This window comes from Nocardia sp. NPDC049149 (assembly GCF_043197455.1).
Classification (GTDB): Bacteria; Actinomycetota; Actinomycetes; order Mycobacteriales; family Mycobacteriaceae; genus Nocardia.
In genome coordinates, this window is the sequence record NZ_JBICTD010000003.1 from 55,394 (window position 1) to 113,064 (window position 57,671).

At 64.5% G+C, this 57,671-nt stretch carries 45 protein-coding genes and 1 tRNA gene (2 of these 46 running past the window's edge); 16 read left to right on the forward strand and 30 right to left on the reverse strand.

The window, feature by feature from the left end:
• Positions 1-109, reverse strand: partial view of an MBL fold metallo-hydrolase gene (locus ACGFNJ_RS11180; protein ID WP_393446052.1) — the 5' end (the start) only. 662 nt of this gene lie to the left of the window's left edge; only the first 109 of its 771 coding nucleotides appear in the window; its start codon is at positions 107-109; the stop codon falls past the left edge of the window.
• 72 nt (positions 110-181) lie between these two features.
• Between ACGFNJ_RS11180 and ACGFNJ_RS11185 the strand changes: the two genes are divergently transcribed.
• The 3 genes from ACGFNJ_RS11185 to ACGFNJ_RS11195 all read left to right on the forward strand — a co-directional run bounded on the left by ACGFNJ_RS11185 (position 182) and on the right by ACGFNJ_RS11195 (position 2,198).
• Positions 182-1,177: a GlxA family transcriptional regulator gene (locus ACGFNJ_RS11185; RefSeq protein WP_393446054.1), complete on the forward strand. Its 996-nt coding sequence runs from the start codon at positions 182-184 to the stop codon at positions 1,175-1,177.
• 145 nt (positions 1,178-1,322) lie between these two features.
• Positions 1,323-1,838, forward strand: coding sequence for a gamma carbonic anhydrase family protein (locus ACGFNJ_RS11190; protein WP_393446056.1), 516 nt, complete (start codon positions 1,323-1,325; stop codon positions 1,836-1,838).
• A gap of 222 nt (positions 1,839-2,060) precedes the next feature.
• Positions 2,061-2,198: a hypothetical protein gene (locus ACGFNJ_RS11195; RefSeq protein ID WP_393446058.1), complete on the forward strand. Its 138-nt coding sequence runs from the start codon at positions 2,061-2,063 to the stop codon at positions 2,196-2,198.
• 24 nt (positions 2,199-2,222) lie between these two features.
• Here the strand turns inward: ACGFNJ_RS11195 and ACGFNJ_RS11200 are convergent, their stop codons facing one another.
• Positions 2,223-3,218 carry a GAF domain-containing protein gene (locus ACGFNJ_RS11200; protein WP_393446060.1) on the reverse strand — a complete coding sequence of 332 codons (996 nt, stop codon included), beginning with the start codon at positions 3,216-3,218 and terminating at the stop codon, positions 2,223-2,225.
• Between the two features lie 111 nt (positions 3,219-3,329).
• Positions 3,330-3,506, reverse strand: coding sequence for a hypothetical protein (locus ACGFNJ_RS11205; protein ID WP_393446061.1), 177 nt, complete (start codon positions 3,504-3,506; stop codon positions 3,330-3,332).
• Positions 3,507-3,590: 84 nt separating this feature from the next.
• On the opposite strand from ACGFNJ_RS11205, the gene ACGFNJ_RS11210 reads away from it, so the two are divergent.
• Positions 3,591-4,214: a TetR/AcrR family transcriptional regulator gene (locus tag ACGFNJ_RS11210; protein ID WP_393446063.1), complete on the forward strand. Its 624-nt coding sequence runs from the start codon at positions 3,591-3,593 to the stop codon at positions 4,212-4,214.
• On the opposite strand, the gene ACGFNJ_RS11215 is transcribed toward ACGFNJ_RS11210, so the two are convergent.
• Positions 4,211-6,088, reverse strand: a complete 1,878-nt coding sequence (locus ACGFNJ_RS11215) for an Eco57I restriction-modification methylase domain-containing protein (RefSeq protein WP_393446065.1) — start codon at positions 6,086-6,088, stop codon at positions 4,211-4,213. The two genes, ACGFNJ_RS11210 and ACGFNJ_RS11215, sit on opposite strands and share 4 nt — an antisense overlap.
• 139 nt (positions 6,089-6,227) lie before the next feature.
• Between ACGFNJ_RS11215 and ACGFNJ_RS11220 the strand changes: the two genes are divergently transcribed.
• The gene (locus tag ACGFNJ_RS11220; protein WP_393446067.1) at positions 6,228-6,923 is read left to right on the forward strand and encodes a nitroreductase; all 696 of its coding nucleotides are present in this window, start codon (positions 6,228-6,230) and stop codon (positions 6,921-6,923) included.
• On the opposite strand, the gene ACGFNJ_RS11225 is transcribed toward ACGFNJ_RS11220, so the two are convergent.
• From ACGFNJ_RS11225 to aceE, 8 genes are all read right to left on the reverse strand, one after another.
• Positions 6,896-7,387 (reverse strand): winged helix-turn-helix transcriptional regulator, encoded by a 492-nt coding sequence (locus ACGFNJ_RS11225; RefSeq protein WP_393446069.1) that lies wholly within the window; start codon positions 7,385-7,387, stop codon positions 6,896-6,898. The genes ACGFNJ_RS11220 and ACGFNJ_RS11225 overlap by 28 nt on opposite strands.
• A gap of 26 nt (positions 7,388-7,413) precedes the next feature.
• Positions 7,414-8,787 (reverse strand): C4-dicarboxylate transporter DctA, encoded by a 1,374-nt coding sequence (dctA, locus tag ACGFNJ_RS11230; protein WP_393446071.1) that lies wholly within the window; start codon positions 8,785-8,787, stop codon positions 7,414-7,416.
• A 154-nt stretch (positions 8,788-8,941) separates the two neighbouring features.
• Positions 8,942-10,375, reverse strand: a complete 1,434-nt coding sequence (locus ACGFNJ_RS11235) for an acyl-CoA carboxylase subunit beta (RefSeq protein WP_393446073.1) — start codon at positions 10,373-10,375, stop codon at positions 8,942-8,944.
• 117 nt (positions 10,376-10,492) lie between these two features.
• On the reverse strand, positions 10,493-11,743 hold the full coding sequence (locus tag ACGFNJ_RS11240; RefSeq protein ID WP_393446075.1) for a KasA/KasB family beta-ketoacyl-ACP synthase: 1,251 nt from the start codon (positions 11,741-11,743) through the stop codon (positions 10,493-10,495).
• 10 nt (positions 11,744-11,753) lie between these two features.
• Positions 11,754-12,053, reverse strand: coding sequence for a meromycolate extension acyl carrier protein AcpM (gene acpM / locus ACGFNJ_RS11245; RefSeq protein ID WP_069166942.1), 300 nt, complete (start codon positions 12,051-12,053; stop codon positions 11,754-11,756).
• Between the two features lie 123 nt (positions 12,054-12,176).
• Complete coding sequence (locus ACGFNJ_RS11250; protein WP_393446077.1) at positions 12,177-13,091, reverse strand: ACP S-malonyltransferase; 915 nt, start codon at positions 13,089-13,091, stop codon at positions 12,177-12,179.
• 128 nt (positions 13,092-13,219) lie between these two features.
• Positions 13,220-14,554, reverse strand: coding sequence for a CdaR family transcriptional regulator (locus tag ACGFNJ_RS11255; RefSeq protein WP_069166940.1), 1,335 nt, complete (start codon positions 14,552-14,554; stop codon positions 13,220-13,222).
• Positions 14,555-14,565: 11 nt separating this feature from the next.
• A complete protein-coding gene (gene aceE / locus ACGFNJ_RS11260) occupies positions 14,566-17,505 on the reverse strand; it encodes a pyruvate dehydrogenase (acetyl-transferring), homodimeric type (RefSeq protein WP_393446080.1) in 2,940 nt (979 codons plus the stop codon).
• 311 nt (positions 17,506-17,816) lie between these two features.
• Here aceE and ACGFNJ_RS11265 point away from each other — a divergent pair, with 311 nt between their 5' ends.
• The 4 genes from ACGFNJ_RS11265 (at position 17,817) to ACGFNJ_RS11280 (ending at position 19,551) form a co-directional block, all read left to right on the forward strand.
• Entirely contained in the window at positions 17,817-18,374 is a 558-nt protein-coding gene (locus ACGFNJ_RS11265; protein ID WP_393446082.1) for a hypothetical protein, read from the forward strand.
• Positions 18,375-18,500: 126 nt separating this feature from the next.
• Positions 18,501-18,923, forward strand: coding sequence for a DUF3052 domain-containing protein (locus ACGFNJ_RS11270; protein ID WP_069166959.1), 423 nt, complete (start codon positions 18,501-18,503; stop codon positions 18,921-18,923).
• Positions 18,924-18,996: 73 nt separating this feature from the next.
• Complete coding sequence (locus ACGFNJ_RS11275; protein WP_069166958.1) at positions 18,997-19,461, forward strand: peroxiredoxin; 465 nt, start codon at positions 18,997-18,999, stop codon at positions 19,459-19,461.
• Positions 19,462-19,479: 18 nt separating this feature from the next.
• Positions 19,480-19,551: transfer RNA gene (locus ACGFNJ_RS11280), tRNA-Val, on the forward strand.
• Between the two features lie 47 nt (positions 19,552-19,598).
• Here ACGFNJ_RS11280 and ACGFNJ_RS11285 read toward each other — a convergent pair.
• Complete coding sequence (locus ACGFNJ_RS11285) at positions 19,599-19,958, reverse strand: nucleotide pyrophosphohydrolase (protein WP_393446085.1); 360 nt, start codon at positions 19,956-19,958, stop codon at positions 19,599-19,601.
• 230 nt (positions 19,959-20,188) lie between these two features.
• Between ACGFNJ_RS11285 and ACGFNJ_RS11290 the strand changes: the two genes are divergently transcribed.
• Entirely contained in the window at positions 20,189-22,078 is a 1,890-nt protein-coding gene (locus tag ACGFNJ_RS11290) for a DNA/RNA helicase domain-containing protein (RefSeq protein WP_393446087.1), read from the forward strand.
• Positions 22,079-22,699: 621 nt separating this feature from the next.
• Here ACGFNJ_RS11290 and ACGFNJ_RS11295 read toward each other — a convergent pair.
• The 7 genes from ACGFNJ_RS11295 to ACGFNJ_RS11325 form a co-directional block, all read right to left on the reverse strand.
• The gene (locus tag ACGFNJ_RS11295; protein WP_393446089.1) at positions 22,700-24,769 is read right to left on the reverse strand and encodes a DEAD/DEAH box helicase; all 2,070 of its coding nucleotides are present in this window, start codon (positions 24,767-24,769) and stop codon (positions 22,700-22,702) included.
• Positions 24,770-24,840: 71 nt separating this feature from the next.
• The gene (brxD, locus tag ACGFNJ_RS11300; protein ID WP_393446091.1) at positions 24,841-26,178 is read right to left on the reverse strand and encodes a BREX system ATP-binding protein BrxD; all 1,338 of its coding nucleotides are present in this window, start codon (positions 26,176-26,178) and stop codon (positions 24,841-24,843) included.
• Between the two features lie 68 nt (positions 26,179-26,246).
• On the reverse strand, positions 26,247-29,132 hold the full coding sequence (gene pglZ, locus ACGFNJ_RS11305; RefSeq protein WP_393446093.1) for a BREX-2 system phosphatase PglZ: 2,886 nt from the start codon (positions 29,130-29,132) through the stop codon (positions 26,247-26,249).
• Positions 29,129-33,013, reverse strand: coding sequence for a phage resistance protein (locus ACGFNJ_RS11310; protein WP_393446095.1), 3,885 nt, complete (start codon positions 33,011-33,013; stop codon positions 29,129-29,131). The genes pglZ and ACGFNJ_RS11310 overlap by 4 nt, the downstream gene beginning before the upstream one ends.
• Positions 33,014-33,015: 2 nt before the next feature.
• Positions 33,016-36,678, reverse strand: coding sequence for a BREX-2 system adenine-specific DNA-methyltransferase PglX (pglX, locus tag ACGFNJ_RS11315; RefSeq protein ID WP_393446097.1), 3,663 nt, complete (start codon positions 36,676-36,678; stop codon positions 33,016-33,018).
• On the reverse strand, positions 36,675-41,270 hold the full coding sequence (gene pglW, locus ACGFNJ_RS11320; protein WP_393446099.1) for a BREX system serine/threonine kinase PglW: 4,596 nt from the start codon (positions 41,268-41,270) through the stop codon (positions 36,675-36,677). Before pglW ends, pglX begins: the two co-directional genes overlap by 4 nt.
• Before the next feature lie 103 nt (positions 41,271-41,373).
• Complete coding sequence (locus ACGFNJ_RS11325; protein ID WP_393446101.1) at positions 41,374-41,775, reverse strand: hypothetical protein; 402 nt, start codon at positions 41,773-41,775, stop codon at positions 41,374-41,376.
• Between the two features lie 1,082 nt (positions 41,776-42,857).
• Between ACGFNJ_RS11325 and ACGFNJ_RS11330 the strand changes: the two genes are divergently transcribed.
• Complete coding sequence (locus ACGFNJ_RS11330; RefSeq protein ID WP_393446103.1) at positions 42,858-43,196, forward strand: hypothetical protein; 339 nt, start codon at positions 42,858-42,860, stop codon at positions 43,194-43,196.
• 652 nt (positions 43,197-43,848) lie between these two features.
• Here the strand turns inward: ACGFNJ_RS11330 and ACGFNJ_RS11335 are convergent.
• The 3 genes from ACGFNJ_RS11335 to ACGFNJ_RS11345 all read right to left on the reverse strand — a co-directional run bounded on the left by ACGFNJ_RS11335 (position 43,849) and on the right by ACGFNJ_RS11345 (position 46,071).
• Entirely contained in the window at positions 43,849-44,211 is a 363-nt protein-coding gene (locus tag ACGFNJ_RS11335) for a cupin domain-containing protein (protein ID WP_393446105.1), read from the reverse strand.
• Between the two features lie 400 nt (positions 44,212-44,611).
• On the reverse strand, positions 44,612-45,457 hold the full coding sequence (locus ACGFNJ_RS11340; protein WP_393446107.1) for an MBL fold metallo-hydrolase: 846 nt from the start codon (positions 45,455-45,457) through the stop codon (positions 44,612-44,614).
• Positions 45,458-45,525: 68 nt separating this feature from the next.
• Positions 45,526-46,071 carry a hypothetical protein gene (locus ACGFNJ_RS11345; RefSeq protein ID WP_393446109.1) on the reverse strand — a complete coding sequence of 182 codons (546 nt, stop codon included), beginning with the start codon at positions 46,069-46,071 and terminating at the stop codon, positions 45,526-45,528.
• 54 nt (positions 46,072-46,125) lie between these two features.
• On the opposite strand from ACGFNJ_RS11345, the gene ACGFNJ_RS11350 reads away from it, so the two are divergent.
• Positions 46,126-46,602, forward strand: coding sequence for a MarR family winged helix-turn-helix transcriptional regulator (locus ACGFNJ_RS11350; protein WP_393446111.1), 477 nt, complete (start codon positions 46,126-46,128; stop codon positions 46,600-46,602).
• Between the two features lie 75 nt (positions 46,603-46,677).
• On the opposite strand, the gene ACGFNJ_RS11355 is transcribed toward ACGFNJ_RS11350, so the two are convergent.
• Both ACGFNJ_RS11355 and ACGFNJ_RS11360 read right to left on the reverse strand, forming a co-directional pair.
• On the reverse strand, positions 46,678-47,295 hold the full coding sequence (locus ACGFNJ_RS11355; protein WP_393447796.1) for a short chain dehydrogenase: 618 nt from the start codon (positions 47,293-47,295) through the stop codon (positions 46,678-46,680).
• Positions 47,296-47,304: 9 nt separating this feature from the next.
• Positions 47,305-48,414 carry an NADH:flavin oxidoreductase gene (locus tag ACGFNJ_RS11360; RefSeq protein WP_393446113.1) on the reverse strand — a complete coding sequence of 370 codons (1,110 nt, stop codon included), beginning with the start codon at positions 48,412-48,414 and terminating at the stop codon, positions 47,305-47,307.
• A 221-nt stretch (positions 48,415-48,635) separates the two neighbouring features.
• On the opposite strand from ACGFNJ_RS11360, the gene ACGFNJ_RS11365 reads away from it, so the two are divergent.
• Positions 48,636-49,082: a MarR family winged helix-turn-helix transcriptional regulator gene (locus tag ACGFNJ_RS11365; protein ID WP_393446115.1), complete on the forward strand. Its 447-nt coding sequence runs from the start codon at positions 48,636-48,638 to the stop codon at positions 49,080-49,082.
• 12 nt (positions 49,083-49,094) lie between these two features.
• Here ACGFNJ_RS11365 and ACGFNJ_RS11370 read toward each other — a convergent pair whose 3' ends face one another.
• Positions 49,095-49,541, reverse strand: a complete 447-nt coding sequence (locus ACGFNJ_RS11370) for a MarR family winged helix-turn-helix transcriptional regulator (RefSeq protein ID WP_393446117.1) — start codon at positions 49,539-49,541, stop codon at positions 49,095-49,097.
• 87 nt (positions 49,542-49,628) lie between these two features.
• On the opposite strand from ACGFNJ_RS11370, the gene ACGFNJ_RS11375 reads away from it, so the two are divergent.
• On the forward strand, positions 49,629-50,024 hold the full coding sequence (locus tag ACGFNJ_RS11375) for a nuclear transport factor 2 family protein (RefSeq protein WP_393446119.1): 396 nt from the start codon (positions 49,629-49,631) through the stop codon (positions 50,022-50,024).
• Between the two features lie 124 nt (positions 50,025-50,148).
• On the opposite strand, the gene ACGFNJ_RS11380 is transcribed toward ACGFNJ_RS11375, so the two are convergent.
• Positions 50,149-51,693 (reverse strand): alpha/beta hydrolase, encoded by a 1,545-nt coding sequence (locus tag ACGFNJ_RS11380; RefSeq protein ID WP_393446122.1) that lies wholly within the window; start codon positions 51,691-51,693, stop codon positions 50,149-50,151.
• Between the two features lie 286 nt (positions 51,694-51,979).
• Here ACGFNJ_RS11380 and ACGFNJ_RS11385 point away from each other — a divergent pair, with 286 nt between their 5' ends.
• Positions 51,980-52,165 carry a hypothetical protein gene (locus ACGFNJ_RS11385; protein WP_393446124.1) on the forward strand — a complete coding sequence of 62 codons (186 nt, stop codon included), beginning with the start codon at positions 51,980-51,982 and terminating at the stop codon, positions 52,163-52,165.
• Positions 52,166-52,194: 29 nt separating this feature from the next.
• Here the strand turns inward: ACGFNJ_RS11385 and ACGFNJ_RS11390 are convergent, their stop codons facing one another.
• Entirely contained in the window at positions 52,195-52,665 is a 471-nt protein-coding gene (locus ACGFNJ_RS11390) for a GNAT family N-acetyltransferase (RefSeq protein ID WP_393446126.1), read from the reverse strand.
• Positions 52,666-52,714: 49 nt separating this feature from the next.
• Positions 52,715-54,004, reverse strand: a complete 1,290-nt coding sequence (locus ACGFNJ_RS11395; RefSeq protein ID WP_393446128.1) for a diguanylate cyclase — start codon at positions 54,002-54,004, stop codon at positions 52,715-52,717.
• A 223-nt stretch (positions 54,005-54,227) separates the two neighbouring features.
• Between ACGFNJ_RS11395 and ACGFNJ_RS11400 the strand changes: the two genes are divergently transcribed.
• Positions 54,228-56,540, forward strand: coding sequence for a serine/threonine-protein kinase (locus ACGFNJ_RS11400; protein WP_393446130.1), 2,313 nt, complete (start codon positions 54,228-54,230; stop codon positions 56,538-56,540).
• On the opposite strand, the gene ACGFNJ_RS11405 is transcribed toward ACGFNJ_RS11400, so the two are convergent.
• Positions 56,467-57,671: the 3' portion of a serine hydrolase domain-containing protein gene (locus ACGFNJ_RS11405; RefSeq protein ID WP_393446132.1), read on the reverse strand. Its footprint extends 178 nt past the window's final position; the window shows 1,205 of its 1,383 coding nt (coding positions 179-1,383); the start codon falls outside the window, past its right edge — the gene reads right to left on this strand; the stop codon is at positions 56,467-56,469. The genes ACGFNJ_RS11400 and ACGFNJ_RS11405 overlap by 74 nt on opposite strands.

Here is a 57,671-nt window from a genome sequence, read left to right on the forward strand (position 1 = left end):
CGAAGGTCGGGTCGGTCAGGAAGGTGCGGCCCGCGTACCGGAAGCGGAGCGTCGGTCCGCCGACGTGCAGGGCGTGTAGCTGGTTTGTGCGTTCGATCGTCTCGGTCATGCCAATGATCTTGTCGCACCGAGACGCCACCTCGATAGTGGCCCGTGAGCCGCCTATCGCTAAGATCGGGCCATGCCTCGCCCCTCCGTGACCAGCAAGCGCCCCACGCGTACGGTGGCCGTGCTCGCCTTCGAGGGCAACAGCCCCTTCCACCTGTCCGTGCCGAGCCTTGTCTTCGGCCGGATCGGCATCGGCGGCGAAGCGCCCTACCAGGTGGACGTGTGCGCCGAGCACCCGGGAAGCCTGCGCACCCCAGCCGGTTTCGACATCGAGGTGCACCACGGACTCGACCGGCTGATCCGCGCGGACACGGTGGTGATCCCGAGCTGGGAGTTCGGCATGACGATGTCGGCGGAGCTGCGCGCCGCCCTGCACGAGGCGCATGCAGCAGGCGCCAGGATCGTCGGCCTGTGCCTCGGCTCGTGGGCGGTCGCCGCCAGCGGACTGGCCGACGGCAGAGAGATCACCACCCACTGGGCATCCGCCGAGGAGTTGGCCCGTGCCTATCCCGCCGTTCGCGTCCGCGCCGATACCCTGTGGACCGATCTCGGCGACGTCGTCACCTCCGCGGGCGTCGCCGCCGCCCTCGACTGCTGCCTGCACCTGGTGCGTGGCGATCTCGGCAGCCGCGCCGCCACTGAACTGGCCAGAGAATTGGTGACCGCGCCGCATCGCAGCGGTTCGCAGGCCCAGTACATCCCGATCGCGGTTCCCGAACCCGCCGACGACGATCCGATCGAACGCGCAATGGTCTGGGCGCGAACACATCTCGGCGAACCGATCGACCTCGACGGCTGGGCGCGCGTCGCACTGATGTCGCGGCGCACCTTCACCCGCCACTTCCGCGAACGCACCGGAAGCAGTCCCCAACAATGGTTGCTGCACCAGCGTGCGGACCGCGCCAGACTGCTGCTGGAAACCACCGACGACACGATGGAACGCATCGCCGCCGAAACCGGCTTCGGCACCGCGGTCAGCCTGCGCCACCATTTCCATCGGATCCTCGGCGCCAGCCCCGCCGCCCACCGGGCAATTTTTAAAGGTGACCTCTGGGAACCAGCAGGGTAGGACAGCCGACGCCCACCGCAGCCTGTTCGCGCCGCACGGCGCCGCCACCGTTGGCCTGAACCGGGTTGCCCGGCCAGGCAGTCCGCGCGAGTCCAAGAACAGACCGGAAGCCCCGCATTCGATCGACACCCGCTACGTTGCCACCATGAGGATTCAGATCGGCGAGTTCGTGCCGGAGATCGATGACGCTGCCTGGGTTGCGCCCAACGCAACCGTGATCGGGCAGGTGCACCTCGCGGCCGAGGTGAGCGTTTGGTACAACGCGGTGATTCGCGCGGATCTGGAGGCGATCAACGTCGGCGCGCGGACGAACATCCAGGACGGCTGCGTGTTGCACGCCGATCCCGGCTTCCCGCTCACCGTGGGCAGCGGAGTTTCGGTGGGGCACAACGCGATCCTGCACGGCTGCACGATCGGCGACGACGTGCTGATCGGGATGGGCGCCACCGTGCTCAACGGCGCGGTGATCGGGGCAGGCACCCTCATCGCGGCCAACGCACTGATCCCCGAGGGCGCGCAGATTCCACCCGGCTCGCTCGTGGCAGGCGTCCCCGGCAAGGTCCGGCGCGAGTTGAGCGAAGCAGAGCAGGACGGCATTAGACTGAATGGGGCTGTGTACCTTCACAACACGGCCAATCACCGGGCTGCCAAGGTGGTGTGACACAGCGCACACTGATCAAGCGTCCAGTAGGAATCGCTGATAACATTTTGCCAGCGTGCCCGGTGACTCGGGGTCTCCTGCCGAAACGGTAGTCGTGCGGCTTGTAGCGCAGTGGTGAGCCCACCTCGGGTCGGTGGGTGTGCGAGCAGCGTGCAGGCAGGAGGTAACACGGTGGTGGCGTACGTGCAGTCGAGTATGCACCGGCCGAAGGGGCGGATCAGCGTGGCCGACATCGCGGCCCAGCCGGGCGGCATCGAGGCATTACAGCGACGAGTCCACGAATTACGTTCCAGCGGAATCGATTTCGCCGCGAACGCGATCGAGCAGGAAATGGCGGCATTGGATTTACCGCGCCGCTGACCCTCGGCAGGCGGTCACCGCGCGTCAGGATGCCGCGGTGACCGTGGCCAGTCCGGCCGTAGTGTGCTGATCCAGCACCATCAACGCGGCCCGCACGCGCACCGACTGCCAACCACCATCCAGTCGACGCAGCCGCACCGTCCCTTCGGTGCGCTGCCGCGCCAACTCCCGCGACATGGTCTTCGCGGTCGCCAGATCGTCCGGATGAATCTGCGGCGGCGGCTCGCCGGGCAGCGCCGCCCACGCGATCTCCGGCATCGGCGGCCCGATCCAGCGAATCAATTGCAGCGAACGCAAATTGACGATCGCACGGTATTCCCCCGGCGCGGTCGCCGCCTCCAGCAAGAGGTATTCCAGAATCATCGGCGGTGGCGCCGACGGCACCGCGACGGCCGCACCGATGTCCTGCGTCACCCCGCGGAACAGCACCGAACGCGCACCCGACGCATCGACCTCGACACCGATCCGGCAGGCGAAATGCCCGGCGCGCAAAGCATTGTCGTCGCGACGGATGGTCCACACCGCCTGGTGCTCGGTGCCAGGCTCCGAATTCACGATCTTCGCCAGCGCCTCGCTTTCGTCCCGGTTGGTGACCAATCGAGTGAAGGCACCCGCGATGGCCAGCTCGGCCGCCCGATCCTCGGGGGCGACGCCGTAGAGGTCGAGCAGCTCCACGCTGCGGACCGAGCGATTGGTGGTGAGGTTGAAATACCACGCGCCCACCGGTTCTCGCGGCGGCAACGGTTCCGACTTCGGCCCGACCCACAGCCGAATCGCATGCGCCCGTTCCGGCGTGATCAGCACCGGCTCCGCCCGCACGGTGCGCCGTCCGTCCGTCGACGCGCGCGCCACCAGCCCTCTGGTCCGACAGGCCTGCGCCAGCGCCGCTTCCGCGTCGGCCAGCGACGCCGGATTGCGCAGAATATTACTCAGCGGCACGAACGACTTCGGCGCGGCGCCGAATGCGATCACTTTCCCCGGCACACCTGAGAAGCATTCGACCAGTAGCCATTTCGCCATCAATCGCACCCGACCGATCGCATCCGGTCGTTCACAATAGTGAGAAGTGTTCGACCAGTTAACATTTCAATCATCCGTTCCGCACCGGCCAGCCGCACGCCGACCGTACGGTCAGGAACGAAATACCATGTCCAGCACCCGTTCGTGCGAGGACCCGGCAATTCTTGTGATCAGCTCCACAAGAAGAGCGTCCAGTCCGACGAGCACCTTCGCCTGCCCGCGCTCGACCCCACGCAGGAGTCCGCACTCCGCGCCAATCGGGCGATCCTCGGCCGCGCCGACCAGCACCGATGAAATAATGAAGGGCCATCACCCGCACCGTCGCGACGCAACCCGAACGCCCGGCGTCCGCGCGAATCGACTGGAGATTAGATGCCAACCGTCCCATCCATGCTGCAACGCATCCTGGACAAGCCCATCGCCGACGGCGAAAAGCTCCTGGAAAGCGCGCTCTCGGCCTTCTTGGACTTCGGCATCAAGCGGACAAGCATGGGCGAGATCGCGCGCCGTGCCGGCATCAGCCCCGCCACCCTGTACCGCCGCTTCGAATCGAAGAACGAGCTGGTCGAGGCGGTGAGCGTGCGGGAAGCGCAGCGCTTCGTCGCGATCATCGATAAGCAGGTGCAGGCGGTCTCCGGCACCGAGGATCAGCTGGTGGAGATCTTCGTCGCGTTCATCACCACCATCGCGAACAATGAGCTGCTCCGCAGGCTGCTCCGCACCGAACCTGACCTGATCCTGCCGAGGCTGACCACCGACGCGGGCCCGATTGTCGCCGTCGGCCGCAGCTACCTTGCCGAGAAGTTACGCGAACTCCGCGCCACCGAGCTCACCCACGACTTCGACGCCGACCTGGTCGCCGAGATCATGTCCCGCCTCGCCCTCTCCCTTGCCCTCACCCCCGACGGCCTGATCCCGGTCAGCGACCGCGACTCGGCCCGCGAATTCGCCCGCCGCACGCTGCTCCCCATGGTCGGCGTACACGTCAAGGTCTAGGAGACCCCACACACTCCGAACGCCGCCGCCACCCGCTCATCCAATTCGACCGAAGCCGACACCTCCGACGCCCGGCCGTCGACGAACTCCCGCGCGAGCTCGATGATCGCGCGCGCCGCCGTCGACCCCGGATCAGGCAGCGGTAGTCGTGACACGTACTGAGTGATCCACCGACGCCGGCCCGAGTACAGCCGATTACCGCACACCGCATCGTAGAAACGCAGACCGAGAGCCGAATTCGCCACGCCCATCAGCAGATACGCGAGCCGTTCCGCGTCGGCGGGTAACTCGGCCAGCTCGGGTACCGCGATCCAATAGCAGTCGCCGTTCACCACCGCGCCCGACCGATCGAGCGCGAAGCGCGGGCGGTCGCTGATGTCGGGGAACACCAGCTTCGGCTCCTGCCACAGCTGCGGACGCTGCGGCACCCAGATCTCGAACCATTCGCGTCCACTCGCGCCGACGTAGCTCCTGGCGGCCAGCGTGTCTTTGTTGGCACGTAAATACTCGGCGGCGCCGGGATATTCGTGCAGGTCGATCGGCGTGCGGTGGGACTGAGTGCGATCGTAGGGGTACAGCACGCGCACGTCGCGCGACCGGGTGATCCGCCACGGCTCCAGATCGTGGTGGGTGATCAAGTCCAGCAGTAACTCCGGTTCCGGCGCGGGCTCGACATCGCACCACCGGTCCGAAATGAATACCCGATCGGCAGTGGTCTTGATGCCGACCCGGATGCGAGCAACCTCACCGAACGTCCGCCAGGTCGCCGCACCGATCTCCGCCAGCCAGCGATCGACCCCGGCATGCGACATCCGCCATACCGTCTCCGGTTCCCGTGCGCGACGCCGATTCGTCGCCCGCCCACGATCGTGTTCCGCGGCACCTACTGGCCGAAGCACAGGCGGCACAGAATTCGGCGCACTCTCGCCCGCCCCACCTGAACTCGACCGTCCCGCATCGCCAGCCGCCACCACGCTGACCTCGCTCGATTGCCCGGTGAGACCGGTCACCACCGCGCCGTTCTCACTCGACCGCCCAGCAGTGCTCGTCATCAGCGTGCCGACTTCGATCGCGAACGTCCGCCCGTTGTGCAGGACCACACCGCTGCGCTCACCGAGCAGCGCCGCGAAAAGGTCGGCCTCCTCGGCGATCTCGTCCCCTGCGGTCTCATAGGCGGAGACGTAGCGGCAGCCGTCCGCTCCCCCGCCGCGTCGCGCGATGGTGATCGCGGGCAGCACTGCGGCCTCGAACAGTTTGGTGTCGCCCAGGTCGTACAGCTCGACCGGCACCAGCTCGGTGAGTAGTAACCGCCGGATGTTCGCCCCCGCCTTCGTGGTGAGAAAGCGGTTGGCGCACAACAATCCGAGCACCCCACCGGCACCGAGCAACCGGGGCAGCGTCGCGACGAACGGATGCGTCAGGTCGATCCGGCCGCGCAACCCGAACTGCTTGCTCAGCAGCTGCGCGGTCACCCCGCCCAGCTGCTGGGTGCGCACGTAGGGCGGATTGGTGATCACCGCGTCGAACGACGCCGAACCGAGTTCCGCTGCGACGGTGAGGAAGTCGCCGACCTGCCAGTCGGCCCCGATCCCCGCCGCCGCGTCCCGCGCCCGCGCGACGGCTAACGCCGTGGCGTCCAAGTCGTATCCGGTCAGTGCGACCCGCACGCCAGGCAGCACCGCCGCCGCCTCGGTCCGCAACGCGAACAGCAGCTCGCCATCGCCGCACGCCGGATCGAGCACCCGCAACACCCCGGAATCCGGCCGCGGCACCTGCGCGAGCAGCCGTCCGGCCAGGAAACGCGCCAGCGCGGGCGGCGTGTAGTGCCTGCCGTGCCGTTTGCGATCCCGCGCGGCGGGGGCTGCGGAAGCCATGGATCGGATTCTGCCCTGTCGGCGCGCAGTATTCCCGACAATGCACCGCAACTCGACGGCGACCGAAAGACAACCGTTTCGCATCGCGCCGACGGCTGCTAGCGTTCAGTCTCATAATGGAACCAAGCGGGGAGCCGGTATGACCACAGCCGACGTACACACCGAGCAGTACACAACCCTGGCCCGGATACTCGACGAGCGCTGGACCTGCCGGCAGTTCCGGGCCGACCAGGTGCCGAGGGACGTCATCGAGTCCGTGCTGCGGCTGGCCCAGCGCTCCCCCTCCTGGTGCAACACCCAACCGTGGCAGGTCGTGATCACCGAAGGCGCGGCCACCGATCGGTTCCGCACCGAACTGCTCGCCCACGTTCAAACCAATGCGCCCGCACCGGATTTCGAGTTCCCGGCGCAGTATGCGGGCGTGTACCGGGAACGCAGGCGCGAGTGCGGCTTTCAGCTGTACGACAGCGTCGGCATCGCGAAAGGCGACTACGCGCAGTCGATGCGCCAAACGGTCCGCAACTTCGAACTGTTCGACGCACCGCACGTGGCGATCGTCACCACGGAGGCCGACCTCGGCGTCTACGGCGCCGTCGACTGCGGCCTCTACATCGGCAATTTCCTGCTCGGTGCACAGAGTCTCGGCCTCGGCGCGGCGGCACAGGCCGCACTGGCGTCGTTCGCGCCGTTCCTGCACTCCTACTTCGACATTCCCGAGCATCGCCGGGTGGTCGCCGGAATCTCCTTCGGCTACCCCGACAACGCGCACCCGATCAACGGATTCCGCACCACGCGTGCGGATCTCGATCAGGTGGCGACCTGGTTCACCGACTGATCCGATGCCGTCGCCTCGCCGAGCATGCCCGGCCCAGGGGCCGCAAGCACGTCCCGTGCGGTGAGTTCGCTACCGCACACGTCACAGTCGAGCTTCGTGTGCGCCTCGCCCGTGCAGCCCTCGTGCCGATAGTGCACGGGCGGGCCGTCCGGCGCCATGTAGGTGTCGCCCCACTCCCGGATGGCCATCAGGATCGGGTAGATGTCGTGGCCCTTCTGGGTGAGCCGGTACTCCTCGTGCGCGCCGACCGCGGCCTTCTGCTTGACCAGGATCCCGTGCTCGATCAGCCGATCGAGCCGGTCGTGCAGCCTGCTGCGGGAGATGCCGAGCGCGGTCTGAAACGCGTTGAAGCGGCGCACGCCCGCGAACGCGAACTTCAGGATCAGCAGGGTCCAGCGGTCGCCGAAGATCACGAGCGGGCGCGTGATCGAGCACGGCACGTCAACGAGTTCTTCATAACGCACCCATCGATGTTACCGACCTGGCCCGTTCACGAGGTCACCTTGTCTACGGGGGCACTGTTCTCGTCCAGCGCCGGGATCATCGCACCATCGAGGACCTTGCGCATCCGGTCGACGTCCAACTGGCTTTCCCAGCGCGCGACGACGAAGGTGGCCACGCAGTTTCCGAGCAGATTCACCGTCACCCGCATCGAATCCATGATCCGGTCGGCGCCGAGCAGCAGTGCCACCGCGGCCACCGGGATCGAGCCGTGCCCGATCGCGCTGATGGTGGCCGACAGCGCGAGGAACGACGAACCCGGCACGCCCGCCATGCCTTTCGAGGTGAGCATCAGCACGCCGACCGCGGTGATCTGCTCACCGAGACTCAGGTCGACGCCGAGCGCCTGAGCCAGAAACAGCACGCAGATCGACAGATACAGCGTCGCACCGTCCAGGTTGAACGAATACCCGGTCGGCACAACGAGTCCGGTGGTCGCCCTGGAGCAGCCCGCCTCGGTTAGCTTGATCATGATGCGCGGCAACACCACCTCCGTCGACGCGGTGCCGAGGGCGAGAAACAGCTCGTCCTTGATGTACCGCACGAACTTCCACAGGTTGACCCCGGCGAACACCCGCGCCAGCACCGCGAGAATCAGCAGAAACAGCAGTGCCGCACCGTAACAGCAGGCGATGAGCTTGCCGTAGTTGCCGAGCGAGGAAAGCCCGTATTGACCGACGATGTAGGCCATCGCCCCGAACGCGCCGAGCGGCGCAAGCCGCATGATCCAGCCGATGAGGGTGAAGAAGATCTGGCCGAGGTAGTCGACGCCATCGAGGATGATCCCAGGGCCTGCCCCGCTCTCCCTGAACTTGGCCAGCGCCAACCCGAACAGCACCGCGAAGAACAGCACCTGCAGCAGCGCGTTCTCGGCGAACGCCGAAACCACCGACGCCGGAATGATATTCAGCAGGAAGTCGACGGCATGGGGCAGTTCGCCGTTGTTGGTCTTCTGCGCGATCTTCGCCGCGCCCGTCGCCAACGTCTGCGGGTCGATCGCGAAGCCAGCACCCGGTTTCACCAGATTGCCGACCACCAACCCGAAGACCAGCGCGAAGGTGGTGACGACCTCGAAGTAGATCAGCGCCTTCACGCCGATCCGGCCCACCGCCTTCATGTCCCCGACATGGGCGATGCCGAGCACCACGGTGCAGAAGATGATCGGTGCGATCACCATCTTGATCAGTTTGATGAACCCGTCGGCGAGTGGCTTCAGATCGGCCCCGAGGCTCGGCCACAGCGCACCGACCACGATGCCCGCCACGATCGCACCCATGAGCTGCACGAACAACGAGCGGTACCAGGGCGGTGTCCGCACGCCCTCGGTCAGCGGTGCGGCAGCGGGGTCGATCGTCGCGGTCATCCGCGCACCGTACGAATCCCCGGTATCGCACCTGTGTCGCCGGTGTTGCCGCCCGAAAACGCAAAAGATATATCACCGCGGCCACGACGGAACCACTTGCCCCACAACGACAGTAGGCCCCAGGAAGACCCGGGGCCCAGCTGCGCCGCTCAGCTCAGAGCGGGATGTTCTTCAAATGGCTGGCCCGTGCGGGCGCAGACGCCAGCGCGGCAGCGATGATGCTCCGGGTCTTCGCCGGGTCGATCACCTCGTCGACCACGCCGATCGCGACGGCACGCTCGACACCGCCCGCGATGCGCTCGTGCTCGGCGGTGAGCCGCTCGTGCAGCGCTTCGCGCTCTTCCTCGGGCGCGGCCGCCAGTGCCTTCTTGTGCAGGATGCCGACCGCGGCCTTGGCGCCCATCACCGCGACCTCGGACCCCGGCCAGGCGTACACCGCGGTCGCACCGAGCGAGCGGGCGTTCATCGCGATGTAGGCGCCACCGTAGATCTTGCGAGTCACCAGCGTGACCCGAGGCACCCGAGCCTCGGCGAACGCGTGCAGCAGCTTGGCGCCGCGGCGCACGACACCCTCCCACTCCTGGCCGACACCGGGCAGATACCCGGGCACGTCGGTGACCACGATGATCGGGATGCCGAACGAGTTGCACAGCCGCACGAAACGCGCTGCCTTCTCGGCACTTTCGGAGTTGAGGCAGCCACCGAGGCGGATCGGGTTGTTGGCGAGCACGCCGACGGTGCGCCCACCGAGCCTGCCGAGGCCGGTGACGATGCTGCGCGCGTAGCCGCCCTGCAGCTCCTCGAACGAGCTCTCGCCGTCCACATTGTCGAGCAGCTCGTGGATGATCGGCTTCACGTCGTAGGCGCGCTTGGCCGATTCCGGCAGCATCGCCTTGAGATCGACGTCGCCGTGCGCGGCCGCGACCAGATCGAACTCGCCCTGCTCGGCGAACATCGACACCAGACGCCGCGCGCGATGCATCGCGTCGGCCTCGTCATCGGCCACGATGTGGGTGACGCCGGACTTCTTACCGTGCGTCTGCGGTCCACCGAGGGTGGCCATGTCGACCTGCTCGCCGGTCACACTGCGCACGACATCGGGGCCGGTGACGAAAATCCTGCCCTCGGGGGCCATGATCACGATATCGGTGAGCGCGGGCCCGTAGGCGGCACCACCGGCGGCGAAGCCGACAACCACGGAGATCTGCGGCACCAGTCCGGACGCGCGGACCATCGCCTCGAAAACCAGGCCGACCGCGTGCAACGCCTCGACGCCCTCGGCGAGACGAGCGCCACCCGAATGCCAGATGCCGACAACGGGAATGCCGGAGTCGATGGCGGTGTCGATCGCGTCGACGATGTGCCTGCAACCCTCGACACCCATCGCGCCACCCATCACGGTGGCGTCGGAGCAGTAGGCGATGGTGCGGACACCGTCGACCTCACCGATCGCGGCGAGCACACCGGACTTGTCGCGCGGATGCAGGGGAAGCACCGTGCCGGGATCGAAGAATCGCTGCAGTCGACCGAGCGGATCACGCGGATCGGTCGCCGTCTCTTGGTAGGACGCGGGAGCCATGATTGTCATCGCGCTCTCTCCTCGCTGTGGGTTCGCCGCAACCGCGGCTGCCGTAAATCGAAACGGCGGGATCGGACCACGAGTGGCCGACCCCGCCGGATCGTTGAGCAGTCTTGATCGGAGCGGTTATGCCCGACCGAAGGCGAGCGCGACGTTGTGCCCACCGAAACCGAAGGAGTTGTTGATCGCGTATTCGATTTCCTGGCGGCGAGCCTCGCCGTGAACCACGTCCAGATCGATGGCCGGATCCTGGTTCTCCAGGTTCAGCGTCGGCGGGACGATACCGTCCCTGATGCTGAGGACCGTGAGCACGGACTCGAGGGCACCGACAGCGCCGATCGAGTGGCCGAGTGCGGATTTCGGTGCGTACACCGAGGCGTGCTTGCCCACCGCGAGGTTGATCGCGTTCGCCTCGGCGGTGTCGCCGATCGGCGTCGCGGTCGCGTGCGCGTTGACGTGGGTGATGTCCTTGGCGGTCAGACCCGCGGTCTGCATCGCCCTGGTCATCGCCCGTGCCGCACCGACACCGTCGGGTGCAGGCGCAACGAGGTGGAAGCCGTCCGAGGTGATGCCGGCACCGAGCAGGCGGGCGTGGATGGTGGCTCCACGTGCCTTGGCGTGCTCCTCGGTCTCGATGACCATCAGCGCACCCGCCTCACCGAAGACGAAACCGTCGCGGTCCTTGTCGAACGGACGCGAGGCACCCTTCGGGTCGTCGTTGCGGGTGCTCATGGCACGCATCATGCTGAACGCCGCGATCGGCACCGAGTCGATGTAACCCTCGACTCCACCGGTGACGACGATGTCGGCGTCGCCCATGACGATCATTCGCCATGCGTTGGCGATGGCCTCGGAGCCCGACGAGCATGCCGAGACCGGAGTGACCACTCCTGCCCTGGCCTTCAGTTCGAGGCCGACAACGGCCGAAGGACCGTTCGGCATGACCATCTGCACTGCCAACGGCGAAATCTTGCGATAGCCACCGTTCTTCAGCTTGTCCACCGAGTCGATGAGGGCGTCGCCGCCACCAAGACCGGTGCCGATGGCCACACCCAGCCGCTCCGGGTCGACTTCCGGGCTGCCCGCGTTACGCCAGACTTCGCGACCGAGCACGGTCGCGAGCTGCTCGACGTACGCCATGCGCCGGCACTCGACTCGGGTGAGCAGGGTCTCGGGCCGGACCTTCAGGTGACCGCCGATGCGGACCGGAAGGTCGTATTCCTCGACGAAGGAATCCTCGAGAACGTCAATGCCGCTCTCGCCGTTGAGGAGTCCCTTCCACGTCGCATCGACGTCACCCGCGATCGACGTGGTCGCCGCCAGGCTAGTGACGACGACGTTGGGGAAATTCCCGTTCAAAGTGGAAGGAGTGGTCACAGTGTCGGCCCTACTCGGCGTCGAACTTGGCCTTGAGCTCCGCGGCGGCTTCGCTGTTCTCCGCCTCGAGCTTCTGGATGTAGGCGACTGCGTCGCCAACCGTCTTCAGGCTGGCCAGATCCTCGTCCGGGATCTTCACGCCGTACTTGTCCTCGGTCTGAACCGCGATCTCGACCATGGACAGCGAGTCGATGTCCAGGTCATCGACGAAGGACTTCTCGATCGTCACCTCAGAGGGCTCGATGCCCGTGACCTCTTCGATGATCTTGCCGAGTTCCTCGACGATTTGTTCCTGGGTCAGAGCGGCCACTTCGTGGCTCCCTTCTTGTTTCCTTTGTAGGGCTCGTACTTGTATTTTTCGGATCGAGACGGCCGGAAGTTACCGTCCGCTCGGTCACAACCGTGCATACCGATGCATGGCTGCGGAGGAAAGCTAGCCGGAGATGGTGATCCCGGCCAACGCGGGGATGTCTTCCGGGGACTTCAGGGCAAGTGTGCGCGTGCCCTTCAGCTCCCGTTTCGCAATGCCGACCAGGGTGCCCGCCGGCGGCAACTCTGCCACCATGGAAACCTCTGCCTGCCTTACGGTTTGAGTGCACAGATCCCACCGGACGGGCCGGGTGACCTGCGCAGCAAGCTTCGCGACCGCATCGCGTCCCGAGGTGACCGGCTTGCCGTCGAAGTTCGAAAGCAGGGTCCTGGTCGGGTCGTTCGGCACGATCTGCGCTATGGCTTCGGTCACAGCAGCCTGTGCCGGGGCCATATACGCGGTGTGGAAAGCACCCGCGACGGGCAGCGCGCGCACCCGTGCCTTCTCCGGCGGGTTCGCGGCGAGTTCCGCCAGCGCGTCCAACCGGCCTGCGGCCACGATCTGGCCAGCCGCATTGCGGTTGGCCGGAATCAGATCGAGTTCCGCGAGCCGAGCGAGCACGGTGGCCTCATCGCCACCGAGCACCGCGGACATGCCGGTCGGCTCGAGCGCGCACGCCTTCGCCATCTCCGCACCGCGGATGGCGGCCAGCTTCACCGCGTCATCCGAGGAGATGACTCCGGCGACCGCCGCGGCGGCGAGTTCGCCGACCGAATGTCCGGCGATGATGCTATCTGCCGGAATCGAATCCGCGGGGATTTGCGCGTAGGCGAGCAGGGCGGCGGCCACTACGAGTGGCTGGGTTACGGCAGTGTCGGTGATCTCTTCGGCCGTCGCGGTGGTGCCGAGACGAACCAGATCCAGGCCGGAGGCCATGGACCAGAGGATGAGCCGATCTGTCGCGCCGGGTACTTCGAGCCAAGGCGCGAGCATGCCAGGTGTCTGGGACCCCTGTCCAGGGGCGAACAACGCGATCACGTCTCTAAGAAAACACTGTGAGGCGGGCAAGACGAGATGTCGACGCGAATGAAGCTTGTCTACGCATTTTGTAAGGATCCCACAAACGGCCATGTGGGTCGACCGGATCGAACCGCCGACGATTTCCGTTACACGCCCTCGTGACCCAGGGCGTAATGAGTGGCCTCTGGGGTAGGTGTTGACGGTTCGTTACGGGTTCGTGTCAATCGGCCCACGGTAGCGGCGATGCGGAGCACATACGCGTCCCGCGGGTTCATCGGATCTCGACCCGTGATTTCGGCAATCCGTTTGAGGCGGTAGCGAACGGTATTTGGATGGACGTACAACTGACGCGCGCACGTCTCGACCGCTCCACCGCAATCCAGATAGGCCTCGAGAGTGTCGGCCAGCGACGACCCTGCCGCAGCCAACGGAAGCACAAGATACTCGTTCAACGCGTCGACCGCAGCTCGATCTCCCAACAATGCGCGTTCTGGGAGCAATTCGGTCGCATGCACCGGGCGTGGCGCGCCCCGCCAGCCCACCACGGCCTCCATTCCGGCCAGTGCTTCGACCGCGCTGGCGTGCGCGGCGCCCAGCGTGCGAGTGGTCGGGCCGATCACCACGGGGCCGTCGGAGAAGACCTCGGCGAGCAGGTCCGCCAGAAATGGCGATATATAAGAGGACTCGCCGAGGTGCCCGCTCACCACCATCACCAGCCTGGTGCCCTGCACGACCGCGAGTGCCGCCCTTCCGTGCCTGGCCGCGATGGCGTGCACCGATCCCACCGACGACACGCCCTGCTCCCCCGGCGGGGTGCCGACCAGCACGGTCGCGGGCGCGGTGGCGTCCCAGTTCAACGTCGCGGCCCTGGACAGCATGTCCGGGCCGGTGTCGCCGCGGACAACGGCGTCGACGACGAGCGCCTCCAGCCTGGTGTCCCATGCACCGCGCGATTCGGCCGCGCTGGCATACACCGAGGCGGCCGCGAACCCGAGCTCACGCCCGTACCGCAACACCGCCTCGGTGAGCGCGACCAGCTGCCGGTCGTTGCGTGCCAGCGCGGGCAGCCACTGTTCGAAGAACTCCATGGCCACCCGGACCATGTCCACGGTCTGGCGCAGCGTCAGCCGCCGCGCCAGATCCTGCGGAATCACTTGGAAGGCATCGAGACTGAACCGGATATCGCTGTCCGGGTCCTGCAGCCATTCCAGGAAGTTCACCACCGCGGTCTGCACCAGCATCTGGACACCGGCGCGCTGCGCGGCATCCAGATCGGCGAAGAACGGCAACCGATCCTGCATCGACCCGACCGCCTCGGTAGAGAGGCGGCCCGAAAACTGCTTCACGCGTTTGAGCAGCGTGTCCGGAAGCGGGTCGCGGGTTTGCCGGTTCGGGGAGAGCGCGCCCGTCGGCAGATACACCTCGTGCTCGGACGAGCCCTCGGAGATCCGTCGCGGCCGCGGCGGTTTACGTTCCACCATGCAATCGTCCGCTACTCGCCGTCCCCATCGGAACTCGACGCGTTCTTCGGCGCGGCGTCGACGTCATCGATGCGGTACTTGGCTGCGGCCTCGATCACCTTCTTGCCATCGATCTTCCCGGCCTTGGCGAGCCCGGAGAGCGCGGCGACCACGATCGACTGCGCGTCGACGTTGAACACGCGACGAGCGGCCGCCCTGGTGTCGGAGAAGCCGAAGCCGTCCGTGCCGAGGGTGATGAAGTCGCCGGGCACCCACTTGCGCACCTGGTCCGGCACCGCCCGCATCCAGTCCGTCGCGGCGATGTAGGGGCCTTCGACCCGCGACAGCGCCTCGGTGATGTACGGAACGCCATGGTCCTCGTCCGGGAAACGCAGCGCGGCGATCTCCTTGTGCAGCGCCTCCTTTCGGAGCTCGCCCCACGAGGTCGCCGACCAGACATCGGCCTGCACGCCCCAGTCCTCGGCGAGCAGCGCCTGCGCGCGCAGGCCGTCCGGCACGGTGACGCCGGACACCAGGATCTGGGCGCGCACGTCGCCCTCGCCCCCGCGCTTGTACAGGTAGATGCCCTTGAGCAAGCCTTCGATATCGAGTTCGGCAGGCTCGGCAGGCTGCTGGTACGGCTCGTTGTAGAGGGTGATGTAGTAGAAAACGTCCTCGCCGCCGAAGCCGCCGTCCGCCTTGCGGGTATCGGTGCCAGGCACCGAGTACGCCACCGGATCGGGCGCGCCGCCGCCGTACATCCGGCGCAGGCCGTCGCGCACGATGTGCGCGATCTCATAGGCGAAGGCCGGATCGTAGGTGACCACCGCGGGGTTGGTCGCGGCGAGCAGCAACGAATGGCCGTCGTTGTGCTGCAGGCCCTCACCCGTCAGCGTGGTTCGCCCTGCGGTCGCTCCGAGCACGAATCCGCGCGCGAGTTGATCAGCGGCAGCCCACAATCCGTCGCCGGTGCGCTGGAAGCCGAACATCGAGTAGAAGATGTACAGCGGGATCATCGGCTCGCCGTGCGTCGAGTACGCGGTGCCCGCGGCCGTGAACGACGCGGTCGAGCCCGCCTCGTTGATGCCCTCGTGCAGGATCTGCCCGACCGAGCTCTCTTTGTAGGCAAGCATCAACTCGGCGTCGACCGACGTGTACAACTGGCCGTTGCGGTTGTAGATCTTCAACGAAGGGAACCACGAGTCCATACCGAAAGTACGGGCCTCGTCGGGGATGATCGGGACGATCCGCTTGCCGATCTCCTTGTCCCGCAACAGTTCCTTCATCAGCCGGACCAACGCCATCGTGGTCGCGACGTTCTGCTTGCCCGAGCCCTTGCGCACCGACTTGTAGGCCTCGTCGCCGGGAAGTTGCAGCGGCTTGGCCGTGGTGCGGCGTTCCGGGAGATACCCGCCGAGCGCCTTGCGGCGATCCAGCATGTACTGGATCTCCCGCGATTCCATGCCGGGGTGGTAGTACGGAGGCAGGTACGGATCCTTCTCCAACTCGGCGTCGGAGATCGGAATCCGTTGCAGGTCACGGAAGTCCTTCAGATCCTGCAGCGTCAGCTTCTTCATCTGGTGCGTGGCATTGCGGCCCTCGAAGTGCTTGCCGAGGGTGTAGCCCTTGATGGTCTTGGCCAGGATCACCGTCGGCTGGCCCTTGTGCGCCATCGCGGCCGCGTAGGCGGCATACACCTTGCGGTAGTCGTGGCCGCCGCGCTTGAGGTTCCAGATGTCCTGATCGGACAGGTCCTGCACCAGCGCCTTGGTCCGCGGGTCGCGGCCGAAGAAGTGATCGCGGACGTACGCGCCGTCGTTGGCCTTGTACGTCTGGTAGTCGCCGTCGGCGGTGGTGTTCATCAGGTTCACCAGCGCGCCGTCGCGGTCGGCGCCGAGCAGCGCGTCCCACTCACGGCCCCAGATCACCTTGATGACATTCCAGCCCGCGCCACGGAAGAACGACTCCAGCTCCTGAATGATCTTGCCGTTGCCGCGCACCGGGCCGTCGAGACGCTGCAGGTTGCAGTTGACGACGAAGGTCAGGTTGTCCAGACCCTCGAGCGCGGCGACATGCGCGAGACCACGCGACTCCGGCTCGTCCATCTCACCGTCGCCGAGGAACGCCCACACGTGCTGATCGGAGGTGTCCTTGATGCCGCGGTCGTGCAGGTAGTGGTTGAACCGCGCCTGGTAGATGGCGTTCATCGGGCCGAGACCCATGGACACCGTCGGGAACTCCCAGAAGTCCGACATCAGCCGCGGATGCGGGTACGACGGCAAGCCGTGGCCGGGGCCGCCGTGGCTGTATTCCTGCCGGAAGCCGTCGAGCCGGTCGGTGCCGAGCCTGCCCTCGAGGAAGGCGCGCGCGTAGATACCCGGCGAGGCGTGACCCTGGATGAAGATCGAATCGCCACCGCCGGAGTGATCCTTGCCGCGGAAGAAGTGGTTGAAGCCGACCTCGTACAGCGCTGCCGAGGAGGCGTAGGTCGAAATATGGCCGCCGACACCGATGCCGGGACGCTGGGCGCGATGCACCATGATCGCGGCGTTCCAGCGGATCCAGGCGCGGAAGCGCCGCTCCACCTCTTCGTCGCCGGGGAACCACGGCTCGTTCTCGGTGGGGATGGTGTTGACGTAATCGGTCGACGTCAACGCGGGGATGGCGACACGACGTTCACCGGCCCGCTCCAGCAGACGGAGCATGAGGTAACGCGCTCGGCCGGGACCCTCACGGTCGAGCATTTCATCGAACGACTCGAGCCATTCGCTGGTTTCCTCCGGGTCGATGTCCGGTAGGTAGGACGCCACCCCTTCGCGGATAACCCGCACGCGCCCGGCCGGCTGAGCAGACTGCGATCCGTTCGGGTCGCGGCCGGCGGCAGGTGCGGCGGTGTCGGATCCAGCGGGTTGCGCTGGAGCGGAAGAGTGGATCAGGTCGGTCAAATCTGCTCCTCGTGCAGGGGTGGACATGCTGATGGCGTCGGTATCCCCGGGTGATGGCGCGTGGGTTTGCGCACCACCCGTTTCTACGAAAGGTTCTGGCGCACCCTCCATCCTCGCGGATGGTGTGCCCCAGGTCATCATGTCAGGGGCAAATCCAGTACGGTGCGACGGGCAACATGAGTCGAGGCCGCTGCATTTTCAACAAGAGTCGGCGCGCGATAGTTCCAGCGTGGGGCCGCGCGTAGGCCGGGCTAGCCAATCCAAGTTATAGCGCTTGCGCATGAAACTGCCACGTGCAGTGGAGCGTAGACATGAGTTAGCGGAGCGAGCGGAGGACGATGAGAACGCTGGACCCCCGCGGGTTCGGATTGATGTGTGCGACCGGCGCGGTCGCGATCGGCCTGGTCGTGGCGGGCTGCGCCAACCGGGTCGAGGGCACGGCGAATCCCAACAACGCTGATCTAGCGGCGTACAAAACGGAGGCCGCGGCGTCCTCCGTTGCGGCGACTTCGTCCAAGCGCGCGGCGGCGCAGGCGAAAGCCGTCGCCGACAACTGCATCCAATTCCCGACCACCACGGGAGTCGGCGTCTCCAAGTACAACGAGTTCGTCGACGCGCACGACGCCAACGCGCCCGACTACGCCGCCAAGCGCGAAGCGGCGGTGTCAACCCTCGAAGACGCCGCCAACAAGGTGGAGTCCGGACTGAACCTCGGCAGAGACACGCTGCCGCCTGATCTTGTCGGAAAATTTACCGACTACGTCACAGCGGCCCGCGCGCTCGCCGACGAGACGCGCAAGATGAGCTACACCGCGCCTGTCGGGCCGCTCAACGAGGCAAGTAAGCGGGTCAACGACGCACGCAACGCCGTGAAGGACGCGTGCCCGAAGCGCTGAAACGGTCCATGACACGACATTGTCACGCGACATTCCGGGCCTATTTCTGCGGATCGGCTTGCGCTGGAGGCCATAACCATGTTCGCTTGCAACTACCTATTGTCGGGAGTTGAGGAGGACACCACCGTGGTCGCCGCGGCGGACGCGCAGAACTACGCTCAGAAGCTTGGCATTACACACGGCTTGGTTGTCCAGGAATTGGGCTGGGACGAGGACGTCGACGACGACTTGCGGGCCGACGTCGAGGAGTCGATCGGCAGCGAAATTGTCGACGAAGATTCCGACGAAGTGGTCGACGTTGTGCTGCTGTGGTGGCGCGACGGAGACGGTGATCTGGTCGACGCACTGATGGATGCGATCGGGCCGCTCGCCGACGAAGGCTTCGTCTGGGTCCTCACGCCCAAGACCGGACATCCGGGCCACGTCGAACCGAGCGAAATCGCTGAATCCGCACCGACCGCCGGTCTGACTCAGACCTCGGCGATCAGCCTGGGAACCTGGGCGGGCAGCCGCCTGGTGCAACCGAAGGCGCCCTCGAAGCAGCGCTGACCCACTTCGCTATGGTGTCGCCGGGCGGTGATTGTGCCGCCCGGCGAGAACCCGACACGATGGAGGATTTGCGATGCCGCTCGAAGTTGGCACTGTCGCGCCGGATTTCACGCTGAAGGATCAGAACAACCAGGACGTCAGCCTGTCCGATTACCGGGGCAAGAAGAACGTCCTGCTCGTCTTCTACCCCCTCGCGTTCACCGGCATCTGCCAGGGCGAGCTGTGCAAGGTGCGGGACGAACTGCCCAAGTTCCAGAACGACGACGCCGAAATCCTCGCCATCTCCGTCGGCCCACCCCCCACCCACAAGATCTGGGCCGCCGAACAGGGCTACACCTTCCCCCTCCTGTCCGACTTCTGGCCGCACGGCGCCGTCGCCCAAGCCTACGAAGTCTTCAACGACAAATCCGGCTACCCCAACCGCGGCACCTTCGTCGTCGACCGCGACGGAACCATCCGCTTCGCCGAGATGAACGCCCCCGGAGAGCCCCGTGACCAGGCGGCTTGGGAGAAAGCACTCGCCGCGCTAGATTCATAACCCGGCCGACAAGGTCGAGGGCGTATAGCTCAGCGGTAGAGCTCTGGTTTTACACACCAGCGGTCGGGGGTTCGAACCCCTCTGCGCCCACAGATATGAACGTCGAGCCCGACGTGGTGCGAGGCGGGCGTCATGGCCTAATCGTGCTCGAGTTCCGAGTATTTGACGGCGCGGCCGTAGACTTGCTCGATCGGATAGCGCTCGGCGTTCTTCCGCAGCTTCGCCTCGACAGCGTCAACGAGGTCGACTTGCAGAATATCAATGAGTCGCAGCAGGTAGATGAAAACGTCGGCGATCTCCTCCTCGACCTTCGTACGCTGCGCCGGATCGTCCATGATCGTCTGACCCTGTTCGGCGGTGAGCCATTGGAAGAGCTCGGACAACTCACCGACCTCTCCGGTCAGCGCCATGACAAGGTTCTTGGGGGTGTGGAACTGTTCCCATCCTCGCTTCGCCACGAAATCCGCAACCATGTGCTGGAGCCTGTCAATTGCCATGTTCTGGTTCTAGCAGTTGGCATTGGACGATCTATGCGACAGGCACGAACTTGTGCGGGCGATCAGCGGATCCCCGCACACCGTCGACCATCGTTCGAGAGCACGCCGAACTGACAGTCCTCACCCGTGACCGTGCCCGTCGAGCTAAAATCCGAAGATCAACAGCGGGTTGCTGAGCAGCCTGCTTTCGGATAGCCGCGCTGTTACAGGTCTCGAAAAGGTGGATTGCTGTGAAGCAAGCTGGGGGTCTGGTGAAGCTTCGAGCGTTTTGCACATCGGCGCCGGAAGTCTTGGCCCTGTCGCGAGCAGCGACGCTGGTGGCTGCAATCACTGACAACTCGGGCAAGAAGGGCAGCCCGCCGGAACGCCGATCATGGGATGCCAGCCTTCCGGTGTTGGCCAAGGTCTTGATCAGCGCGGGCCTTACTGAGGTCGCCATGCTGATCGAGTGTTCCCTTCCTGGCTCGAGTCAACGCGTCGACGCGGTGCTCGCCGGTGTCCATCCGAAGACCGGCGCCGACAGCTACGTTTTGGTAGAGCTGAAGCAATGGACGCACGCCGAGTTGGGGTGGAACAGCCCTCGGATCGTATGGTCACTCCATACGCGAGGAGATCAACTGCATCCGGCCGATCAGGTGCGAGGCTACTGCAGGTACCTGCAAAGGGACGTTGCCGTACTCCATGACCACGATGAGGTACTGCACGGGGTCGCGTATTTACACAACGCCGAACGAGAGTTTGTAGAGCCGCTCTTCCAGCTCGATCCCGATCAGTTCGGATGCCTGTTCACCGGCGACCAACGCGATGAGTTCATCGAGTATCTCCGCGCCCGGCTGGCGCCCACTTCCGGTGCCGAGGCCGCGAAACGCTTGCTCGACAGCGAGATCCAGCGAAGAACGACACTGCTGAAATCCACCGCGGCGGATCTCCGCGCGGCTGGGGATTCCTTGGTGGATAACCAGAGACTCGCGTTCGAGGCGGTGATGAACCGAATCAATCTCTCGCGCAAGGGCAATCACAAGAGCGTGGTACTCGTGACTGGCGGACCCGGTAGCGGTAAGAGCATCGTTGCAATGTCGCTACTTCAACGCCTCCGTGCGGACGGTCGTAGAGTTCGATACGCGACAGGCTCGGAAGCCATCACAAAAACGATGCGAAGAACCTACGGTCGTCAAGAGCGCGAGCTGGAGAAGCTGATCACCTACTACAAGAGCCTGACCACGATGCAAGAAGAGTGGCTGGACGTGGTTATCTGCGACGAGGCCCACCGTATCCGGCGAACCTCGACCGACCGCTACACACGGAGCGTTCTCCGGACAAAGCGTCCTCAGGTCGACGAATTGATAGAGGCCGCAAGGGTCCCGGTGTTTCTCCTCGACGAGAATCAAGTGGTCCGTCCGGATGAAGTTGGAACGATCGATCTGATCAGAGACCATGCCGCAAGAGCAGGGTTGCCGGTCTTCCAGATCAACCTCAACGGACAATTTCGCTGTGGCGGCAGCGCAGCTTTCGACGAATGGGTACTGAACCTCCTCGGCCTGCGGGCGTTCGGGCCGATGAAATGGAAAGACGACGATCACTTCACAGTCCGCGTAGCAAGCTCACCACAACAGATGGAGGCCTTCCTACGGGCGCAGATCACTGAAACGGTCTCAGCACGGATCACCGCTGGCTATTGCTGGGACTGGACACGCGAACCGGACAGTGACGGGGAGCTCGTACCCGACATAAAAATCGGCGAGTGGTACAAACCATGGAATAAGTTCGCGAACAGAATCGGCGGCCCGGACGATCCCCCGCCGAGTTGGTTGTGGGCAAACGACCCACGCGGCTTCGAGCAGGTCGGCTGCATCTATACAGCCCAAGGATTCGAGTACGACTGGGCCGGTGTCATACTCGGACCAGAGATCATCGTTGAGCGCAACCACCTTGCCGTGCGACGAGATGCCAACAAGGATAATAAGCTCAGAAGTAAAACCCTGTTCGATGAGGATTTCGACATCCTCATTCGCAATACATACAAGGTTCTCCTCACTCGAGGGATGCAAGGCGTAGTCATCTACGCTGTCGATCCAGAAACTCAAGAGCTCATCTCTGGTCTAGCAACGTCCCTTGAATAGCTGGTCCCCTCCGGCGAGGCCGGGTGTAACCCGACCGCAGACTAAGTCACCGACGATCATGATCGCTTAACGCAGTGGATCGGACGTGGTTTCGCGTCCTAGGTCACCCGGTAAGGAACACCTCAAGTTCTCCGTTGCTCGCCGAGCGGCCTCGCGGTTCCCGACGAGCAGTGTCGGTCAACTCCTGCGATTGGCCATTCGCGTATGACTGGATCGCGCAGAATAGCCTGCACGACAGCGCGAGCGGCAGATCCCGTTCGACGGCACATCTCGGCGTAGAGACTAAATCCGAAGGCCCGCAGAGCATTTCGCGGGTAGTATATAATTCTTCGGTCTTGCCCGATATGCCGGTGGCCGTGCGCACCACCGACTGCATGAGTGCATACGACTCCATCAATGCCGCCAACATCCAGAAGGGCCGGCTCGCCGTTCCACCGCGCCTCTGGTCAGCGCCGACGTTCCCGACGAATGGTTCGACTAACTGTATTCTGCGGCAGAATATTTCGTCGAGGCTCCGCGATTAGGAGGCCTGAACCCAGGTCGGTATCCGCATACTGACCTACGATCAGTCAATGGGTTTGATCGTCAAGCTGACATTTGCGCACGGTTGGCACATAAACATCACGACGTGGTGCGGAAGAGCGTTCGGTCCCTGATTATCTCCTGCGCACCCGGCAGATCCGCTAAGCGGGCGGCGACTGTAGCCGCGGCGAGGTGCTCGGGCAGCAGAGCAGAGAACTTCAGTCCGTTGACAGCACGAGGATCCACTTTGGGGAGCACCATGGTGGTGTTGGTGGCGGCGGCACGCCACTCGTCTGGCGTCAGATCAGGACGGAGCCGGATAGCGAGATCCGTTGGTCGCTGGTCGGGTTCGCTGATCGCCGCAAGGGTCTGTGCCAAAGTTGCGTTGGCACGATAGCCGGCCCAGGTCCACCAGCGGACGATATTTTTATCGCGGCCAATGATCGTTGCGTCCGCTGCGACTGTGCCGACGCGTTTGTCGCGTTGGCTGGCGAGGGCGGCAACTGCGCGGCGAGTCAGTAATACCGGAGGGTCGGCGCCGAGAATGACTTCACGCATGGCACGGGTCAGCGCATAGGACAGCCCCCGGAGACCCGAACTCGACCACTTGGCGCTGCCGCCTCCATCGGTGGGTTCTACGAAGAGGCAACGGCGCTTCCAGTCGATATAGGTGATTCGCCAGCTGCGCCCGGCGAGGAGCAGGACACGCGGGCCCGGCCGTTCCTCAGTGAGAAGTGAGGCGTCGGTTTGGCCGATCTCGTGTCGGCCCGCGAAGACAGTGAACTGCGGCGGCGCAGTGAACGCAGCAGTGAGCTCGAGGAAATTCCGTCGCCCGAAACGCTTTTCGGCCTCTGGGCCGATGAACAGCAACCCCTGGTCGTCCTCGAGGAAGCCGGCGTTCCGCAGGTGTCGTAGGATCGGCTCGCCGGAGCGGTCGAATGGAGATAAGCCGTTCCACTCCTGTGCCCAGATTCGGTCGCCGAGTGTCCCCTGCTGCAGGGTTACGGCGAGGATCTGCTGAGCGATCAGATGCCGAGGTTCCGGCGGAGCAACGACCGGCTCCACCCAGCCTCGTCCCCAAAGCAGCAGCAGCCCGGCAGCTTGCAGTACGGCATCGTCACTGGTGGTGAGGAATAGACAGTTGCGTGTGTTACCGGTTCGTCGGCCGGTGCGGCCGATGCGCTGCAGGAAGGATGCGACGGTGCCGGGGGAATCAATCTGAATGACACGATCCAGGTCGCCGACGTCGATGCCCAATTCGAGGGTGGAGGTGGCGACAATGACGGTATCGCGGGCTTCCGCGAATGCTTGTTCGGCGCGGCGACGTTCGTTGGCGGATAGCGAGGCGTGCGAGAGGAACACCGTGATCCCGCGGGCTCGCAGTGCAGCGCCGAGTTCCTCGACCTGACGACGGGAATCACAGAATACGAGCCGTTTTTCGCCGCGGTGCAAGGTAGCGATCACCTTGGCGGCATTGTCGAGCGAGCCGACGTAGTCCAGTTCGACCTCGCCCGGTGGTGGCTCCGGCGAAACAGGGTGTTGCGCTGGGGTTGTCGCTGCGTCGAGATCCGGTGCGACGACACGACCGGGACGGACCCCCGCTCCCGAGCCCTGCAACCAGGTCAGCAACTCGTCCGGATTGCCGACCGTTGCCGATAGTCCTACGCGCTGGATCGGTTGTCCGGTCACTCGCTGCAAGCGTTCCAGTACCGCCAATAGGTGCCAACCGCGATCATCGCCGGCGAAGGCGTGCACCTCGTCGATTACCACCACACGGACCCCGCCGAGCAGATTGTTGTGATCGGTCTTGACTCCGATCAGCATGGCCTCCAACGATTCCGGAGTGGTGAGCAGAATGTCGGGGGGCGCCCGACGGATACTGTTGCGTTGGGATTCACCGACGTCCCCGTGCCACATCGCGGCACGACGGCCGAGCCATTGAGCATAACCATCGATCCGGGTGACGAGGTTGTTCAGCAGCGCCTTGAGCGGGCACAGATACAGCACCGAAACGCCATGCCAGTCTCGTTGCGCCATAGCGCTGAGCAGCGGGAAGCAGACCGCTTCGGTCTTGCCGCCAGCGGTTGGGGCGAGCAGTACGGTGTCGTTCCCGGCGAGTAGCGGTTCGATGGCTGCTTTCTGCAGCGGCCGAAGGTCGGGCCAGCCCAATGTGTTGACGATGTGATGGAGTACGACCGGGTCGAGCCGATCGATCGGATCTGCTCCCTCGCTACGCTTGATCACAGTTCCAGGTCGATTTCATCGGCTCTGGTGAGGTTCCGTTCGGCGGTAGTGAGCTCGGTCGGCGTCACCGTCAGCCGATAGTGCTGTCGTGGATCGAAATCGGGGTACTGGTCGATACGGTCGAGCACATCGCCGACTAATTTCTTCAGGAACAATCGCGGCGCCACACCGACTTTGCCGCCGAGCGCCCCGCCTACCGCCGCCGCGAGGTCGGCGACATACGCGTCGTCGGCAACGGCGCGAATCGGGTCGCCGTTCGCGGAGTCGTGCGAGTACAGGTCGCGGATAGTGATTCCGAGCTGGGTCAAAGACTCGAGAGTGAAACCGGGCAGGCGTAGTTGCACCGCGCGCGGGTTGTCGAAGCGGGGATCTGTGGTGAAATCGGTGGCCAGCCGCTGCGCCAACGGCGCGAGCCGCTGCACGCCCTGTTGCCCGTCGTAGAAGGCGGGCGTCCCGGTGATCAGGAGATAGAGGCCGGGAAAGCGACCCGAGTACACCTCGTCGATGAGCTGGCGCAGAGCGTTGAGGGCCTTGTCGCGGGCGTCGGACCGCACCCGCTGCAACGTCTCGACCTCGTCGAGCACAACCAGCAGCCCGCGGTGCCCGCTATCGCGGAGGACGACCAGGAGGCCCTGCAGGAAGCCGAGCGCGCCGAAATGGTCCAGATCGCCGCGCACTCCGGCGGCCCGTCGCGCTACCGCGGCGACATTCGGCTGTCCGCCCAACCATGCCAGCACTGCGGCGGCACTCGATTCGTCATCGTCCAGGATGGCCTTGCGGTAACCCCGCAGCGCGGTTGCGAAAGACGGTGCGTGCCTGGATACTTCGGCGAGACGCGCCGTCATGAGCCGCTCTACGACTGCGGACAGTTCGGCGTCGGAGGCGCCGTCGGCAAGCGCGTCCTCCTCCAATGTGTAGAACCAGGCGTCGATCACCTGGCGGAGGGCACTGGGTGGGAAGCTGGCAGTGGTGAGCCGCTCTGTGAGCCGCCGGTACACGGTCTCCAGCTTGTGCAGCGGAGTTTCCGTCTCCGAGACCTGGATTTCGGAGACCGCGAAGTTGCGACGCTTCGCGCCTTCGGCCAACCACCGCGCAAAGAACGTCTTGCCTGAGCCGTACTCACCACGCACTGCCTTGAACACCGACCCGCCGGAAACGACCGTGTCGAGCTCCGCGTCGATCGCCGCCTCGAACCGGTCGAGTCCGGTAGCGAACAAGTCGAGCCCTGCCTCGGGTACGGCCCCGCGCCGCAGTGCGTCGATCACCAGACGACGGCGGACCGCGCTCACGGGCAGAGGCTGCACGCTACTCACAAGCCCAGTCTCGCATGTCATCTGCCCGGCCAGACCCGTGCCGACGTACCGAGCCGTTGGATTTCGGTTCTCGAAACCGACCCGCGCGGTCACAACCCGAACTGGGTGCGCAACCGTGCAGCATCCAGTTTCAGGGTGCGACCGTCGCCCAGGGTTTCCAGCACGGTTATACCGTCGAAGTTGAGCAGCTGACTGAGAATAGCGGCGAAACCGCTGGCTCTGACGGATGGATAACCTACGCGCTGCGCCAGTGCGGTGATGGGGAGCGGGCCTTGGAGCAGGGCCCGGAGGGCTTTATCCACCGTCACCGGCTGCGGAGGCCTGGCAAGTAATGCGCGCTGGCCCTCGAAGATCTCCGACCCGAGCAGCCGGTTGACCAAGTCATCCTCGACGACGTTCGATGGGAACGGCGATGGAGCTGCCGGAGTATCGGAAAGTTCGAACATCGGCTCGAGGCCGAGCAGCCGTTCCTTCGACACGCGATCGACAGAGCGGCGTCGTACGGTGGTGTCCTGCGGTGCCTGCACGGCCGGGGGCGCAGGCCGATCCGACGACCACCAGTATGGGGACTGATCGCCGATCTGCCGCCAGATCGGTTGCCGCGAGACGGTGGGCGGCTCTATACCGAACGGCAGGAACGCAAGGATCGGAATGGCGACCTCGGCGAGCGAAGCGCCGCCGTGGTAGCCGGCCTGGCGGGTTGTGTAGCGGGAATCGTTGTCCCACAACGCGACAATAGCCGAGTCGGATTCGCCTACCTGTGGCCACTGGACGCGCGGGCCGGACAACGCGATTTCAGTGTCGGCCAGCGGCTGCGACGTGTCCGGATTGCGATGTCGAGCCGATTGCCATTCGGCCACTTCAACTCTCACACTGTGCCGGTCGATGACATGTCCGTGGTCGCTGGTGATCAGTACCGCCATGCCCTGGTCGGCACCGGCCCGCAGGAGCGCCCGCAGATCGCCGATCTCGCGCAGTTCCCAGTCCGTGTCGCCGAGCTTCAAGTCTTTGTCGAGTGCGTTGTCGATGGTGTTCAGTACGACCGCGATGTGCTGGTCCGGGTTGAGCAGGGCGGCGGTGAGATCGTCGCCGAAGGGTTGTCCGTTCTCGCCGCGCAGGTCGTTCAGGTGAAAAACGGTGGCCGTCTTCTTCGAACCCCAGAACCGGTGCCGCGGGAATTCGCGCTTCTCGTCGTTTTGATCGCCCCGTGTCAGTTTGCCGGCGAACAGGGAGGTCCGTGATATCGCGGTAAGGCTGGGCAGTGCCGCTGCCATCGCCCGGCGACGGGGATCGCCACCCTCCGGGTAGGGGTCGTATTCGTTCCAGCCGTTCAGCAATTGGTCGGCCAGTTCCGTGGCGATTGCGGCACTCATTCCGTCCAAGACGAGCAGTAGCACGCGGCGATGCCCGGCAATGGGCGCGACTACTCGGGCGAGGAATGATTCGACGGTGAGCATCCGGCCGGGGGCAGTACCCGCCGCCGTCCACACCGCGAGGCTTGTGGCGAATTCGCGGTCCAGGTCACGTCGGCGCTGACGGACGTTGTTCACGAGCGTGCGATAGGGAATCTTCAATGCCGGATCGGTGTCACCACCGGCTTCCAGATAGTCCAGAGCCCTGTCTACCCAGCAAGTTTCGCGCATGTGCCGATCGAGCGCCTCGGCGACCGTGTCCGTAGCGGTCTCGGGGTCGTCTGCGAGCCAGCGGGCGAGTCGCTGTGCCATCTCGACCCGGGTGATGCGCACCTCGAGTTCTGGATCACCAGCGAGGCGGTGTTCGAACAGCCTTTTGGTTGCCTGGGCCACTACCGCGGAATCGTTGCGCCCCAGGGCATTTCCGACGGCGGTGAAACACGCTTCGAGTCCGGCCCGCAGCACGGGGCTGTTCTGAGCAGCGGCGTCCGCACCGAGCTCGCGCACCAACTCGCCCGCGCGCCGCAGAATCGGGTCGACGATCTGACGGGCTGCACGGGCAGACTGAGACCAGGGGGTGCCGCCGTCGGGCCCGCCCAGGTGGGAGTTCGCCCTGCGTGCACGGGGGTCATAGGCGCGGGTCAACTGAACATCGAAGTATTCGAGGCAGGCACGGCCGAAAACCGTTACGCGGCGATCGAGTTCTTCCGCGCTTACCGCGGGGTTGTCGCCCAAGCGACGTTCTGCGCGACCGCGCGCCTGATAGGTGGCGCTGTCGGGAGCGGGATGCAGCCACAAAGCCGCTGCCACGAGTCCGAAGGCCACCGCATCGCCACCATGACCGGCGCGGACCAGATCGATCAGCACGGATCCGGCCGCACCGGCCTGCTCGCCATCGGTGAGAAACGTCGTCAGACCGTCACGTTCCGCATCGCGGAGATCCAGCAGCAATTCAGGACTGCCCGGGGTATGCGACCAGTGCAGCAACGTGGCCGGATCGATACGGTCGGCGTTCGAGGACGGCAGTCGCAGCCGCCGGGAAGCTAAGGCGGACAACGCCTCTCCCCTGGAGAGCACGCCGGGCACCCGGGGCCAGCCGTCGGGGCCGGCGGCATCCAGGAGTGCCTCGGCTGCCCACACTTCGCGTTTGATCCATTCGTCGATTCCGGTGGACCCGAAGGCATTCCGGACGATGTCCCAGCGATCTACCAGGTTGATTCTTTTCCGGTGGGTACGGGCCAGGATGGCCGGATCGAGGTCTTCATGTTCGCAATCGGTGAATATCACCAGCACCTGTGGCGCACCGTCGGTCTCCAGGTGGCGCAGCACGAGTTCGTGGACTGCCAAGGCGGAGGGTGCGGGCGCAACGCGGGCGTGACGGTCCCCGATCGCAAGCTCGGCCGGCCCCTCCCAGTCAGGTTCGGCCCGCAACAGCACGACAGTCCGCTCGCCGCGGCCCGCGAGCGCGTCGGTGAGTCCGTGGCCGGCCGAAAGATATTGGGCGACATCCGCAGTCTTCAGCCGGGGCAGCGTCGTCGTGCTGTGCGTGGCCGTATTACTCACTCGATCACATCCCAGGTCACCACGATCCGGGCAGTTGGCTCGCGGCGCGCGAAGTCCGCCACCTCACGCTCCAGCTCGCCGATGGCATGTCGGGCGTCGACGGCGCTGAAGCGTCGCGTCCCTGAACGCGCGGGACTCCCGGGTGCTGGATCTGCGTGTACCGGAGGATGATTCGACTCCTCGCTCAGATCGATGTGTTCCGCGCGCTGCCCCGTCTCTAGACGTGGCGTCGGAGTCGACTCCTCCGTATCGAGCGCAGTCGTGATGGCGTCGGCGGTATCGGTGAGCTTGGCGACCAGATCGTCGGTGAACTGGTCGGCGCGGGCGGTTGCGCGCAACGATTCCAGCAGTCGCTCACCGGATGCACCCAATCGCTTGTACAGCCGCAGTGTCCCCCACGGGGCTGTGTCGAGGGAGTCGGCGACGACGCGTGCTTGCTTGAGAGACGCGCCGAGATGCTGCGGTGCTGCCGCACCGAGATCGAATCCGGCGAAGGCTTCCACGGTCTTCTTGGCAGTGGGGGAACCGCCTTCGTTTGCCGTCGACACCGCCGCCAACAGGGCGGCGGCACGGTGCGCCAGCGCCAGACGATCGGAGCCGTCCAGGTTCAGGAAGGTGATGTGGCTCTCCAGCTGCCGCACCAGCGCAGTGGCGGGTTCGGTGAACTCGCGCGCGAACGTGGTGAGCTGGCGTGCCAGCTGCTGCACCATCGGGCCGCGCAGTAGCGCCGGTGCCTTGTTGCCGGTGATCGCTTCGAGGCGATGCCGTGCTGTGTCCCAGCTGGCTTCACTCGGCAGCGGCTGTTTACCCAACGCATCAATGGGTTTGAGTTGACTCGGCTCGGGCAGAGTGTCCTGCGATACGCCGGCCCGCACCCATACCCGATCGTCCATGGCCGCGAAGGCCGCGATCACCAGATTCTTCAAGAACTCGTCCAGGCCGCGCGGCGGCCGATCGGTCCATTTGGCCAGAGTGGTGACCGGCAGGTCGCCGGTGACGCCGTCGGTGGCCGCGAAACGGCGGAAGTCGTCTGCCCAGCGACGCGACAGCTCGAAGTATGCCTCCTTCTGTTCCCCCAGCCCGAGTGGGACCGCGATGCGCTGCATTATTTTGCGGTCCTTGGCCGGTATCTCCACGCGGCCGTCCCGGGTTTCCGCGGCCGAACGCACATGGGTGAATACGGTTTTCGCGTCTGCGGATCGCACCGGGCTACCGATATCGTCGGAGAAATCCGGGTGCGCGGGATACTGGTGCGCGAGCATGACGCCCGCGAGATGGCGGATTCCGTCGTGCATCGTCGAACCGAACGGAAGCCGCAGGTCGGCGATCTCGGGCAGCGGCTGCAGATGGTCGTCGAAGACGTTCTGCACATCGGTCTCGACCTTGGCGTCGAGCCCGTACGCTTTCTTGAACGCCCCTCGCATCTGATTCATCAACGTATCGCGCTGGGTGCTCAGTAGGTTCCATGCGGTGGCGCGGTTGTCGGCGTTGAGATGGCTTGCGTACTGGCTGTCGAACCGGCCTCTGTCGGCAATCGCCTTATCGATGATGACCAGCTTCTGAAATCCGTCCCACCGCGCCTTGGACAGATGGTCCGGCAACCAGGCGACGGTCTGGGTGGGACGATCCTGCTGTTTGGCGCGCAGCTCACGGACGCGGGTGGCGTCCTCTCGGGCGGTGTGGTCGTCTTCGTCGAACGGCAGATCAATCACCAGCCGCCACAGACTGCTGTCATAGGGTTGCAATTGGTTGTCGGGCAGCTCGTCTTCATCACGGACATTTCCGAACACCACTTCGACGGTCCGGTTCGAGCCGCGCCACACGAACCGCAGCGGATGGGAGTTCGACACATCGGTGCCTGGATCGATGCCGAATTCCCCAATCAGCAATCGCTTTGCCAGGGCGGCCCGATTGGCGCGAGTGTTGTTGACGCTGGCGTTGGCGAGCACCATGTCGACGTTGACGCCGGTGAGCTCCAACCGCACGCCGGGATTGGCATCCGGCTCACTGTATTTGATCTCGGCGAACTGGCCCGCCCACTCACGAATCTTGTTTGCAATGACGCCGACGGCAAGGGGGTCGATGGGGTTCGTGAACGACCCGAAGTTGAGCGCGCTCAGGGTTCGGGCACTCAACTCGGTCATGGCGCTAGCGCCAGGCGCGAGCGCTGACAGCAGCAGCGTGCACATCAGCCGATTGTCGGCCACGAACTGTTTACAACCGTTCACGACTTTCTGGTCGGTGAGGTGCTCGGGCCGGTGCAGGTAGGCGTCGACGTCGTCCTCGGTGACCTCGTACAGCCGCAGCAGATAGGGGCGAAGATCGTTGCGGTACAACCGGTCTGCTGCTTCGAACATGACGCGCTTGTCGGCAACGAACGGCCGGTCGCCGCCGGCGGTGAGCACTTCGTAAAGGTCGCCGAGCGGGATCAGTTCTCCCAGCCGCAGGTTGTCGCGACGTTGCGCCAGCAGCTCACCCATGAGTTTCAGGCCCGTGCGGTTGCGTTGGAGGTCGGTGGACATGTGCACCAATGTCGACAGGAACGCTGGCGAGAACGGGTACGAGAATTTGAATGACGCCTCGTCCGCGCCGGTGGACCGGTCGGAGCCTAGCAGCGTCACCCAGGCCGCTGACCCACTTCGCTTGGCGGCAGCGAACGCGGCGTCGATCTGCGCCTCGGCGTCGCCGCCTTCGATCGGTTTCAGAAGGCGCTCGTGTGCGATCTCCGGCAGGTTGCGGTCCTCGAGCTCGATCACGTCGAACCGGCCGGAGGCGAGTTCGAGATTGTCGTGGATGGCGGCCGCATACGCGCCGGATGCCTCATCGCCCAGCAGTTCTCGCGGATCGCGCTGGCGGGCGATGAACGACACGATCGGGATGGCGCGGCGGGTGTCGCCGCCCTCCCGGAAGTTGGTCATCTTCCCCGTCTCGCGGGCTACGAACTTGTGGTCGTGGATCTGGGTGTGCAGCCACAGCACCAGCTCGTCCAGGAACAGGATGAGACCGTCATAGCCGATGGATTTCGCGTGCTCCGCGATCACCGACAGGCCGGCATCCAGGGAGATGAACCCATGCTCGTCCTCGGCGGCATCGCGGGTGAACCCGGTGATGAGAGTCGTGCTGGCATCACCGACCAGCTTGGCGCGCAACTCCTGCGGGGTCTTGGGTTCAACCAGATCGAGTGCGTCGCTCGGCTCATGCGATTCGGCCGCGCTCATAGCGGTGTCGAGTTTTTCCACCGTCCAGAATGAGATGTCACCCCACTCGTCGCCCTCATCGCCCTCGTAGATCGAGTTGAGCGCCTGGAGGACGAAGTCGTCGCCGCCTGGCCGGGCGCGCATTCCCGCGAGACTGTCGAACAGCGCATCGGTGCGATACACCTGCGGCAGATGCACATTCGGGTCCATCGCGCGTACGTGCTCCACATACCCGCCGAGTACTCGCTGCTCGAGGGACTTCGCGCCCAGCATGTGGTACGGCACCAACAGGAAACGGCGTCCATCGGCCTGCAGCCATTCATGTTTGGCCAGCACCGGCGCGAACTCTTTGCGCGACCGCGCCGCGGAATTGATCGCAGAGTCGTTGGACAACAGCGCGTACAGCACTGCCATGAAATGCGACTTACCCGAACCGAACGAACCGTGCAGATAGGCCGGTTTGGAGGCGCGACCGTCGAGTGCGGACTTGATCAGCGCGAGCGCCTGATCGTAGTTGGCCAGCAGTTGCTCGGTGATCACATACTCGCGCACAGCCTGCACGAACGTTTCCGGATCTGCCACCGACTCGACCAAGCCGAGCACATAGTCGGACGTGGAGATGTGTTCCTTGATGTGGATCAGGTCCCGCAGCAAGGGTTTTGGAGTGCTGGGTTTCGGTGCCACTGTCACTCCTCTGTCTTGCGCGCTCGGGTAGCTTTTCTGGCGCCGGTGGCTCGGCCGCGGGTGGCGGCCGCCGGACGCCAGGCCAGCAGGTCGTCGTCGGCCAACCCGTGTTCACTCTGAATCTGACGGCGGTACCCGGCGAAGAATTCGGACGGAGGGCCGCTATAGGCGTCATCGAATTCGTTGTGCCACTGGTACAGCCATGGCTGCAACTCCAGCAGACCGGCCAATAATGGGGTGATCTGCTCGGTATCCAGAGCATGTGTCGTGAAATACGTTGCGAGAGCTTGAGCTTGCTCTCGGTGATCCCAGCCTGCCCAGCCGTAACGATGCGGAGTGGGGGTGTTGGTGTCACCGTAGGAGATGAAGCGCTCCTTCGGGACGTCCAGTTTGCCGCGAGCCTGCCAGAACGAGGTCCGCAGGAAATCAGTGCTGGTGTACCTGGGCGGTAACGGGATTGAATCGCGAATCTTGAGCTGTTGCTCCAAGTTGGAGGCGTTGTCCTCCTGGCGCTGGAGGTCCCAGACGTGCTCCCAGTCGGCGCGTTTGCGTAGGCCGGATGGCTTGTAGCGCAGGGCGGCCAGGAAGGGGACGTGCTCCTCGGTGAGTAGATCTGCTACCACTTTCGCCAGGTCTTGGCGTGGTGCGTAGATCGCGGCGACCGAGGCGAAATCCTCGTCCTGCGAGAGAAGGTCCGTCAGGCGGTGCAAGGCACGGATGACCGGTTGGTCGTTCTCGTCGTACCACACGTCACGGCGTTCCATGCGGTCGAGGAGCCAGGAGCGGAGGGCCTTGCACTGCAAGGCATCCCAGCCCTCGGTCGCCCAGCGGCGCTTGTACTCGGGGCGCTCGATCATGTTGATGGCGCGGTTGTTTTCGATGGCGTCGATGCGCTTTTCAACTACGCGCTTATAGGAATCCGGCCAGCCGGAGGGGATTTCGGTGACCTGGATGGAATCATGTCGAGTGAACCAATCACCCGGAGCCTCACCCACCGCGACGCGGCGAGCCAGGAGGATCTCGAAAGCCCGCTCCCCCAATACAATTTCTGGCACAACGGCTTCGGGAGCGCGAAGGTCTTGGGAATACAGCCCGTAAAGGGAGTACACCTGCCAGTCAAGTTCCTCCTGGAGTGCAATCATGCGGTGCCGAACCGCACACCATCGGGACTGGGCAATACGCAACGAGGCAATCGTCGGTGCCTCAGTTGCCACAATCGCAGCAGGGCTTGTCCGACTCAGCTCACAGGCTAATCGATCGAGCTCCTCGCCGAGATGCGCAGGGAATTCTCTGATGAGCGGAAACTTCTGCAGTTTGGTTCCCGTGAACTCGTAGAAGTCATCGAAAGGTACTCGTGACTGGCGGGCCCCCTTATCGTCGACAGTGCTGCCCTTGTTGTGGCTCACCATCTTGAGCCAGAAGCAGGCGGTGGAGCTGTTGAGAAGCCCGAGTAGAAACAAATGCTCCTGCTCGGTTGCCCCTTCAGGCAGCTTGATCACCGGCGCGGACTGCTTGAACACCTTCCCACCCCGATCCAACGCAAAATGGTTGTGCGTCGCCACGAACGCGAAGGGGATGCCGAGTTGCACTCTATAGCGGTCGGCGAAGAACATTGAGTACTCGAACCATGTGAGGCCCCTGCTAATCTGACTGTTACCGAATGCAACTCGGTTGCGCAAAAGCGCGCGATGCGGCCAAAGCATCCGCAGAACAGACTCCGAAGCCTCTGCATCGAGGGATTCGGGACTATATGGCCAGATAGATAGCGTCGGCTCAAGGACGCAGTAATCTCTTACTTCTGTTCCTTCAACGATATGGCGCTGATGGCTCGTATCGACGCGCTGCCGACGAAGATATCCGCCGCCAACCATATACGCACTGTCTTCACGTGTGATTGCGCCTGTGCCAATCTCTTTCGTTGCTGATGCAAGAGTAAGCGAACCAGCCTGACCTAGTCGTTCGACCATCTCAAGGCCGCCATCGACCAGAATCCACGGCTGCTTACCAAAGTATCGCTTTCGATCGAGGTCGTCCACTGAAACCCACTGACCTATAAACCCGGGATTGTCGATCTGATCGACAATTTCCCGCCATACGAGACCATTCTCGGGTTCGGTGGGAGCTTTGGGTTCACCTCGCACGCTTCGCACCGTGCGGATCGTCGGTCTCCGGCTGTCACCAGATTGTGGTGTGCCGACCAAGATCACGGTCGGTGTGCCGTGCCCCGGAATATATGCGCCGGACGTATCGATCACTTCGGTGAGTTGCACGTTCTTCGCAAAGTACTCGTCGATGAGCTTGGTGCCGAACTCGCGTTTCATGAACGAGTTGGCGGTGATTTGCCCAACTCGGCCGTACCCCATTGAATCGGAGCCGCTGTGCATGGCGAGTTCGAAGAACCGGGCTGCGAAGGGAACTGACAGCGCGTACGCCCCCGAGCAAACGTAGGAGTAGTCCTTCCGATAAACCTCGTTGAGCATCTTGTCCTTGACGGTGATGTAAGGCGGGTTGCCGACCACCACGTGATAGCGCCCCTTCTCCAAGATGCGCGGATGCTCGGGCAGATCCTCGGTAGCGTAGGAGAATTCGGCGAGTGGGTCTCCACTGCTGGTGCCGCTGTAGGCAAGTTCGAGCTGTCGGTTGTGAATGAGCGAGTCACCGATCGCCAGGTGGATTGGCCACTCGTATTTGGCGGCCTTGGTGAGCGTGTCGACCTTCGCCGCAGCCATCGCCGCGACCAGCAGCCGGAAGCGGGCGATAGCAATGGCGAATGGGTTAAGGTCCACGCCGTGCACCGAATCCAGTGCTGCCCGCACTTGCTGATGCAGGCCTTTCCCGCGCGGCTGCACTTCCCATGCCTCGACCAGCCGACGGAACGCCCCAAGTACGAAATGCCCTGAGCCGCACGTCGGGTCGATCACCTTCAGCTCCTCGTGCCCGAACTCCTTGAGAGCTGGCGTCATGGTGCGATCGAGGATGAACTCTTCCACGAACACCGGGGTCTGCAGCAGTGCGTACGCCTTGCGCGCATTCTCCGACAGATCCTGGTAAAGGTCGCCGAGGAAGCGGGTGCTCCATCCTTCTCTACCACCCTCTCGCAGCGGGTCGGTGAAATCGTGCACCAGGTGCCCGCGTTCGTTTCTGGTACGCCAGAATTTGACCAGCGCGCCCGCGCCCTCGTGCGACAACGGCACCTGATACAGCGCGTTATGGGCCGGGTCAAACAGGAGCTTCCCTGCTTGACCGGCGCCGAGTTCGGCGAATGCACGCAGCAGCCAACCGCGGTAAGTGGGATCGGGATCGGATTCGACGTAGGCGTCATAGCGGGCCTGCGCCAGACCACGGCGGTCAGTACTGGGTCCGGTCAGGTATGGCTCGGTGATGAGCTGATTGTCTTCGCAGAAGCGGACAAATACGGTGCCCAGCACCCAGGCCGCGGCCACCTGAGGGACACGGCCCGGGAACTTGTCGTCGCCTGCCAGCCACTTCGACCAGGTGGCGGCGGTACGGCCGACCTTTCTGGCTTGATGATATTCATCGAGTAATTGATCGCGCGCCGCACGGGCGGCATCGGTGCCGGGATGCTCGACCTGCTGGGTCAGGTCTTTCTCGACCGCCACTACCTGCTTGCGAAGGTCTGCCAACAATACGACGCGGTCGATCATGCTGACACTCCTGTGTTGTCGGCGTTGATGTTTCGGCTACCGGACCGGTGCGTGTTACGGACCCAGTCGTCGGTCAGCACAATCCACTCGCTGAACCCGGCCAGGAAAGGAACTGCGACCGTGCCAAGGCGTGGTTTGCGATCGGGGTCGTCCTGGGGGCAGAGCATCCACAGTCCGCGACCGCCGTGCCGCGCCTGCTCCGCCAACCGGTTCAGTACGCCCATGGCGTCATAGCGTGCGAAGACCAAGGTGTCTGTGATGAGCACCGGGCCAGCCGTCGCAGCCAGGCGCGTACGCACCTTTGGTTCGATTCGGCCCCATGCGGTGCGTGAGTACTCGGCGAACCGGATCGCGCGCTTGCTGCCCGGTTCGGCGGCGTCGGCCATGAGGATTGTCGCCCAGGTCGGCTTGCCACCGACGGGAATCAGATCATGCATGACGGACAGGAAGAGCCCGGTCATTGAAATCGGCTCGGCCGCAAACCGACTCGAGATCTCGCTGGCAGCCAGATTGGCGAGCGAAGAACGCACTGTCAGCACTCGGAAACCGTCGCGGCCCGCCGCGGCGGTGAGCTGTTCCTCGGCGCGGGACGCCGCGGCCACCGCCGGGTCGTCGGCCCAGCGGCCGTTCCGGAAGGTGGTGGCGGTGGATCGGCGGCCCGACCAGACCGACATGGAGCTGAAGGCATCTATTCCGTGGGTCGGTAGATAGCGGGTTATGCCCTCGGAACTGGTCTCCAGCACCAGATCGAAGCCGGCATTACGCAGTGCGGCAGTGAGTTCCGAGCCGACCGGAAGCACCCGTCCTGCTCCGAGTTCCGGGAAGCGAGCACGAATCCGCTCGTGCACCTCCTCGACCCGTATACCGGGCTGACGCTGGCGTTCCAGGCCCGGGGTCAGGCGGACCAAACCCGCCTGGGTGAGGCGGGCCGCCCTTACCAACGGGAGAGTCAGTGGGTAGATCTCCAATCGCGGTGTGGCCGCGGCGTTCCGCGATGCGCCCACTGCCATCTGCACCAGCCGCCGCTCGTCCCAGCCCAGATCGGACCACTCGACGACGCCCGGCGGCACGTCGATAGCGCTCAACCGCTCCAGCACGGTGGCAGGGGTGGGGAGAGTCTCCGAATCTGCCAGCCGATCCGCCGCCCCACCCAACCGTGCCGCATAGCCCAATAGTGCCTTCACCGAAGGTGTTTCGGACGGATCGTTGTCTTCGTCCACCTCCAGGGCCAGCACCACCGGCAGGGCGCCGTCGCGGGGTTCGTTGCACTTGAACGCCGCCTGATCCGGCGTCAACTGTTCGGCTTCCACGACCGCGCGCAGCACCGCCACGGCCAGCGACCGCCGCAGCGCACGACCGTCGAGGCGGGTGCCGCGGCGCAGGATCAGGGCGTCGGCAAGCTCGATAATGGAAGCGACTCGACCGAATTCCCTCAGTAACTCCAGGATTTCATCGCGTACCGCAGATATGGCGTTGGATTTACGCCACTTCTGCCGCATCTGCCGGAGCGACTGCGAGATGGCAGGCGAGCTGACGCCCATCGACGCCGCCACCGCCGACTTCGTCGGCCACACGCCCAGATCGGGCAGGTCGTCCACACCTGGGACCTGAAGCAGCCGGGTCACCATGTCGACCTTCTTGGCGTTGGACCCGTTGTTATTGAGTACCGGCACCAGCTCCGACACGAGGGTATCCAGGCTCAATGCCTGCAGCGCCGCCGCATTGCCCAGATCCGCTGCGGCGGATTGTGCTTCGTTCAGCTCTTCCTTGGCAGCGAGGCGGCCTTCGGTCGTGAGTGGGGTGGGTGTGGTGCGGCGCAGCAGTCTTCCCCACTGCTTCTGACGGCCCTGGATCTCGATGCGGGTGCGCGCACCCAGGCCGGGGGCGTTGATGAGGTTGCGCTGGCTATAGTCGAGTAGATCGCCAACCGTGTTGATGCCGAGCCCGTACAGGAACTGCTCGGCTGCTGCCGTCAAACCTGCAGTCGCCAAGGGTGTTTCGCAAGTCGCCTGCTCAGCGATCCGGTTGCGCTCCTGCGCGGATGTCTCCGCATCCGCGGGCGCGAGGCCCGCGACGCCGGCCTGTGTTTCGGAACCGGGTGCACCGTCGGTCGTGTCAACGCCCGGCTGCCTGGTCCGCGGTCGGGAGGGCACCGATCGCACCATCTCCAGGAAGATTCGCCGCCACTCGTCCCGCATTGGCTTGAGGTCGTCGAACCGTTGTGCGGCATTCCGGTGCAGTGCTCTGCGGAAGAACCCGATCAAGCCGTCCCGGATCGACGGATCGAATGCGTCCGTGGCAATCTCCGGGTAGGGCAGTTGTTTCGGATCGGTCTGCCGTGCGGCGACCGAGCCGTCACCCCAGCGCGGAAGTTCAGCCGACGCCATCTCGTGCAGCGTGACCGCCAGCGCGTAGCGTTCTGCGTGCGCGTCGTAGTTGGTGCGGTTGATCGTTCCGATGAACGGATCCAGGTAGCCGTCGGTCCCCGCATCGGTGTCCTTGGCCGGATAGCCGGCCAGCGAGAAATCGATGAGGACCAGCTGGCGAGTTCTATTGGGGCGCACACGGATCGCAATGTTGTCCGGCTTCAGGTCACGATGCCAAATGCCCTCGCCCTCGAGGAATTCAACTGCGCCGAAAAGGTATTCGGCGTATGCCTCAAGTTCGTCCACCGTGAGGCGGCCGTTCTCGCGGAGGTGTCGCGCCACCGTCTCTTCGCTCCGGCGGCGCTTGCTCCCCGCGTCCGTCGGCGCAACCAATCCCCTTTCGTCGCCGACGTATTCGAGCAACAGGCCGGTCCGGTCACCGATGTGGACGATCCCCGGCTCGACCGATTGAATGATGCGGGCATCCTTGCGCAGCCGCCGCATCACCTCGGCTTCGCGGGTCAGCACTTCGGCACGGCCGTCCGACAACGCCACCTTCAGCACCGCGAAGGCTCGCGCGTCCTTTGCCTGCGGGTCCGCGGCGAGATCACGCACCAGGAATGCACGACTGGTCGAGCCGGTGCCGAGCCGTCGCCGCACCTCCCAGCGTCTGTCGAGGACATCGCCGGCGACCGCCTCCAACGGATCGATCTCCGGCGCAACCGGTTCCGGTTCCGCGGGTGTGCGCAATCCGGTCTCGATGAGTTCCAGCCACTCCAGGAACTCGTCCACCGTAGAAATCCGGCGCTCTGGCTGATAAGCGGTAGCGGCTTCGACCAGCTCATCGACGTCGGGATGCAACCCGTCCACGATCGCGCCTGGCCGTAATCCTTCACCTGCCTCGAGCCTGGACAGCAACTCCGCCTGGGTCGTGGCCGGAGGTCGGCCCGTCACCAGCAGGTACGTAAGCATGCCCAGGCCATAGACGTCCATCTCGATGGGCCTGGGCCGGGGGGCGGCGAGCTCCGGCGCCAGGTACACCTCGGTGCCGGGAGCCAGATGCGCCGTCGTGAGATTCGTGGTCGCAGGGCCGCTCAGACCCGGTCGGCTGGCGGTTCCGTGCTGGGCGGCGATTTGCCAGTCCGAGATCTGCAGATACGGTGTGCGCCAACGGTCTTGTTCCCCAAGTTGGCGGCCACTCCGGTCGCGCAGTCGTGGGATCACGTGCACCGAGTGTGCAGCCAGGCCGCGGTGGTAGATGCGTCCCGAGTGTGCCGCACGCATCGTCTCCGCCAGCTGGCGCACCAGCTGCAGCCGGTCGGCGAGGTCCAGAATGGCGGCATGACGCGACACGAATTCGTCCAAACGCACTGTGGCCGGATCGTATTCGAAGATCAGCGCCGGACCTGCCGGATGCGCGCCGGAGTCGATATCGACGAACCGCACCACGCCGGGATGCCGGAATCGGCCTAGTACCGCCGCCTCTCGCTTTGCCGAGTCGTAAACCGACTTGCGCGCCTCGGCATCCGCGCCGCGTTCGGAGACGTAGATCCGGACGCGCGCCAGTGTGCCCAGATCGGCATGTTCGGCCCGGTAATCGCTCCAGGTCGGGCCTATGTCGAATGGCTTGTGTTCGAGCCGGTATGCGCCCACCGTGAAATCAGCTTCGCTGCGGCCGATTCCGACCTTCTGCAGCGCCCGAGCGACAGACTTCGCCCGCTGGGCGGTCATCCGGCGGCGCTCGTCGAGCACCGGTCCAGCCAATACTCGTATCAGCTCCGCGATGGTGTGTGTATTCGCGCGGTCGCCCGGCGGCAAGTTGAACGTCAGATCCTTGTTGGTCAGGCAGACATGACTCGTCACGAAGACCCGCTCGGCCCCGAGGTGTGGGCCGAGCAACCCGGCCAATTCCTTGGCCTTCTGCTCATTGAGATGCAACGGGCTGCGGTGATGCCGTCGACCTCGACCGTCCAGCTTCTGCACCCAGTCGCCATCTTCGACGGTGAGTCGGCCGCGCCAGTCCTTCAGCTCAATCATGTGGACCCCGTTGGGCGCGATCACCAGCAGGTCGACCTCACGTACGTGTCCGTACCGCTCGGTGAAGGTGAAGTTCGACCACGCATACCACGGGTCGGCATCAGGTAGCGCGACGCGGATGACCTCCAAGCCGCGGCGTTCGTGCTCGAAACCTGACTCGGTAACAGTCGTCCACCGATCCATTTCCATGCGTCGAACCTCGTTCTCTTTGCCATCACGTTCCATCGATGGCCGGTAATCGGTCAGCCCTCGAAGTCACTCTCGCCAGCGAGGGTGCTGACTGGGATTGACCTCATTCCAGCGCGCTGAATCCTGAGGCCCGGCAATCCTTTCTGATCCCCACCACACCGCCGAACAGGTCGGCGTACATATCCCCCGCTACGTACCCTCCGAATGCAATCGGCGAGCGCGGGCCGACGTTACCTGCCGAGTCGCCGGTGATCGACTGGAAACGGTTGATTTTCACCTTGAGACCTGTTGCGGCAGTGTTGATATGAGGCCACCACGGCTCGTCGGTCCGCGAACGGTGACGGGTCCGTTGAACGAGTCTCACCGACCGAAGATGCACTGCAGCAAATAGATTGAGCATGCTGGCATAACTCTCCCCTCGGAGGTCGGTCTCCCAGAACCTGTGCTGATTATCCAATGAATTCGGCTGGTAGACAGCAAAAGATGCAAGACTGCCGTGAAACATGCGCCGTTGCCATCCTGCAGAACCATGTTTGGAGGCCCTACGCCAGTTACGGCCGAGTTGACTGCGGAATGCTTGTGTTCGCGGTGGGCCATTGGTTCGCCGATGGATTGCTGCTTGGTCAAGACTATTGGCGTGTCGTGCTGCGACACGCCAATCCTCTCGACGACTTTGGCGCGGCTGGGCGAGCCCGCGTCTGGACGGCCGATCATTGCAATCAAGGCGAGCTGGTGTCCCCACACGGCCGTGATGCGCGATTGGAAGCCCTGCGCGCACCGCGACCCCATCGCGAGTGCACCCAGGTGGTGGATCAGCTTGTTGAGGCTGGACGCCAGTGAGTCCTACTGCGCCAGCTGCGAACCCGGTGACTGCCGCCGATTGGTCGCCAAGCTTCGCCCGCCCCCACCACTGCTTCAACCGCCCTCGGCGCATACGTGGCGGCAGAGGCGAGGCTGCTGCTGTCGACGGCTCGATCTTCGGGACAATCAGTTCCCCTGGGGATGAAAGGCGTTACTACATCGGCGGGAGGTCCACCCTATGGCAAACGAGATCAGGTGAAAATCATTCAGACAGCGGACACCGGTGCACTCAACCGTTCGACAGATAAGCCGCATCGAACGGTCGCGTGCAAGCGAATCTTGCTGAGCAACTGGACAACTCACCTTTACCAAATCGGAAGCCGTATACCTCAGCACCTCGACCATGAATACGGTATTGTTTACGGTCGATCCCGGGAATCACACCAGAGGCCAACATGAAACGATGACTTTCGGTGAAAGCACTCCCGCTGAGCCGTGTGGCCACCAAATTGTGAAGGTCCTCGAAATCCCTGACGCACAGCGACTTTCCTTCATAGTAGACTATCTGGGCGCTTCGGGTAGACGGTGGACAGTGGTGAAACGCTCCCAACTCCGATATACGCGGACACTGCCGGTCACGCTTAGCTCAGAGTTACACCCGGTTGCCATTCAGTTGCTACCGATCCAAGTTCGCCTCCGTTCTCGGCGTGTCGACACACTGCACCCCCGGTTCTACCGACAGCCGTCAGACCAAGGTCGACCCGCTAGCCGCATCGGGGTACCGCGTTGGCCGAGGGCGCGGTTGATGCTGCTGGCCGGGAAGCCGGCGAGACTGCTGCACGCAACCAGCGAGTGGCCTTCGAGATAGAGCTGTTCGGCACGGTCGATGTCTGCTTCTGTCAACGACTGATACCGTCGTGCGACGCCGCGTTTGGTCAGCAAGGCAAGGATCGCGCTCTTGGACACGCGATAACATTCGGCGAGTTCCGCCGTGGATGCCCCGTCTCGGTATGCCTGGAGCAACTCCTCGACCACGGACTGCGGCAGCCGACGTTCGACACGCCGAGGGATTCGGTGTTTCGACTTGGCTGGCGATGCCCGTTTGCGACCGCGCTGCACAGCTGATACATCCTCTAACTCGATCTTCGCACGGGCAGCTTCAAGTTCCCGCAGCTCAGCACGGTTTGAATAACGTCCCGCTAGGTCCACAAGCGAACATCGAGCTAGAGCCCATTTCCGTGGGGCAACACCAACTCTGCGAGCGCACCGCGTGGGACAGACGTGGGGCACCCGAAGGAACGAGCCCAGGTTTCGGCGGCAGGTTCTCCGACGACCTGGACGGTACCGAGTGGGAGGGCTGGACTCTGGACACGGCAACCGGTCAATGGCGCGACCAGCACGGCAACCTGGTCGATGAGGAGCCGCGATAACCACCACCGGCGGGAAGCTTTGCCCGGCAAGCGATCAGGGGCACGGCCACTACGGTGGCGCGGGCTCCGACCGCCAGTCCCAACGCCCACGCAGCGGCGATACCGGATGCGCAGAATCCCAGCGCACCTGAGCCCGTGGCAAGCCCGCAACGCCGTGCGCTTGGCCGACATCGTCCGAGATGCACTACTGGACAGGCGATCACGGGGAAACTATGCAACTGGCCTCTCGACCGATGCCGCCCTCAGTTCCCATGATCACCTGACCAGTTGCGGCTGGCGCCTGCATATCGGCACTACCCGGACACTGGCCGGTCAGTCGGCACGGTGTGGTTGTCCGACTTGGTATCTCACCGTTTGGCGTAGTCGGCGACACCCTGCCAGTCGATCATGACGCACGGTTCGTCGCCGACTATCCAGGCGTCGTGTCCGGGTGGGGCGATCATGAAGTCTCCTGGACCGAATTCCTGTTTCTCGCCATCGTCCATGACCACCATCATGTGTCCCGAGACGCAGTAGCCCATGTGCGGCGCCTGGCAGCTGTCGGTCTGTGCGATCGGCTTGACATGTTCCGACCACCGCCAGCCTGGTTCGAAAATCGCCCGACCTACTGCGCCGGCATCGAGGTTGACGAGATCGAGTTTGCCTTTGCCGTCCTCGAAGGTGCGGGTTTCCTCGGGCGAATCGAAACTCTTGCGTACCAGACCGGACATGATTGTTCTCCTAGCTACTGCTGTCCCCGCATTTCCGATGGATCGGCATCCGCACGGACCACATCGTCGGCATCGAAATGGCTGCGTCGCGGCATTCGCTGTTCGGCCATTGCCAGTCACCGTTCTTCGAGGTCGACTCGACGACGAGTGCACCGGCACTGTGTGCGTCGGCGACTCTCGATGCGACACCCACCCACCCGCAGTGCTGCCGTAACTTGCACACCCCCGAATATGGGGAGTGATGCGCATCACAGCCTACTCAGGCTGGCTCCAACCACAAGGCTGGTGATGACACCGATCCATCGAGCGGCTGGTGCCGCAGCGGGCGACCGATATCGAGCAAACCCTCGCCGACACCCATCGATCACCATTCGCCCTCGCGGAGATCCTCGTAACCTATTCAGCCCCAAGTCATTTCGTTCTTCACCACTTTGGCGCCCAGCTCGAGATTGGTGGCGCCGACGAGGTTCGGATAGCGCTGTTGCATGGCCGCGATCAGCTCGGCGCTGTTACTTGTTCGAGCGTCCGCGTCGTTGAAGGCAGCCAGGTAGTCGCGGGTGAACCGCAGCGCGTCGACTCCGTTGTTCGTGCCGCTCGCGGCGTGGCCTGCGATGACGACTTTCGGATTTCGCTCGATCATGGCGTCGAGCACCTTGATCCACTGTTGACGCTGGGGAAGGGTCGGCAGATCGGCCACCCAGACATGCTCTCCCGAATACACCAGATTGCCGCCGACGATGGCGTCCAGGCCGCCGATCCACAGATAGTAGTGATCGCCGAGATTCTCCGCGCGCACGATGTCGACCTTGTCGGCGCCAACCGTCAGGCTGTCTACCCGAGACGGTTCGGGGATGACCACTCCGGCGAGGTTGCGTGGCCCGTTGTCACCCAACTGCGGCGACCAGGTGGCAATCTTGATCCCGACATTCGCGTGGATCGCCGCAACGACGTCGTCCGGGCCGATCACCTTGACACCGGGAAACGCCTCGACCACCGGACGCAAACCGAAGTAGTAATCCGGATCGCTCGAAGAGACGAAGATCGTCTGCAGCGGCTTGCCGATCCGTTTGATCTCCTCGACCAGCGCCTGTCCGTCGGAGTAACGGAAGCCGCCGTCGATCAGAACGGATTCGTCGGCGCCGCTCAAAACCACTGGCGCTCTGGAGAATCCGGCCTCGTCGGCGCGAGCCGCCGACCACCGCAGCTCGGCGTCGGCCGATTCATGGTTCGAACCGCACGACGTCACCGTTGCCGCCAAAGCGAATACTGCAAGAAGCCTCGAGCCGATACGAGCCCACATGGAACAGTCCTCTCTCATTTGACGACCTCGATTGTCGCGGTGTGCAATTCGAGCGCGTGGCTGCCATCAGGTTTGGGGTACGACCACGTCAAATCGACCTTGCCCGCCCGATAGTTCTCGACATGACTGACCGTGTAGCCGGTCTTCGGCTCGAACCAGGTGATGAGATAAGCCTGCTCCCCTACCTTCGCGATCACCGGGTCCACGGTTTCCTCGCCTTCGCCGCCGGCCAGGTACTTGTAGGTCAGATGCTTACCGTCCGGCGTGAATCGCAGATCGAAAACAACGCCATTGTCGATCTGCACGACGAAATGCCCGCCGTAGGGCGTTGTTTCAGGGGTCCCCTCCGCTACGCCACCGGCGCCCAACAGCAGCGCGACCACCATCGCCACCAGGGCCGGACTCGCTGCTTTGGATACGATTGTGCCGCCTTCGGTCCGACGGCGACGCCGATCGTGCAGGAACTCGCGGATGCGCGGCACCATTGCTGTTGCAGCCATGCCTAAATCCTTTCCTCGATCATCGTCCGCGACGACGGCTACGATCAAGCTATCTTCCATGGAAGAGTTTTACAAGGAATCTTCCACGGAAGACAATGTGATATACCTTGCTTCGTGGCCGACGAGATGGACGAGTTGCTGAAAGACCCCCGCATCACCCTGTGGGGGCTGCTGGTGGAAGTCCACGCCGCCCTGGTCGAGCGGATCGACGGCGAGATCGAAGCCGCGGCCGGCGTGCCCGCGTCATGGTTCGAGGTGCTGCTGCGTCTGGCTCGGAGCGACGCGGACGCCGTGCGCATGACGGCTTTGGCGGAGATGCTGTCCTTCACCTCCGGGGGGTGTTCCAAGCTGGTCGACCGCATGGAAGCAGCCGGGCTCATCCGCCGCGAACCGGATCCGCACGATCGCCGGGTCGCTTTGGTGGCACTGACCGAGCAAGGACGGGAAGTCCTGTACCGAGGACTGCGAGTGCATGTCCCCGGCGTCCAACGACACCTGGTGGATCACCTCACCGCAGGCCAGGTGCGGCAGTGGGAGGTCCTGCTGCGCAGGCTCCGCGATGCGCTCACGGATGCCTCGACTGATCAATAGCGGCGGGGAAATGGGAGGGATCTCGGAAGTCATCGACGAGCTCGTCACCGCGCCGCGTGACATCATGGCGCCGCATCATGGCCGGAACACTTGCCCCTGCGAAACGCCTTCTACGGCAGCCACATACGTCTTGGCGACGTCGGCGGCAGGGGTGCCATCCGACGCGTCCATGCCGAGTTTCGCCAGCGTCTCGCTGATCCAACCCGGGCTGACGGCATTGATACGCAGCCCACGTGGCAGCTCGGCAGCGGCGTTTCTGACGAAACCCTCCAGGCCCGAGTTCACCAGTGCGCCCAAGGAGCCACCGGCCAGCGGTGACACAAAAGTACCGGCGGTCAGCGTGATGGAACCGCCGTCGCGCACGCTATGAATCGCACGCCGCGCCAAGGCAACCTGGCCGAGCAGCTTGTCGTGGAGACCTGCCGCGAACTCGACATCGGAGACCTGCTGCAGGTCCACCAGCGGCCCGCTCGCCGCACAACACACGACCGCGTCCAATCCGGTCACTTCGGCGAAGAGCGCGTCCAACGAGTCCATGTCGGCAAGGTCGACCCGCACCGGCCCGCTCCGCGCTGCCCGCACCACCTCATGGGAGTCCGCCAGCGCCTCGGCAACCGCACCGCCGAGCGTCCCACTGGCTCCGATCACAAGTACCTTCACACTTCGATCATGCCGCTGACGAGCGCCGCACAGCCACCGGGGTCAGTTGAGGGACTTCAGGACCGCGCGGTCGTAGGCGATGGTTTCGTCGAGGTTGCCGTGTAAAGCCTTGTTGGCCCAGTCCGGATTGGCCAGCAGGGCGCGGCCGACGGCGACGAGGTCGAATTCGTCGCGTTCGAGGCGATCGAGCAGCTGATCGATGCCCGACACGGCCGCCTGCTTCTGCCATCCGCCTGCTCCGACGAACTCTTGGTCCAGCCCGACCGAGCCGACGGTGATCGTGGTCTTGCCGGTGAGCTTCTTGACCCAACCGGCGAGATTGAGGTCGCTGCCGTCGAATTCGGGCAGCCAGTATCGGCGGGTGGAAGCGTGGAAAGCGTCGACTCCCGCGTCGACCAGCGGTGTCAAGATCTGCTCCAGCTCGCCAGGGCTCTGCGCGATCTTGGCCTCGTAGCTCCCGGACTTCCATTGGGAGAGTCGGAGAAAGAGCGGGAAACCGGGAGAGACCGCGGCACGCATGGCCTCGACGATCTCCACCGCGAACCGGGCCCGCGAGGCGGGATCGCCTCCGTAGCGGTCGGTGCGCTGGTTGGTGCCGCTCCACAGGAAGCTGTCGATGAGATAGCCGTGTGCGCCATGCAATTCGGCACCGTCGAATCCGAGACGCTCGGCCGCCGCCGCAGCGTCGGCGAATGCGGTGACCGTGTCGTCGATGTCGCGCTGCGTCATGGCCTTTCCGGTCGGGTCACCGGAAATCCCTACGCCGGAAGGGCTTTCAGCGGGCGGCTCGGTCGCGGTGCGTGCCACTCCGGTGTGCCACAGCTGCGGGATGATCCGGCCGCCTGCGAGGTGCACCTGCTCGGCGACGTGCGCCCAGCCTGCGAGCGACTGCTCGCCGTAGAAGTGCGGCACATTGTCGTAGGCGCTGGCCGCTTCGCGGTTGATGTAGGTGCCCTCGGTGATGATGAGACCCACATTGTTGGCTGCGCGGCGGGCGTAGTACTCGGCGACATCGGGTCCGGGAACGCCGCCCGGCGACATGTTCCGAGTCATCGGCGCCATCGCGATCCGGTTCGACACGGTCAGATCGCCGACCGTGAGTGGCCGATCCAGCAACCGGCGGATGCGGGTGGTGTCTACTGCCGAAGTCATGTCGTCTCCAGGGTCGGCGCGCCGAATCGCGGTCGGCTGCGGTATGGGGAAGCAGGGTACGAACGGGGAGCTCGAGGCTTCGAATAGTTGAGCAACTCAAGCAACTGCCTGACAGTACATCCTCAAGTACTTGATTCTGTCAAGCATTCCGTCCAGCGAAATGGGCGCGCTACCTCTGTGCAAAGCTTGAGTTCATCAAGTATTTGACATACCTTTGCACTGTGCCACGCTCCGCATCGGCGACCGCGCCGACCTCGCTCGATGTCATGGAGACCCTCACCGAGTTCTGCCGCGTCTATGTCCGGGATTTCCTCGCCGCCGCCCAGGGCCTGGACCTGACCTACAACCAAGCCAAGCTCGTCTGCCTACTGGTCGAACCGCGCGCAATGCGCGAACTGGCCGACGCCTTGTCCTGTGACGCATCGAATGTCACCTTGCTGATCGATCGACTCGAGCACCGTGGACTTGTCGAGCGGCACGTCGACCAAGCCGATCGCCGAGTGAAGAAGGTGGTCGCCACCGCCGAGGGCGTCGCGATCGCCAAGCAGGTGCGTGAGCAAATGCACGGCGCCCGCGCGGCGCTCGACTCCCTGAGTCCAGCGCGTCGACGCAGCCTGCAAAGCATCGTCGAGGAGTTGCACACGCACATGGTCAGCAACCCGGACTGACCCGAACCCCGGTCAGCTGAAGGGTTTCTCGTGGACGAATCGGGCGAGTGCGGCCGCGAACGCGCGGGCCTCATCCTCCGGCCACGCGGCCAGGTGCCGGTCGAGACGCTGAGCTAGACGCTCGCGCATGATCGCGATCGCTTGTTCACCGCCCTCGGTCAGGTTGAGCAGGGTCGCTCGCGCGTCGGCGGGATCGGGATCGCGGCGTAGCAATCCGGCTCGTTCCAGGCGAGTGGCGTGGCGGCTGGTCACCGAGCGGTCGAGGCCGATTTCGACCGCTAGCGCGGCCGCGCTGGACGGACCGCGGCGGGCCAATGCACTGAGCACTGGGTATGTCGCGGTGTCCACCGCAGGGTCTAGACCCCCGGCCAGTTCGGCGTAGATGCCCTCCCTGGTCCGGCGACGCAGTAGTTCGGCGATCGCCTCGGCGACCTGGGCGCCGATCCCTTGCTGTGCCATGTCTCCACAATAGCGTGCACCGTGCACGCACATTGTGTTACAGTTCGAAGCGTGCACGATGCACGCAAATGATCGAGGAGAGTAGCCATGACCACCACCGCCGGTATCGCCGCCGCGCTGACCGACCTGCTGTTCGATCGCCAGGTCGATCTCGACACCGCCTTCGCACGGCACTTCACCGACGACTACCGCCAGCGCACCGACGGCACATGGAGTGACCACGCAGAGTTCATCGAGCACATCACGCATCTGCGAGATGTCATCACCGACGGCCGCGTCGAGGTGCACGACGAACTGATCGTCGGCGACCGCTACGCCGACCGACACACCGTGTACGCCAACAAGATCGATGGCAGCGGGGTCGCGTTCGAGGTCCTGGTCTTCGCCGAACTCGCCACCGACGGCCGCTTCCGGCAAATCATCGAAACCACCACCATGATCTCGGGAGCAGCGGAAGACCAAAACCTCGGCAGCGCCCGCTGAGCATTCCGACCATTGTCGATGACCCGGGCCAGACATCCGGGTTCGTGTGCGGACTTGTTGAGCCGGGACTGGCAACTCGTCGCGGTCCATCGGGCTCGACCGGCGATGAACTCGGAACGGATATCTAGTCGGTGTTGCCGGCGCAGGTGGTGCCGGATTGCGGGGCGGACACATCGATTAGGTAGGCCGTTTCGGTGTCGCGGGCGCATTGGCTGTGGCCGAAGCCGGAGTGGCCTTCGCCGTCGACGGTGAGCAGGCGGCCGTTCTGCAGCATGCGGGTCAGGGCGACTGCGTCCTGGTAGGGGGTGTCAGGGTCGCCGGTGGTGCCCACGACGAGGATGGGTGCGGATCCGGCGGCTGACCATGGGCCTGCGTAGCGGCTGGCCCGGGGGGCGGGCCAGCGCTGGCAGGCGTTGGCGTGGGAGTGGTCGTAGCCGGGTGGGCCCCAGGCGGCGACCGGGCCCAGGCGTGGGGCGGCGGCTACGTCGAGGGCAAGGCGCGCTTGGAGTTCCAGGGTCAGCGGCGGGTAGATGCGGTCGGCGCATTCGACTGCCACGTTGGCGGCGAAGAAGTCGGCGAGGCGGCCGATCTTGCGTAGGGCGGGTCCGTCTCGATGCTCGGCAGCTTGCCGAAGCGAGTCGGCGATGGCGGGCCATGCCGCGCGGCCGCCGTTGACCTGCAACGTAAGTCCGTACGCGAGGGATGCCCCGTTGGCGACGACTTGACCGGTTTCATCGCGCACCGGGTTGTCGGTGAGATCGGCGATGAGGGCGTCGAGGGCGGCCCCTGGCCCGCCGCGCGCCGGATCGCCGAATTGGCACACCGTTCGATCGGTCGCACACCAGTCGAGGAATCGGTTGAGCGCGGCCTCCAATTCGACGTACTGGCCGTAGTCATAGGCGTACGGGTCGTTGGCGTAGGTCTCGGGGTTGTAAGCGCCGTCGAGCACCGAAGCCCGAATCCGTTGCGGGAACAGGTTGGCGTAGACAGCCCCAATCATGGTGCCGAAAGACACTCCGAGATAATTGATTTCGTTGTCCCCGACGGCGGCCCGCAGCAGGTCCATGTCCCTGGCCACGAATTCGGTTCCGATATAAGGCAATAGGTCGCCACTGCGCGCCTGGCATGCCGCATTGAACCGCGCGGCCGAGTCCTGCCCGCGTTCGAAGGCACCCGGCCGCCATTGGGCAGGCACCGTCGCCCACTCACTCTGCATCTCCTCGGCCGTCCAGCACTCGACTGCGCGACTCTTGCCAACCCCGCGCGGGTCGAACCCGACCACATCGAACCGCGCCGCAATCTCTTCCGGCATCGTGCTGATCACGCTGGAAACGAATCCGGCCCCGGAACCCCCTGGCCCACCGGGATTCACGAACAGGGACCCGATCCGCCGCGCTGGATCACTCGCCACATGCCGCCGCACAGCCAGTGAAATCGTCCCTGCCCCCGGATTGCGATAGTCGAGCGGCACGTCCGCCGTCGCACATTGATACCCGGGATCCCCACAGCTGGCCCATGCCAGCTCCGGCACCGCCACTCCCGGCACTCCGCCGGCCGGAGCGTCCGAGGATGCTACCGCCAGATGATCTCCGGCCCCGATGACCAGCACCATCGCCGTGAGGAGGATGACAGCTCGACTACGCCAGTGACGAAACACAGGTACCAGCATATTGATCTCCACCCGAATTGTGTTGCGTCCGAACCACCTCCATGACCGGACCGAACCCGGTCGACCGGGCGAGACAGGGCGAAGATCCACGTGCTGTCGCCCGGGCCGGCCTGCCGCTGTCGGATCTGTACTCCGTTCAACCGACAAACCCCCGATAACCTCACGGCCCTTCCTTCACCTTGACTACAGTGACGGCGTGGTCGACGAAGAAATCGATCGCAAATAAAAGATTTGCCACCATTAATCGCTCTAAGCAGTTTTGAGAAACCACAGAAGGAACCGAGCCATGGCGAACGAAACTTGGATCGAGCCCAAGAGTCACTACCAGGCGACGGGATCAGTATCCGGCGGCCGGATGACCAATGCCGAAGTCACCGACAACAACGGCCTCCTCAAAGATCGCGACCGTACTTTTGATTCCAAAGAAGACTTCTACCGATGGGCCAAAAAATCCGCAGGCATAAATTGGTGAGCGCCTAGCTTCATAGTAACGAGGATGGGTTACTCGGTGAGGACTCGGGCGAGAAGCATTGTGGCGGGGCCGAAGTCCGCTCGCTGATAGAAGGGTACTGAGAGGTCGGTTGGCGAGAGGACTATTCGGACGCAGCCGAGGTCCTTGGCGTAGGCGGTCAAGGCGTCGAGCAGAGCCGTGCCGACGCCTTGACTTCTGTGTTCCGCGAGGACGAATGCGTTGCCGAGATACCCCCATCGTGAGGCAGGGCGGCCTGGCTGGGGCATTCGTTCGAAGAGGGCTAGGTTGACCATCCCGACCGCGATCCCGTCGATCTCGGCCAGGAAAGTGGTCCGGCGAGACGACTCGGCCGCATACCACTGGGCGAATTGTTCGTCGAATCCGTTGTCTTCCACTGGTCGGCCTGCGTTTTCCGCTGACCATTGTCGGCGAAGCTGCGCCAGCGCAGGGATGTCGCGATCGTCGGTCTGCCGGATGGAGACAGCGCGGGTGACAGTCATCGGCCAACACTATCGATATCGGTGTTCGCCCTTCGGGGCGACTGATCGATCAACTCGATAAATGTGCGAGTTGGTGGTGTAGTTGCTGATTCTCTTCGGTCAGTTCGTGGATACGTTGATGGGCCAGTTCGAGGCGATGTTGCCAGGATTGTTCGGCGGCGCAGGGTGATTCGGCACTGATCGGGCGTTTCGGTAAAGCGGTCGTCGGGAGTGCCGGGGTCGGCGCGGTCTCGTCGAGCACATCGATGACAACAGCGTTGCCGCCCAATTGTTTTGCTCGATACATGGCCGAATCCGAACGGAGCAGTAGGTTCTGGGGCGTCGACCGGGTCTGCCGCTTCGTGCCCCAGGAAGGAGTGAACACCACAGCCCCCACGCTTGCGGTGACCGTGGTCGGCAGGTCCGACATCGTCTCGACCGCACCCCGCAGCCGCTCCGCCACCGCATAGATGGTCGCCCCGTCCAGCCAACCGACAACGACGAATTCCTCACCGCCGGTACGTGCGACGCTGGCCTCGGGTGGCGCTGCGGTACGCAGGCAGTCGGCCGTCCGCACCAGCACCTCGTCGCCGACGGAGTGTCCGAAGGTGTCGTTGACGGTCTTGAACCGATCGAGATCGAGTGTCACGGCAAAGATCTCGCCGCGACCACCGCCTTCGAAGAATTTCTCCCAATGACAGTCCAAGCCACGCCGGTTCAACAAACCGGTCAGCGGATCCGACAGCGCGTTCAGGTGGAGCAGCCAGTGAAAGAACTGCACGGTGGGGAGGACGAACGCGGTCACGAGAAGCATGATCAGCACGACCGCAACGCTCAGCGCGAGGTCGCCTCGGCCATGCTCGATATGCCCCGGCTTGCCGAGGAACAGCAGGGTCGCCAACAAGACGCTCGACAGCATTGACCATGCGACGTGCGCGGCCAGGATTCGTGGACCGTGGAAGATCGTCACATAGGACCCGGTCACCACGAGCAGACCGACGCCGAGCGCGCCGAGCAGCCGGTCTTGAACCATCGCGTTGTTGGCAGTGATGGCGATGTCGGCCAGCGCGACCCACACGATCGATTCGGTTTCCCGCGGCCACGGCAGTAGCCACCAGCGCAGGGTCCACGACCCGGCAAGAGTGGCAGTGAGGACCGCCTGCGTCAATCCCAGCGGCCCGGCCTGACCCGCAGGCGAAAATATGGACACCACCGTGATCAACAGCATCACCGTGCCCGCTGCGGCAACCGTGACCTTCATCCAGACGAGCCCGGAGTTGGCTTCGAGCGTCTCGATCAGCCAGGAGTAATCGACCCGGTCCTTCCACCAGGTCCGAAACATCGCTCGGCTGTTGGTCATCGAGATACCGCCCTATATCGGCAATACATCCCTGGGTCGATCGTGGTTGTGCGAACAACCAATTCTGGTAGCCGAAGAGTAACTGTTACGAGATGTTCCTGCTATCACAGTGATGGAGATCACCGTGCTCGCAGGGCATACTGGACTACCAACGATCGCGGGAGGAGCCTGCCGACGCGCGGCGGGGGTGTCCGTGGCTGCAGGTAGGTATGGACGGCGTGTCATGAGTGTGGAACCGACAGTGGTTTCCGACGATGTGGAACGAACTCGCTCACTGCTCGGGTCGTTGGTGGCACGGTTCGCCGCAGCCTGGGATGCCGCCGGTGCCCCGCCAGAGCTCGTCGAGTTCTTGCCGGACACACCGGATTTCCGGCGGCTGTGCCTGGTGGAGTTGATCAAGGTCGATCTCGAATACCGCTGGCTGCGCTTCGACTATCCGAAACGGCTCGCCGACTATCGCGGCGAGTTCGCCGAGCTGCGAGATATGCCGGTGCCACCCGATCTGATCTACGAAGAACTCCACGCGGTGCGCCGATCCGGGCGGGACGCGGGTCCGGCCGGACCGGAAACTGTCGCCGCACCCACCGAGCAAGCGACCGAGGTCGGCTATCGCAGCACGCTGATCGCCAGCCCTTGGGCACAGGAGGCACTGGAGGGGATCAACACCGGCGACCGAGTCGACGATTTCGATCTGCTCGTCGGGTTGGGCGCCGGCTCGTTCGCCAGGGTGTTCCTGGCTCGGCAACGCTCGATGCAGCGGCTGGTCGCGGTGAAGATCTCGCACAACCGCGGCAGCGAACCGGAGACGCTGGCCCAACTCGACCACAACTACATCGTGCGGGTCTTCGATCAGCGGTTGATCGAGGACGACGAGCTCAAATTGATGTACATGGAATACGTTCCGGGTGGCACCTTGCTCGGCGTGCTCGGCATGGTGCGCGCGCGGGAACCGGACCGCCGCGATGGCAGAGTGCTGCTGGACGCCGTCGACGGGGCGGTGCTGAGCACGGGCGGCATCGAACCGAGCGAGTCCAATGTCCGGGCCGAGATCGCGACCTACACCTGGCCGGAAACCGTTGCGTGGCTGGGCAGTCGATTGGCCACCGCACTCGACCATGCCGGTCGGCACGGCGTCCTGCACCGCGACATCAAGCCCGCCAACGTGCTGTTGACGGCCGAAGGAATCCCGAAGCTCGCCGACTTCAATATCAGCTTCAGCCACCACGTCGCGGGCACCAGTCCCCTGGCGTATTTCGGCGGCTCGCTCGCTTATATGTCGCCGGAACAACTCGCCGCCTGCCATCCCGAGTTGCCCGTCAACGCAGCGGATTTGGACGAGCGCAGCGACATCTATGCCCTCGGCGTGATGCTGTGGGAATTGCTGACCGGTCACCGTCCTTTCGATGACGAGGTCGGGATGGGCGAATCCGACACTGCGCTCGAGCGCATGCTGGAACTGCGCAAGCACGAGATCGACGCGCGATATCTGTCCGAACTGCCCCAGGACTGCCCGCCGACGCTGCGCCGCATCCTGCTGAAATGCCTTGCACCGCAGCGGGAAGACCGCTGGTCCACCGGCGCCGAACTGGCCCAGCAGTTCGCACTGTGCCTGGACCGCCGGGCACGCGATCTCGTCGATCCGCCGATCGGCAGCCTGCGGTCGAAACTCACCCCGTGGTCGCTGATGGCGATCGTCACGCTGGCAAGCACGATCGGTGGCGGCCTAGGCGTGCTGTACAGCAACCTGCACAACGGCCCGTTGATGGAATTGTGGCTCACGGCGGGCCAACAGGATCAGATGCGCGGAGTCAGTGCGTTGCTCGAGGTGCCCGTCCCCTTGACCGTCGCCATCGTGACCAGCTATCTGTGCCGCCGCGTCTTCCTGGTGTGGCGGGGGCTCCGGCGCGGAAAGCATTACGACGCACAGACTCTCGCGCTCACCAGAACAGACACCCTGCTGGATGGCGACCGCGTCGCGATGGTCGCCTTCGGCGGGTGGATCGTGTCCGCCCTCGCGTTCGTCGCCGGTTTCCTCGCCTACACCGATCTCAGTGCAGGCCAGCTCCTACACTTCATCGCCTCCCTCGTTGTGTGCGCGACGATCGCGGTCGCTTACCCCTTCTTCCTCGTCACGCTCTTCGTCGTCCGTTGCGTCTACCCAAGCCTGCTCAACCAAGGAGCGACGACGAGCGACCACGCCGACCTGCTCGCTCTCGGCAGGCGCTGCACCCGCTATCTCGCTGTGGCGGCGTCGGTTCCGTTGGTCGGCGTCGTCACCGGCCTGATGTTCTTGACACCGCAGGAGGTCCCGCTGGTCATCGATCCGATCCGATGGCTTTGCATCGCAGGCGTTCTCGGCTTCATCGGCAACTACTGGTTGTTCCGCCAACTGGAGGACGACCTACGCGCCTTCGACCGCGCCATCTCCGGCACCCTGTCGAGCGACCAAACCAGAGCGCTGGTCACCGACCGCGCCAGCCGGCCGGGTCGACGCCGCCGGGGATGGGGGCGGTCGGCGGGTAGGGCTCGCGGGTGAAGATGTAGCTGACCAGTTCGAGGTGTTCGACGGTGCCGTCCTGGTCGCGCACTGCCCGAAGCCGCTCGCCCGCGTAGTACCCGTCGAGGCCGATCCACGCGTCATCGCCGTCGGGGCGGAAGCGCGAGGTGCGGCCGCCGTGCGCGAGGGCCCGCAATTCCAGCCAGCCGTCTGCGCGCAGGTGCAGTGCGATGGACGCCGAGCCCCAGTACCAAGGACCGGTGAGCGCGAGCAGTTCCGGGTCGAAAGACGGTGCGGGCAGCCATTCTTCGGGCATGGCAGGCTCGTGTTCGGCCAGGATGTCCAGCATGGCCAGGTCGAGCTTGCCTCGAATGCCGCCGTAGGTGGTGTTGGACAGGAACAGCACGCCGGTGCGTTCGGCCGGATCGGCCCAGACCGTGGCGATGAATCCCGGCATCGCGCCGCCGTGCCCGAGCAGCCTGCGGCCGTTGTGCCGACACAGTTGGACGCCGAGCCCGTAGCCCTCGGTCCACGCGTCCTGGTCGATGACGGCGGCAGGCTCGCGCATCTCCTCCCAAGTGTCCTTGGCCAGCACCTCGCCGGTGTCGCCGCACAGGAAGATCGCCCAGCGCGCCAAATCGTCCGCCGTGGACCACAACTGACCGGCCGCGGCCATTGCGCCGTGGTCGTGTGCAGGCTCGGGCAGCACGACGTCTGCCCACGGGTGCACCGCCCACCCGGACGCGTGCGGAGCCACCGGCGACGGAGTCGTCCGGTCCATGCCGAGCGGCGCAAGCACCTCGGCGCGCACCGCGTCGAACCAGCTCTGCCCACGCAGCCGGGCGACCAGCTCACCGAGCGCGGCGTACCCCACATTGCTGTAGTGGTGTCGGCGGCCCGCCCGGTCCACCGTCGCCTCGCCGTCCATGCTGGCTGCCAGCTCGGCCCAATCGCCGCCCTTGGTGCGTTCCCACCACTCGCCGGGCGACTCGGCACGAACCCCTGCGGTGTGCGAAAGCAGTTGAGCGACGGTCCGATTCCCCATCGGCGCCCCGGGCACATGCCGCTCCAGCGGGTCCGACAGGTCCAGCTTGCCCTCGTCGCGCAGCCGCATCACCACCACGCCGACCATCGACTTGGTGATCGACCCGATCCGATACTGCGTGTCGG

Bases quoted from the DNA above. Each gene is read 5' to 3' on its own strand.
- ACGFNJ_RS11185 (WP_393446054.1), top strand. From the start codon at position 182: ATGCCTCGCCCCTCCGTGACCAGCAAGCGCCCCACGCGTACGGTGGCC.
- ACGFNJ_RS11190 (WP_393446056.1), top strand. From the start codon at position 1,323: ATGAGGATTCAGATCGGCGAGTTCGTGCCGGAGATCGATGACGCTGCC.
- ACGFNJ_RS11200 (WP_393446060.1), bottom strand. From the start codon at position 3,218: ATGGCGAAATGGCTACTGGTCGAATGCTTCTCAGGTGTGCCGGGGAAA.
- ACGFNJ_RS11210 (WP_393446063.1), top strand. From the start codon at position 3,591: ATGCCAACCGTCCCATCCATGCTGCAACGCATCCTGGACAAGCCCATC.
- ACGFNJ_RS11215 (WP_393446065.1), bottom strand. From the start codon at position 6,088: ATGGCTTCCGCAGCCCCCGCCGCGCGGGATCGCAAACGGCACGGCAGG.
- ACGFNJ_RS11220 (WP_393446067.1), top strand. From the start codon at position 6,228: ATGACCACAGCCGACGTACACACCGAGCAGTACACAACCCTGGCCCGG.
- dctA (WP_393446071.1), bottom strand. From the start codon at position 8,787: ATGACCGCGACGATCGACCCCGCTGCCGCACCGCTGACCGAGGGCGTG.
- ACGFNJ_RS11235 (WP_393446073.1), bottom strand. From the start codon at position 10,375: ATGACAATCATGGCTCCCGCGTCCTACCAAGAGACGGCGACCGATCCG.
- ACGFNJ_RS11255 (WP_069166940.1), bottom strand. From the start codon at position 14,554: ATGGTGGAACGTAAACCGCCGCGGCCGCGACGGATCTCCGAGGGCTCG.
- aceE (WP_393446080.1), bottom strand. From the start codon at position 17,505: ATGTCCACCCCTGCACGAGGAGCAGATTTGACCGACCTGATCCACTCT.
- ACGFNJ_RS11265 (WP_393446082.1), top strand. From the start codon at position 17,817: ATGAGAACGCTGGACCCCCGCGGGTTCGGATTGATGTGTGCGACCGGC.
- ACGFNJ_RS11275 (WP_069166958.1), top strand. From the start codon at position 18,997: ATGCCGCTCGAAGTTGGCACTGTCGCGCCGGATTTCACGCTGAAGGAT.
- ACGFNJ_RS11285 (WP_393446085.1), bottom strand. From the start codon at position 19,958: ATGGCAATTGACAGGCTCCAGCACATGGTTGCGGATTTCGTGGCGAAG.
- brxD (WP_393446091.1), bottom strand. From the start codon at position 26,178: ATGACATGCGAGACTGGGCTTGTGAGTAGCGTGCAGCCTCTGCCCGTG.
- pglX (WP_393446097.1), bottom strand. From the start codon at position 36,678: ATGATCGACCGCGTCGTATTGTTGGCAGACCTTCGCAAGCAGGTAGTG.
- pglW (WP_393446099.1), bottom strand. From the start codon at position 41,270: ATGGAAATGGATCGGTGGACGACTGTTACCGAGTCAGGTTTCGAGCAC.
- ACGFNJ_RS11325 (WP_393446101.1), bottom strand. From the start codon at position 41,775: ATGTTTCACGGCAGTCTTGCATCTTTTGCTGTCTACCAGCCGAATTCA.
- ACGFNJ_RS11335 (WP_393446105.1), bottom strand. From the start codon at position 44,211: ATGTCCGGTCTGGTACGCAAGAGTTTCGATTCGCCCGAGGAAACCCGC.
- ACGFNJ_RS11345 (WP_393446109.1), bottom strand. From the start codon at position 46,071: ATGGAAGATAGCTTGATCGTAGCCGTCGTCGCGGACGATGATCGAGGA.
- ACGFNJ_RS11360 (WP_393446113.1), bottom strand. From the start codon at position 48,414: ATGACTTCGGCAGTAGACACCACCCGCATCCGCCGGTTGCTGGATCGG.
- ACGFNJ_RS11370 (WP_393446117.1), bottom strand. From the start codon at position 49,541: ATGGCACAGCAAGGGATCGGCGCCCAGGTCGCCGAGGCGATCGCCGAA.
- ACGFNJ_RS11375 (WP_393446119.1), top strand. From the start codon at position 49,629: ATGACCACCACCGCCGGTATCGCCGCCGCGCTGACCGACCTGCTGTTC.
- ACGFNJ_RS11380 (WP_393446122.1), bottom strand. From the start codon at position 51,693: ATGCTGGTACCTGTGTTTCGTCACTGGCGTAGTCGAGCTGTCATCCTC.
- ACGFNJ_RS11385 (WP_393446124.1), top strand. From the start codon at position 51,980: ATGGCGAACGAAACTTGGATCGAGCCCAAGAGTCACTACCAGGCGACG.
- ACGFNJ_RS11390 (WP_393446126.1), bottom strand. From the start codon at position 52,665: ATGACTGTCACCCGCGCTGTCTCCATCCGGCAGACCGACGATCGCGAC.
- ACGFNJ_RS11395 (WP_393446128.1), bottom strand. From the start codon at position 54,004: ATGACCAACAGCCGAGCGATGTTTCGGACCTGGTGGAAGGACCGGGTC.
- ACGFNJ_RS11400 (WP_393446130.1), top strand. From the start codon at position 54,228: ATGAGTGTGGAACCGACAGTGGTTTCCGACGATGTGGAACGAACTCGC.